Annotated in this window: 54 protein-coding genes, 1 tRNA gene and 2 riboswitches (1 of these 57 cut by a window edge); of the genes, 29 read left to right on the top strand and 26 right to left on the bottom strand. The window is 63.2% G+C overall.

The window, feature by feature from the left end:
- Both QUG03_RS10005 and QUG03_RS10000 read left to right on the top strand, forming a co-directional pair.
- Positions 1-305 carry the final stretch of a response regulator gene (locus QUG03_RS10005; protein WP_107798354.1) on the top strand. Its footprint begins 361 nt before the window's first position, so 305 of the gene's 666 nt are visible here — the last part of the coding sequence; its start codon lies off the left edge, out of view; the stop codon is at positions 303-305.
- Positions 306-1,727: a sensor histidine kinase gene (locus tag QUG03_RS10000; protein WP_488906291.1), complete on the top strand. Its 1,422-nt coding sequence runs from the start codon at positions 306-308 to the stop codon at positions 1,725-1,727. It abuts the gene before it with no gap.
- Between the two features lie 137 nt (positions 1,728-1,864).
- Here the strand turns inward: QUG03_RS10000 and QUG03_RS09995 are convergent, their stop codons facing one another.
- Positions 1,865-2,515 (bottom strand): TetR/AcrR family transcriptional regulator, encoded by a 651-nt coding sequence (locus tag QUG03_RS09995; protein ID WP_107798352.1) that lies wholly within the window; start codon positions 2,513-2,515, stop codon positions 1,865-1,867.
- A 647-nt stretch (positions 2,516-3,162) separates the two neighbouring features.
- Positions 3,163-4,746: an ABC transporter substrate-binding protein gene (locus QUG03_RS09990; protein WP_500819921.1), complete on the bottom strand. Its 1,584-nt coding sequence runs from the start codon at positions 4,744-4,746 to the stop codon at positions 3,163-3,165.
- Between the two features lie 187 nt (positions 4,747-4,933).
- Between QUG03_RS09990 and QUG03_RS09985 the strand changes: the two genes are divergently transcribed.
- Positions 4,934-5,710: a substrate-binding periplasmic protein gene (locus QUG03_RS09985; protein ID WP_370646609.1), complete on the top strand. Its 777-nt coding sequence runs from the start codon at positions 4,934-4,936 to the stop codon at positions 5,708-5,710.
- Here the strand turns inward: QUG03_RS09985 and QUG03_RS09980 are convergent.
- The 4 genes from QUG03_RS09980 to gcvT form a co-directional block, all read right to left on the bottom strand.
- Complete coding sequence (locus QUG03_RS09980; protein ID WP_500819920.1) at positions 5,691-9,131, bottom strand: EAL domain-containing protein; 3,441 nt, start codon at positions 9,129-9,131, stop codon at positions 5,691-5,693. The two genes, QUG03_RS09985 and QUG03_RS09980, sit on opposite strands and share 20 nt — an antisense overlap.
- A 176-nt stretch (positions 9,132-9,307) precedes the next feature.
- A complete protein-coding gene (gcvP, locus tag QUG03_RS09975; RefSeq protein ID WP_500819919.1) occupies positions 9,308-12,160 on the bottom strand; it encodes an aminomethyl-transferring glycine dehydrogenase in 2,853 nt (950 codons plus the stop codon).
- A gap of 123 nt (positions 12,161-12,283) precedes the next feature.
- The gene (gcvH, locus tag QUG03_RS09970) at positions 12,284-12,670 is read right to left on the bottom strand and encodes a glycine cleavage system protein GcvH (RefSeq protein ID WP_107798347.1); all 387 of its coding nucleotides are present in this window, start codon (positions 12,668-12,670) and stop codon (positions 12,284-12,286) included.
- A gap of 73 nt (positions 12,671-12,743) precedes the next feature.
- Entirely contained in the window at positions 12,744-13,832 is a 1,089-nt protein-coding gene (gcvT, locus tag QUG03_RS09965) for a glycine cleavage system aminomethyltransferase GcvT (protein ID WP_227107183.1), read from the bottom strand.
- 41 nt (positions 13,833-13,873) lie between these two features.
- A riboswitch (glycine riboswitch) is annotated at positions 13,874-13,970 on the bottom strand.
- A gap of 14 nt (positions 13,971-13,984) precedes the next feature.
- A riboswitch (glycine riboswitch) is annotated at positions 13,985-14,076 on the bottom strand.
- Positions 14,077-14,321: 245 nt separating this feature from the next.
- On the opposite strand from gcvT, the gene QUG03_RS09960 reads away from it, so the two are divergent.
- The gene (locus tag QUG03_RS09960) at positions 14,322-16,004 is read left to right on the top strand and encodes a dihydroxyacetone kinase family protein (RefSeq protein WP_500819918.1); all 1,683 of its coding nucleotides are present in this window, start codon (positions 14,322-14,324) and stop codon (positions 16,002-16,004) included.
- 43 nt (positions 16,005-16,047) lie between these two features.
- Here QUG03_RS09960 and QUG03_RS09955 read toward each other — a convergent pair whose 3' ends face one another.
- The 3 genes from QUG03_RS09955 to gluQRS form a co-directional block, all read right to left on the bottom strand.
- A complete protein-coding gene (locus QUG03_RS09955) occupies positions 16,048-16,800 on the bottom strand; it encodes a M15 family metallopeptidase (RefSeq protein ID WP_486636704.1) in 753 nt (250 codons plus the stop codon).
- A gap of 141 nt (positions 16,801-16,941) precedes the next feature.
- A complete protein-coding gene (locus QUG03_RS09950) occupies positions 16,942-18,282 on the bottom strand; it encodes an amino acid permease (RefSeq protein ID WP_227107177.1) in 1,341 nt (446 codons plus the stop codon).
- Positions 18,283-18,705: 423 nt separating this feature from the next.
- Positions 18,706-19,593: a tRNA glutamyl-Q(34) synthetase GluQRS gene (gene gluQRS / locus QUG03_RS09945; protein ID WP_227107175.1), complete on the bottom strand. Its 888-nt coding sequence runs from the start codon at positions 19,591-19,593 to the stop codon at positions 18,706-18,708.
- Positions 19,594-19,730: 137 nt separating this feature from the next.
- Between gluQRS and fdxA the strand changes: the two genes are divergently transcribed.
- Positions 19,731-20,054 (top strand): ferredoxin FdxA, encoded by a 324-nt coding sequence (gene fdxA, locus QUG03_RS09940; protein ID WP_500819917.1) that lies wholly within the window; start codon positions 19,731-19,733, stop codon positions 20,052-20,054.
- Between the two features lie 103 nt (positions 20,055-20,157).
- Here fdxA and cheD read toward each other — a convergent pair whose 3' ends face one another.
- The 10 genes from cheD to QUG03_RS09890 form a co-directional block, all read right to left on the bottom strand.
- Positions 20,158-20,766: a chemoreceptor glutamine deamidase CheD gene (gene cheD / locus QUG03_RS09935; protein ID WP_107798341.1), complete on the bottom strand. Its 609-nt coding sequence runs from the start codon at positions 20,764-20,766 to the stop codon at positions 20,158-20,160.
- Positions 20,763-21,836: a protein-glutamate methylesterase/protein-glutamine glutaminase gene (locus QUG03_RS09930; protein WP_253315195.1), complete on the bottom strand. Its 1,074-nt coding sequence runs from the start codon at positions 21,834-21,836 to the stop codon at positions 20,763-20,765. The genes cheD and QUG03_RS09930 overlap by 4 nt, the downstream gene beginning before the upstream one ends.
- 75 nt (positions 21,837-21,911) lie before the next feature.
- Positions 21,912-22,745, bottom strand: a complete 834-nt coding sequence (locus QUG03_RS09925; RefSeq protein WP_253315196.1) for a CheR family methyltransferase — start codon at positions 22,743-22,745, stop codon at positions 21,912-21,914.
- Positions 22,746-22,765: 20 nt separating this feature from the next.
- Positions 22,766-25,114 (bottom strand): methyl-accepting chemotaxis protein, encoded by a 2,349-nt coding sequence (locus QUG03_RS09920; protein ID WP_371926299.1) that lies wholly within the window; start codon positions 25,112-25,114, stop codon positions 22,766-22,768.
- Between the two features lie 11 nt (positions 25,115-25,125).
- Positions 25,126-25,632: a chemotaxis protein CheW gene (locus tag QUG03_RS09915; RefSeq protein WP_500819916.1), complete on the bottom strand. Its 507-nt coding sequence runs from the start codon at positions 25,630-25,632 to the stop codon at positions 25,126-25,128.
- An 18-nt stretch (positions 25,633-25,650) separates the two neighbouring features.
- Positions 25,651-27,660 carry a chemotaxis protein CheW gene (locus QUG03_RS09910; protein WP_488877913.1) on the bottom strand — a complete coding sequence of 670 codons (2,010 nt, stop codon included), beginning with the start codon at positions 27,658-27,660 and terminating at the stop codon, positions 25,651-25,653.
- Positions 27,661-27,707: 47 nt separating this feature from the next.
- Positions 27,708-28,073 carry a response regulator gene (locus tag QUG03_RS09905; protein ID WP_043635932.1) on the bottom strand — a complete coding sequence of 122 codons (366 nt, stop codon included), beginning with the start codon at positions 28,071-28,073 and terminating at the stop codon, positions 27,708-27,710.
- A 228-nt stretch (positions 28,074-28,301) separates the two neighbouring features.
- Positions 28,302-29,300, bottom strand: coding sequence for a SpoIIE family protein phosphatase (locus QUG03_RS09900; RefSeq protein ID WP_253315198.1), 999 nt, complete (start codon positions 29,298-29,300; stop codon positions 28,302-28,304).
- An 80-nt stretch (positions 29,301-29,380) separates the two neighbouring features.
- On the bottom strand, positions 29,381-29,686 hold the full coding sequence (locus tag QUG03_RS09895; protein WP_039754785.1) for an STAS domain-containing protein: 306 nt from the start codon (positions 29,684-29,686) through the stop codon (positions 29,381-29,383).
- 40 nt (positions 29,687-29,726) lie between these two features.
- The gene (locus QUG03_RS09890; protein WP_107798335.1) at positions 29,727-30,884 is read right to left on the bottom strand and encodes a sensor histidine kinase; all 1,158 of its coding nucleotides are present in this window, start codon (positions 30,882-30,884) and stop codon (positions 29,727-29,729) included.
- A gap of 179 nt (positions 30,885-31,063) precedes the next feature.
- On the opposite strand from QUG03_RS09890, the gene QUG03_RS09885 reads away from it, so the two are divergent.
- From QUG03_RS09885 to QUG03_RS09845, 9 genes are read left to right on the top strand one after another with little or no spacing between them, the layout of a single operon-like run.
- Positions 31,064-32,017, top strand: coding sequence for a chemotaxis protein (locus tag QUG03_RS09885; RefSeq protein ID WP_081546080.1), 954 nt, complete (start codon positions 31,064-31,066; stop codon positions 32,015-32,017).
- A gap of 39 nt (positions 32,018-32,056) precedes the next feature.
- Positions 32,057-32,995, top strand: coding sequence for a chemotaxis protein (locus QUG03_RS09880; RefSeq protein ID WP_107798334.1), 939 nt, complete (start codon positions 32,057-32,059; stop codon positions 32,993-32,995).
- A 51-nt stretch (positions 32,996-33,046) separates the two neighbouring features.
- Positions 33,047-33,442, top strand: a complete 396-nt coding sequence (cheY, locus tag QUG03_RS09875) for a chemotaxis response regulator CheY (RefSeq protein ID WP_048410525.1) — start codon at positions 33,047-33,049, stop codon at positions 33,440-33,442.
- A gap of 45 nt (positions 33,443-33,487) precedes the next feature.
- Positions 33,488-34,246, top strand: coding sequence for a protein phosphatase CheZ (gene cheZ, locus QUG03_RS09870; RefSeq protein ID WP_107798333.1), 759 nt, complete (start codon positions 33,488-33,490; stop codon positions 34,244-34,246).
- Positions 34,247-34,297: 51 nt separating this feature from the next.
- The gene (locus QUG03_RS09865; RefSeq protein ID WP_227107164.1) at positions 34,298-36,208 is read left to right on the top strand and encodes a chemotaxis protein CheA; all 1,911 of its coding nucleotides are present in this window, start codon (positions 34,298-34,300) and stop codon (positions 36,206-36,208) included.
- A 19-nt stretch (positions 36,209-36,227) separates the two neighbouring features.
- Positions 36,228-37,451, top strand: a complete 1,224-nt coding sequence (locus tag QUG03_RS09860) for an EAL and HDOD domain-containing protein (RefSeq protein ID WP_048415010.1) — start codon at positions 36,228-36,230, stop codon at positions 37,449-37,451.
- A 46-nt stretch (positions 37,452-37,497) separates the two neighbouring features.
- Entirely contained in the window at positions 37,498-38,172 is a 675-nt protein-coding gene (gene tsaB, locus QUG03_RS09855; protein WP_107798331.1) for a tRNA (adenosine(37)-N6)-threonylcarbamoyltransferase complex dimerization subunit type 1 TsaB, read from the top strand.
- Positions 38,169-38,612, top strand: coding sequence for a ribosomal protein S18-alanine N-acetyltransferase (gene rimI, locus QUG03_RS09850; RefSeq protein ID WP_107798330.1), 444 nt, complete (start codon positions 38,169-38,171; stop codon positions 38,610-38,612). The genes tsaB and rimI overlap by 4 nt, the downstream gene beginning before the upstream one ends.
- The gene (locus QUG03_RS09845; RefSeq protein ID WP_500819915.1) at positions 38,609-39,472 is read left to right on the top strand and encodes a uracil-DNA glycosylase; all 864 of its coding nucleotides are present in this window, start codon (positions 38,609-38,611) and stop codon (positions 39,470-39,472) included. The genes rimI and QUG03_RS09845 overlap by 4 nt, the downstream gene beginning before the upstream one ends.
- A 120-nt stretch (positions 39,473-39,592) precedes the next feature.
- Here QUG03_RS09845 and rpmG read toward each other — a convergent pair whose 3' ends face one another.
- Both rpmG and rpmB read right to left on the bottom strand, forming a co-directional pair.
- A complete protein-coding gene (gene rpmG, locus QUG03_RS09840; protein WP_017506994.1) occupies positions 39,593-39,748 on the bottom strand; it encodes a 50S ribosomal protein L33 in 156 nt (51 codons plus the stop codon).
- Positions 39,749-39,784: 36 nt separating this feature from the next.
- Positions 39,785-40,018, bottom strand: coding sequence for a 50S ribosomal protein L28 (gene rpmB / locus QUG03_RS09835; RefSeq protein WP_011137003.1), 234 nt, complete (start codon positions 40,016-40,018; stop codon positions 39,785-39,787).
- A gap of 291 nt (positions 40,019-40,309) precedes the next feature.
- Here rpmB and pyrG point away from each other — a divergent pair, with 291 nt between their 5' ends.
- The 5 genes from pyrG to QUG03_RS09810 all read left to right on the top strand — a co-directional run bounded on the left by pyrG (position 40,310) and on the right by QUG03_RS09810 (position 46,350).
- Positions 40,310-41,956 (top strand): CTP synthase, encoded by a 1,647-nt coding sequence (pyrG, locus tag QUG03_RS09830; RefSeq protein ID WP_500819914.1) that lies wholly within the window; start codon positions 40,310-40,312, stop codon positions 41,954-41,956.
- The gene (gene kdsA, locus QUG03_RS09825; protein ID WP_107798327.1) at positions 41,953-42,804 is read left to right on the top strand and encodes a 3-deoxy-8-phosphooctulonate synthase; all 852 of its coding nucleotides are present in this window, start codon (positions 41,953-41,955) and stop codon (positions 42,802-42,804) included. Before pyrG ends, kdsA begins: the two co-directional genes overlap by 4 nt.
- Before the next feature lie 82 nt (positions 42,805-42,886).
- On the top strand, positions 42,887-44,170 hold the full coding sequence (gene eno / locus QUG03_RS09820; RefSeq protein ID WP_107798326.1) for a phosphopyruvate hydratase: 1,284 nt from the start codon (positions 42,887-42,889) through the stop codon (positions 44,168-44,170).
- A 4-nt stretch (positions 44,171-44,174) separates the two neighbouring features.
- Positions 44,175-44,465, top strand: coding sequence for a cell division protein FtsB (gene ftsB / locus QUG03_RS09815; RefSeq protein WP_019103546.1), 291 nt, complete (start codon positions 44,175-44,177; stop codon positions 44,463-44,465).
- A gap of 79 nt (positions 44,466-44,544) precedes the next feature.
- The gene (locus tag QUG03_RS09810; protein ID WP_107798325.1) at positions 44,545-46,350 is read left to right on the top strand and encodes a GGDEF domain-containing protein; all 1,806 of its coding nucleotides are present in this window, start codon (positions 44,545-44,547) and stop codon (positions 46,348-46,350) included.
- A gap of 172 nt (positions 46,351-46,522) precedes the next feature.
- Here QUG03_RS09810 and QUG03_RS09805 read toward each other — a convergent pair whose 3' ends face one another.
- Together QUG03_RS09805 and QUG03_RS09800 are read right to left on the bottom strand one after the other, a co-directional pair.
- A complete protein-coding gene (locus QUG03_RS09805) occupies positions 46,523-46,822 on the bottom strand; it encodes an RnfH family protein (protein WP_500819947.1) in 300 nt (99 codons plus the stop codon).
- A gap of 1 nt (position 46,823) precedes the next feature.
- Positions 46,824-47,261, bottom strand: coding sequence for a type II toxin-antitoxin system RatA family toxin (locus QUG03_RS09800; RefSeq protein WP_500819946.1), 438 nt, complete (start codon positions 47,259-47,261; stop codon positions 46,824-46,826).
- Between the two features lie 196 nt (positions 47,262-47,457).
- On the opposite strand from QUG03_RS09800, the gene smpB reads away from it, so the two are divergent.
- The 7 genes from smpB (at position 47,458) to QUG03_RS09765 (ending at position 52,610) form a co-directional block, all read left to right on the top strand.
- Positions 47,458-47,913 (top strand): SsrA-binding protein SmpB, encoded by a 456-nt coding sequence (smpB, locus tag QUG03_RS09795; protein ID WP_081546054.1) that lies wholly within the window; start codon positions 47,458-47,460, stop codon positions 47,911-47,913.
- Positions 47,913-48,266, top strand: coding sequence for a hypothetical protein (locus QUG03_RS09790; RefSeq protein ID WP_107798322.1), 354 nt, complete (start codon positions 47,913-47,915; stop codon positions 48,264-48,266). Before smpB ends, QUG03_RS09790 begins: the two co-directional genes overlap by 1 nt.
- Before the next feature lie 86 nt (positions 48,267-48,352).
- Positions 48,353-49,936: a glutamine-hydrolyzing GMP synthase gene (gene guaA / locus QUG03_RS09785; protein ID WP_500819945.1), complete on the top strand. Its 1,584-nt coding sequence runs from the start codon at positions 48,353-48,355 to the stop codon at positions 49,934-49,936.
- A 244-nt stretch (positions 49,937-50,180) separates the two neighbouring features.
- Positions 50,181-51,488, top strand: coding sequence for an MFS transporter (locus tag QUG03_RS09780; protein WP_107798320.1), 1,308 nt, complete (start codon positions 50,181-50,183; stop codon positions 51,486-51,488).
- Between the two features lie 136 nt (positions 51,489-51,624).
- Positions 51,625-51,942 carry an ElaB/YgaM/YqjD family protein gene (locus QUG03_RS09775; protein WP_048415023.1) on the top strand — a complete coding sequence of 106 codons (318 nt, stop codon included), beginning with the start codon at positions 51,625-51,627 and terminating at the stop codon, positions 51,940-51,942.
- Positions 51,943-51,945: 3 nt separating this feature from the next.
- Positions 51,946-52,335, top strand: coding sequence for a phage holin family protein (locus QUG03_RS09770; RefSeq protein WP_107798319.1), 390 nt, complete (start codon positions 51,946-51,948; stop codon positions 52,333-52,335).
- The gene (locus QUG03_RS09765; RefSeq protein WP_500819913.1) at positions 52,332-52,610 is read left to right on the top strand and encodes a hypothetical protein; all 279 of its coding nucleotides are present in this window, start codon (positions 52,332-52,334) and stop codon (positions 52,608-52,610) included. The genes QUG03_RS09770 and QUG03_RS09765 overlap by 4 nt, the downstream gene beginning before the upstream one ends.
- On the opposite strand, the gene QUG03_RS09760 is transcribed toward QUG03_RS09765, so the two are convergent.
- On the bottom strand, positions 52,611-53,603 hold the full coding sequence (locus QUG03_RS09760; RefSeq protein WP_500819912.1) for a hypothetical protein: 993 nt from the start codon (positions 53,601-53,603) through the stop codon (positions 52,611-52,613). It abuts the gene before it with no gap.
- 104 nt (positions 53,604-53,707) lie between these two features.
- Between QUG03_RS09760 and tadA the strand changes: the two genes are divergently transcribed.
- Genes tadA through QUG03_RS09745 form a run of 3 tightly spaced genes read left to right on the top strand, consistent with a single transcriptional unit; the run spans position 53,708 to position 55,516 of the window.
- On the top strand, positions 53,708-54,442 hold the full coding sequence (gene tadA / locus QUG03_RS09755) for a tRNA adenosine(34) deaminase TadA (RefSeq protein WP_227107151.1): 735 nt from the start codon (positions 53,708-53,710) through the stop codon (positions 54,440-54,442).
- Between the two features lie 4 nt (positions 54,443-54,446).
- On the top strand, positions 54,447-55,103 hold the full coding sequence (locus QUG03_RS09750; protein ID WP_235084169.1) for a L,D-transpeptidase: 657 nt from the start codon (positions 54,447-54,449) through the stop codon (positions 55,101-55,103).
- On the top strand, positions 55,103-55,516 hold the full coding sequence (locus tag QUG03_RS09745; RefSeq protein ID WP_019104308.1) for a DUF2721 domain-containing protein: 414 nt from the start codon (positions 55,103-55,105) through the stop codon (positions 55,514-55,516). Before QUG03_RS09750 ends, QUG03_RS09745 begins: the two co-directional genes overlap by 1 nt.
- A gap of 87 nt (positions 55,517-55,603) precedes the next feature.
- Here the strand turns inward: QUG03_RS09745 and QUG03_RS09740 are convergent, their stop codons facing one another.
- Both QUG03_RS09740 and QUG03_RS09735 read right to left on the bottom strand, forming a co-directional pair.
- Positions 55,604-56,359, bottom strand: a complete 756-nt coding sequence (locus QUG03_RS09740) for a class I SAM-dependent methyltransferase (protein ID WP_107798315.1) — start codon at positions 56,357-56,359, stop codon at positions 55,604-55,606.
- A 337-nt stretch (positions 56,360-56,696) separates the two neighbouring features.
- Positions 56,697-56,772 (bottom strand) — tRNA-Thr (locus QUG03_RS09735).
- Between the last annotated feature and the right edge of the window lie 155 nt (positions 56,773-56,927).

The raw sequence follows: 56,927 nt of genomic DNA, 5'->3' as shown, positions 1-56,927 counted from the left end.
GCCGCGAAAGTCCGCAGCTGGAATTAGGCCCCCTCAGCTACGACAGCGTCGGCCGCCAGTTTCAGCTGAGCGGCGACGCGCTGCACCTGACGCCGCGCGAGCACGCGGTGCTGGAAGTGCTGATGCTGCAAGGCGGCAAGGCCATAGGCAAAAGCCAGCTGTCGGAAAAGATTTTTGGCCTGGACGAAAGCGGCAGCGCCGAAGCCATCGAAATCTATGTGCACCGCTTGCGCAAGAAGCTGGCCGGCCAGCCGGTTTCCATCGTCACCTTGCGCGGGCTGGGCTATCTATTGACCACACCGTAAATGCGACTCGCCCTCTCCCGCCTCAAACCCGCCAGCTTGCGCAAACAATTGCTGCTCGGCCTGTCCGTTCCGCTGCTGCTGATGCTGGCGCTGGACGGCTGGATGACTTACGACCGCGCCTTGCAGGCGGCCAACACCGCCTTCGACCGCATGCTGCTCAGCTCCGGCCGCGCCATCGCCGACGGCGTCGCCGCCCACGACGGCGCCGTCAGCGTGGACATTCCCTATTTCGCCTTGCAAATGTTCGAGTCCAACGCCTCCGGCAAGGTGTTCTACCGCGTCAGCCGCTCGGACGGCGCGCTGCTCACCGGTTACGACGACCTGCCGCTGCCGCCTCCGCGCCGGCGCGAAACCATCCGCTACCAGCCCGATTACATGGACATTTCCTACCACGGCGAAACGCTGCGCTTGCTGACCTTGAGGCTGTCGGTGCGCGACATGAGCACGCTGCGCAGCCAGGACGTGTGGATACAGGTGGCGGAAACCCCGGAGTCCAGGGAGCAGCTGGCGCGCACCCTGCTCATCGGCTCCCTGGCGCAGGAGGCGCTGCTCGGTGTCATCATGCTCGCCATCGTGCTGCTGGCGGTCGGCCATAGCCTGCGGCCCTTGCGCCGCTTGTCGCGCAATGTGGTGGCGCGCAAGGAAACCGATCTCAGCCCCCTGCCCAGCCGCGAGCTGCCCACCGAGTTGACGCCCTTGGTGGACGCGCTGAATCAGCAGGGCGTGCGCTGGCATAAATTGCAGGCGGCGCGCCGCCGCTTCATCGACGACGCCGCCCATCAGTTGAAGACGCCGCTGGCGGTGATGCGGACGCAGGCGGAGCTGGCGCGACGCCAGACGCTGGAAGCCTCATTGCGCCAGCAGCTGGACAAATTGCTCGCCTCGCTGGACAGCGCCAGTCACGGCGTGCACCAGCTATTGCAACTGGCGCGGGTGGAGCCGGACAACGGCCAGGCCATCGAACTGGACGATATGGACCTGGCCGCCTGGATCAGGGAATGGGCGCTGGAACAAGCACCCTGGGCTCATGGCCAGGGTGCGGATCTGGGTTACGAAGGGGAGGAAACGGTATGGGTGCGCGGCAACGCCGGTCTGCTGCGGGAATTGCTGGGCAATCTGCTGGACAACGCCATCCGCTATCATTCCGGCAACGGCGACTCGCGGATCACGATCGCGGCCGGGGCGCTGCCGGCGCCGTGGCTGCGCGTCGACGATAACGGCCCCGGCATCGCCGAGGCGGAACAAGACAAGGTATGGCTGCGTTTTTACCGCATCGCCGGCGCCGCCAGCAGCGGCAGCGGCCTGGGCCTGGCCATCGTCAGGGAGATCGCCCACCGACATGGGGCGACCGTGGAGTTGAGCCGCAACGCCGGCGGCGGCCTCAGCGTCAAGCTTCAGTTTCCGCCGGCCGGCAGGGGATAGGCTTGAAGCCCGTTCACGGGCTCGCGAGCGGAGACGAAAACCGCCGAGCAAGCGCTATGCGCATACGCGCATCTGCGTTTCGAAACGGCGCTCGCCTCATCGCGTCTCGCAGCGTGCGGCGGACTTTGAACAGCTTCTTAAAACGGCAGTTGGTATAAAGGATTCCGGCTGTCCGCGCCTTCGGCGCGAATGCGTTCCAGCTCGCTGCGCAGAGCGGTCTGCAACCACTGTTCTCGCATTTTGTCGCCTTCGGGATGCTCGTTCAGCATCCGGTACAAGGCCATGCCGTGGAAGGTGGTCATCATGGTCAGCAAGGTGGCGAAGAAGCCGGTGGAAATGGCGTAACGCGGAAACAGCGAGGCCATCATGGCGACGAAGCGGTCGCGGAAGTAGTTGCTGGAACTGGCCAGGAAGATTTCCCGCAGATCGGCGGTGGTGCGAGCCGCCATCAGCAGTTCCATCAGTACGATGTGACGCGGCGACAGCACCAGCGCCTTCATCAGCGCGACGATCCGTTCCTCCTCCGGCATCGTGCTGGACATTTCCGCCGCCAGCTTGAGGCCGGCCTCGAAAATATCGTCGACTACCTTGCGCCCTACCGGCAACATCAGTTCGTTCTTGGTGGCGAAATGGCGGAATAGGGCTCCCTGGGAGACGCCGGCCCGGCTGCAGATCAGCTGCACGCTGGTACCGTGATAGCCAAACTCCAGCAGACACTCGATGGCCGCTTCCACCAGTTTCCCAATGGTGGACTCCCTACGACTTTGTTGTGTTCGTCTAGTTTGCATTATATTCTTATGTCATGTTTATCCCAACCAAGGTCTGATGATACGCGAAACTTTTGCCATAAGCGAGGGCGAGCGCACGCTAAATAGGCCAGTGAGTAGTTTCAACTAGGGATAGCCGGAAAAATGCTGTTCTTTTTAAAGTTATTTCCCAATAACTCTTAAAAAGAGGTCGCAAATATTAAAATTACTATTATTAAATTGCGTAGTTTTGATGATTTGGAACATTTTGCGCGTCTTACTGTCTTGCCAGACGCCCCCAGCATGGACTCGCCGCCGGAGTGGCGTCCGCGCAACGCGCGAAATTAGCGGCAAGATCGCCGCGGATGTGAACAAAAACGCGCCATAGCAATGACGATGCTCGGCGACCGTCATCGACATCGTCACGCCTTCCCCGCCGGTCTTCTCCGCTTGACGACCCGCCTCAAGATAACAAGCAGATACTCAAGCAACGTCGCCCTTAGAAAGCAGCTAGTTTCTAATCGAAAAAATAAATACGTTAAAACAACATTTCAACAAAAATACGATGTTGAATTACTTAAAGAGGGGAAATATGCACAGGCAAGTTCGTATTCGAACATTAACCGGCATTTCCTCGCTTATGCTGACAAAGCCTGACGGGCCGGCCGTCGACAACCGGCCCGCCGAGCTCAATTCAACTGCGCTCGTCCAAAGTCCACCCGCCCGAACGGACTGACGGCGTAAGCGCTCAAATCCTTGCTCGCCAAGGCGTACGCCGTGGGGTGGGCCAAGGGCAGCCACAAGGCCTGCTCCTGGATCAACTTCTGCGCCGCCAGATACAGCTTGGCGCGCTGGGCGAAATCGCTGCTCTTCTTGCCGTCGCTGATCAGCTTGTCCAGCTTGGCGTCGCAGAAGCGAGCGAAATTGGTGCCGGACTGCACCGCCGAGCAGGAAAACTGCGGGGTCAAGAAGTTGTCGGGGTCGCCGTTGTCGCCGGCCCAGCCCATGAACAATAGCTCATGTTCGCCGGCCTTGGCGCGCTTGATCAGCTCCCCCCACTCAATCACCTTGATCTGCACCTTGACGCCGATCTTGGCCAGGTCGGATTGCAGCAGCTCCGCGCCCGCCTTGGGATTGGGGTTCAGCGTGCTGCCGCTGGGCCGCACCCACACCGTGGTTTCGAAACCGTCGGGATAGCCGGCTTGGGCCAGCAGTTTCTTGGCGCGCGCCGGATCGTAAGGATAGGGCTTGGCCCCCTTGTTGTAGCTCCAGGTATTCGGCGGATAAGGCAGGTCCGCCGCGGTGGCGGTATTGTCGAACACCGTTTTCAGATAAGAGCTCTTGTCGAAAGCCAGGTTGAGCGCTTGCCGCACCAAGGGGTTGTTCAACGGTTTTTTCTGGCTGTTGAAGGCGACGAAGGCGGTCATGAAGGCCGGCGTTTGCAGAACCCGCAGCTTGGGATCCGCCTTGGCCGCCAGCACGTCCTGCGGCTTGGGCGACAAGGCCAGCTGGCATTCGCCGGCTCTCAGCTTCTGCGCGCGCACAGCCGAATCCGGCGTGATCGCGTAAATCAGCGCGCCGACCTTGGGCTTGGCTCCCCAATAAGCCGGATTAGGCGCGTAGCGCACCACGGCGTCCTTCTGGAAGCTGCGGAAGACGAAGGGCCCGGTGCCGATTGGCTTGGCGTTCAAGTCCGCCTGGCGGCCGGCAGCCTGCAACTGCCCGGCGTACTCGGCCGAATAGATGGACGCGAAGCCCATGGTCAGGCTGGACAGGAAGGTGGCTTCCGGATAGTTGAGCTCGAAACGCACAGTATTGGCGTCCACCTTCTGCACCGCCTTGATCAGCTTGGGAAACTGCATGGATTGCGCGTGCGGATAGCCGTTCGGCGCGCTCTTGTACCAAGGATGGGCCGGATTGAGCATGCGTTCGAAAGTGAACACCACGTCGTCGGCCGTCAGCTTGCGGCCAGGCTTGAAGTAATCGGTGGAGTGAAAGGCCACATTGGGCCGCAGCTTGAAGGTGTAACCGAGGCCGTCGTCGCTGACCTGCCAAGACGCGGCCAGGCCCGGCACCACTTTACGGGCGGCCGGATCGTATTCCACCAGGCGGTTCATCAGCACGTCCGCCGACGCGTTGGTGGTGACCAGGGAGTTGTACTGCACCACGTCGAAACCTTCCGGATTGGCGTCGGTGCACACCGTCAACGGGCGCGCGGCCAGCGCCAGGGTAGGCGCCAGGGCCAGGGCCAACAGCGTCAATTGCTTGTTCATCGGCATTTCCTCATCAAACTGCATGGCATCTTCAGTATCAGAAACGAAGGTTAAGCGAATAAGCGAAAAAAACAAACCATCGATTATGCATATTCATATTCGCGACACGGCCAAGGATGGAGTTTGAGCCCGGCGCAAATTGCCGCTACAGTCAAAGCGGACAGCCAGAATACAAAGCGCCATCGACATGAACCGCCGCCACTGCCTGCTTGCCCTGTTTTTGACCAGCTTTGTCGCCGCGCCGCTGCGCGCGGCGCCGGGCCCTGCGCTGGACATCCTGACCGAGGATGACCCACCGCTGACTTTCGAGCAAGACGGCAAGGCCGCCGGCCTGGTGGTGGAAGTGGTGCAAGGGATACAACGCCGCGTCGGCAACCACGACCCCATTGCCGTGGTGCCTTGGGCGCGCGGCTATCGCCAAGCGCAACAGCAGCCGAACACCGTGCTGTTCAACACCAACCGCACCCCGGAACGGGAGCGCATGTTCAAGTGGGTGGGCCCGGTCACCGAAACCCTGGGCTGCCTGTTTGTGAGGCGCGACAGCCCGATCAAACTGCAAACGCTGGACGACGCCCGCAAACTGCCGCAAATCATGGTGGTGAGAGACTGGTATCTGCAACAGCTGCTGAGCGCGCAGAACTTCTCCAACCTGGCCACCGTGGCCACGCCGGACCAGTTGCTGACCATGTTGATGCGCAAGCGCGCCGACGTCATCGTCAGCGAAAACACCACCTTGCCGCATCAATTGCGCCAGCAGGGCTTCGACCCGGCCCAAGTACGCAAGGCGCTGACCTTTTCCCACACCTACGGCTACATCGCCTTTTCCCGTCAGACCCCGGACGCGGTGATCAAGGCCTGGCAACAGGCGCTGGACGAGATGAAGCGCGACGGCAGTTTCGCCGCGCTGTACCGGCGCTGGCTGCCCGGCGAAACGGCGCCGGGCATCAATCCGCCCGCCCCGTGAAACACTCGAAACGGCCGCGCCACCAGGACACCAGCTCCTCGGGGGGCAAGGAGCGCGAATACAGATAGCCCTGGCCGCTATGGCAGCCGCGCGCCAGCAGCAAGGCGTGCTGGGATTCGGTTTCCACGCCCTCGGCCAGCACTTGCAGGCTCAGGCTTTCCGCCATGGACACGATGGCCGCCACCATGGCCAGATCGCGCTCGTCGCTGTCCAGCCGCATGATGAAGCTGCGATCTATCTTCAATTCATCGATGGGCAGCCGCTTGAGATAGGAGAGCGAGGAAAAACCGGTGCCGAAGTCGTCCACGCTGATGTGAAAGCCCATGCGCTTGAGCGTCGGCAAGGCCTTCATCGCGCTGTCCGCGTCCATCAGCGTGCCCTCGGTGATTTCCAGGCACAGTTGCTCCGGCGGCGCGCCGCTTTCCTCGGCGATCGCGCGCAAACGCGCGACGGCGTCCGGCAAGCCGAAGAAGCGCGCCGACAGATTGACGCTGACGCGCCAGGGCGGCAGACCCTGCCCTCTCCAGGCCATCACCTGGCTGCAGACATTGCGAAACACATACTCGTCGATATCGATGATCAGGCCGGTTTTTTCGGCGATGGCGATGAACTCCGCCGGCGACTGCTTGCGCCCGTCCAGCTCCCAACGCAACAGCGCCTCCATCCCCAGCATGTCCTGGCTGCGCAGCGTCATCTGCGGCTGGTACTCCAGCCGCAGCTCCCGTCGCTGCAAGGCCTGACGCAAGCCGGTCTCCACTTGCAGGCGCTGGCGCACGCCGTCCGCCATATCCTCGGAGAAGAAGCAATAACCGTTCTTGCCCGCGTACTTGGCGCGGTACATCGCCATATCCGCATCGCGCATCAGCCCTTCCGGCGTATCCGCGTCGCAGGGATAGCAGCTGATGCCGATGCTGGCGGACAGGAAATAGCGGTGGTCTCCGTCCTGGTACGGCGCCGCCAGCGCCGCCAGCACCTGCTCGGCCAGGCTGTCGGCCGCGCCGTCGGCGGCGTTCTCGGCCAAGGCGACGAATTCGTCGCCGCCGATGCGGAACAAAAGATCGTGGCCGCTCACGCAGGCGCGCAAGCGTTCAGCCACGATGCGCAACAGGCGGTCCCCCACCTCATGCCCAAGGTTGTCGTTGATGAAGCGGAAATCATCCAGGTCCACCAAAAGCAGATACAGGCTCCGCCCTGAGCGCCGATGATTCTTCAAGCTCCATTGCAGCCGCTCGTTCAACTGCACGCGGTTGGGCAGTTGAGTCAGGCTGTCGTGCTTGGCGAGAAACTCGATATTGAGCTGCGAACGCTTCAGCGTGGACACGTCGCGGGCAAAGCCCATCGCGCGCCGCGGCCGCCCCTGTTCGTCCCGCCACAGGCTGGCGCTCACCTGCATCCAGACCTGCCCCGCCTCCGGCAGGGCGACGCGAAACTGACACTCGTGCAGGCTTTCTCCGGCCTCGGCCGGCAAGGCCTGCCAACGCCGGCGCAACTCGTCCAGGTCCTCCGGATGGATTTGCGCCAGCAAGGCGTCCAGACTGTCGTGACGATAATCCTCTGCCCGCCCGAAAATCCGCCCCACCGGCCCCTCTTCGTGCAAGACCCCGTCGCCCAGGTCCAGCTCCCAGGCGATTTGTTCCGCCGCGTACAGCGCCTGCTTCAAGCGCATCGCCGAGCGGCGGCGCTCGCCGATCAAGCGCCCCACCCGCGCCAGCAACTCCGCCACCGAAAACGGTTTGAACAAGAACTCCTGCACGCTGTTCTGCAGCATACGCAGCCGCAGCGAATCGTCGGCGCGCGCCGACAACATCACCACCGGGATGTCCTCGGTCTGACGGTTGCCGCGCAAAGCCGACACAAACTCTTCTCCGCCCATTCCCGGCATCATCAGATCGCTGATGATCAGGTCCGGCTGCTCGCTCTGCGCCAAACGCAGGCCGCGGCCACCCTCCGGCGCCGTCATCACCCGATAATGCTTGCCCAGCGCGCCGGCGATGAAGGCGCTCATATCGATGTTGTCCTCCACCAGCAGCACCAACGCCTGGGCGCCCTTGTCCGGCGCGGAGCCCCCCTCGGCCTGCGGCGACGCGGGCGCGGGCACCGCGCCGCCGGCCAGCAAATCGTCCAGACGCAAGTCTTCCGACTCTATCGGCGCACCCGCCGGCGCCAACAGAGGCAGGCTGAGGCGGAACAAGGCGCCGCCGCCCTCCGCGGCGAACAAGCTCACCTTGCCATGGTGCAGCTCGATGAATTCTTTGACGATGGCGAGGCCAAGCCCGGTGCCGCCGTGCCGGCCGTAATCGCCGTCCTCCACTTGCACGAAGCGCTCGAACACCTTGTCGCGCATCTCGGCCGGCACGCCGGGCCCGTTGTCCTGCACCCGGATGCCGGCCTGGCTTCCTCTCAGCTCCAGCGCAATCTGAATGCGGCCACCGTCCGGCGTGAACTTGAAGGCGTTGGACAGCAGGTTCAGCAATACGCGCTGCAATTTGATCGCGTCCACCTGCGCCGACGCCGTTTTCGGCGCCGCCACTTGATAGTCGATATGCCGGTCGCTGGCCAGCGAAGTAAAATAAGAGGCCACGTGACGCACCAGCTCGGCCAGGTCCAGCTGCGCGTAGCGCAGCTTCAGTTCCCCCGCGTCCAGCTTGGCCACGTCCAGCAAATCGTTGACCTGCTGCAGCAACATACGCGCCTGCCGCTGGATCATCAGCAGATTGGGGCTCTCCTCCGGCTCGGCCTGGCCTGTCAAAAAGCGTTCTACCTGACCCAGGATCAGGGTCAGCGGCGTGCGCAACTCATGGCTGACATTGGCGAAGAAGCGGGTCTTCATCTGATCCAGCTCGCGCATCTGCTGATTCAAGCGGGCCAGCTCGTTATTGGATTCCTTCAGATCGGTGTTGGCCCGGGCGATTTGCGCATGCTGGTTCACCATTTCCGCTTCTAGCGCCGCCGCGTCCATTTCCCGCCATTCCGCCGGCTGACTCTGCTGCGGCTGGCTCCGTTTCAGGCGCACGAACTCGCTGACGTCCTGCGCGCTGTGAATGATGCAGGCCACGCTGCCGTCTGCGCGCTTCACCGGCCAGTTGGTCGGACTCCAATAGCGCTCTTCGAAACTGCCGTCCGGCCGCGGAATATCGTATTTCTGCATCGCCATGCTGTCCTCGACCCCGGTGGCCAGCACGCGCTGCAAAGAAATGCGCAGATTGCGCGAGCCCTCGCCTTCCGGCTCGGCGGGATTGACCGGAAAGATGTCGAACAGATTGCGCCCCAGGATGGACTCGCGCCGGGTCAAGGTCGTCTGCAGGTAAATATCGCTGGCGGCGATGACGTTGAAATCGGTATCCAGCACTAAATACAGGCCGGGGGCCCGTTCGAACAGCAGCTGGAAATCCGGTGCGGCAATCGCAACCTGCGCGTTCAACGCCAACGCAGCCTCCTATCGGTGGGGTTCGCGGATCAAGGGCGGCAAGACTGCCGTCATATTCCTCATTAAATATGATAGTCGCATATCCACTCAACTCCAGTGCCGTATCGACGCGTCGACGCGTAAAAAAACCCCGGCCAGGGCCGGGGTGGTTTGGCGTCCGCCTGCGCGGATCAGGCGTAGCTGTCGGTGGATGGGCAGCTGCACACCAGATTGCGGTCGCCGTATACGTCGTCGATGCGGTTGACGCTGGGCCAGAACTTGTTTTCCAGCACATAGTCCAGCGGGAAAAGACCGGTTTCGCGGCTGTACGGACGCTGCCAGTCGCCGGCGATGTCGGCCTTGCTGTGCGGCGCGTTGCACAGCGGATTGTTGTCCGCCGGCCACACGCCGTTCTGCACCTGGTCGATTTCCCGACGGATAGCCGCCATCGCCGCGATGAAGCGGTCCAGCTCGACCTTGGGCTCGGACTCGGTCGGCTCAATCATCAGCGTGCCCGGCACCGGGAAGCTCATGGTCGGCGCGTGGAAGCCGTAATCCATCAGCCGCTTGGCCACGTCCACTTCGGTCACGCCGCTGGCGGCCTTGAGCGGACGCAGATCGATGATGCACTCATGAGCCACCCGGCCGTTGGCGCCGGTGTACAGCACCGGGAAATGCTCGGCCAGCCGCGTCGCCACGTAGTTGGCGGACAGCAAGGCGTTCTCCGTGGCCTGCTTCATGCCTTCCGCGCCCATCATCGCGATATACATATAGGAGATGGGCAGGATGGAGGCGGAGCCGAACGGCGCCGCCGACACCGCGGTCTGGCCCGGCTGGGCGGTGGGCACCGAGGCCACCACGTGGTTGGCGATGAAGGGCGCCAGATGCGCTTTCAGGCCAATGGGGCCCATGCCCGGGCCGCCGCCGCCGTGCGGGATGCAGAAGGTCTTGTGCAGGTTCATGTGCGACACGTCGGCGCCGATGTCGGCCGGACGGCACAAGCCCACCTGGGCGTTGAGGTTGGCGCCGTCCATATACACTTGGCCGCCGTGCTGATGGATGATCGCGCAGATTTCGCGGATAGGCTGCTCGAACACGCCGTGGGTGGACGGATAGGTGATCATCAGCGCCGCCAGCTGAGCCGAATGCTGCTCGGCCTTGGCTTTCAGATCCGCAACGTCGACGTTGCCGGCCTCGTCGCAATCCACCACCACCACCTGCATATTCATCATCTGCGCGGTGGCCGGATTGGTGCCGTGGGCGGAGCGCGGAATCAGGCAGATATTGCGTTGGCCGTCGCCGCGCGACTCATGGTAACGGCTGATCGCCAGCAGGCCGGCGTACTCGCCCTGGGCGCCGGAATTGGGCTGCATCGAAATGATGTCGAAACCGGTGATCGCGCGCAGCTGCGTTTCCAGGCCGGCGATCATTTCCAGATAGCCCACCGTCTGTTCGCGCGGGGCGAACGGATGCATATTGGCGAACTCCGGCCAGGTGATCGGAATCATTTCGCTGGTGGCGTTCAGCTTCATGGTGCAGCTGCCCAGCGAGATCATCGAATGATTCATCGCCAGATCGCGGCTTTCCAGCTTCTTCATATAGCGCAGCATCTCGTGCTCGCTATGATGGGTGTTGAACACCGGGTGGCTCATGAAGGCGGATTCGCGCTTCAGTCCGACCGGAATCGCGTCGGCGGCCGCGGCGTCCAGCGCGGCGATGTCGGCGCTCTTGCCGGTGAATATTTCGATCAGACGAGCCAGATCGGCCTCGCTGGCCGCCTCGTGGAAGGCGACGCCCAGCACATTGCCGCCGGCGCGGCGCAGATTGTAGCCGGCGGCCAGCGCCGCCTGATACACCACCTCGGCCTTGGGCGCCTCAACCTGCACCGTGTCGAAGAAGCGGTCGAACACCAGCTTGCCGCCGGCGGCCTTGACCGCGTGGGCGAAAATGGCCGCCAGGCGGTGAATGCGGGCGGCGATGCGCTTGACGCCTTCCGGACCGTGGTACACCGCGTACATGCCGGCGATATTGGCCAGCAGCACCTGGCTGGTGCAGATATTGGAGTTGGCCTTTTCGCGGCGGATATGCTGCTCGCGGGTCTGCAGCGCCATGCGCAGCGCGGTCTTGCCCTTGGCGTCCACCGACACGCCGATGATGCGGCCCGGCGCAGAGCGCTTCATCTCGTCCTTGAAGGCGAAGTAAGCGGCGTGCGGGCCGCCGAAGCCCATGGGCACGCCGAAGCGCTGGGTATTGCCGATGGCCACGTCCGCGCCCATCTCGCCCGGCGATTTCAACGCCACCAAGGCCATGATGTCGGCGGCCACCACCGCCACCGCGCCCTTGGCCTTGACCGCGGCGATGTGCGGGGTCAGGTCGATCAGGTCGCCGGCTTCGCCCGGATATTGGAACAGGGCGCCGAAGTATTCGCCCTTGCCCGCCTCTTCCGGATGGCCCTGCACCAGCTCGAAGCCGAAGTACTTGGCGCGGGTCCGCATCACGTCCAGGGTTTGCGGCAGCACGCGGCTGTCTACGAAGAACCGGCCGGACTTGGCCTTGGACACGCGGCGCGCCATCGCCATCGCCTCGGCGGCGGCGGTGGCCTCGTCCAGCAAGGAGGCGTTGGCCAGTTCCAGACCGGTCAGGTCTATCACCATTTGCTGGAAGTTCAGCAAGGCTTCGAGACGGCCCTGGGCGATCTCGGCCTGATACGGAGTGTAAGCGGTGTACCAGCCCGGGTTTTCCAGCAGATTGCGCAGGATCACCGTCGGGGTCAGCACCGGGTAATAGCCCTGGCCGATGAAGGATTTATTGACCACGTTCTTGGCGGCGACGGCCTTCAGCGCGGCCAGCGCCTCGGCTTCCGGCATCGGATCCGGCAGCTCCAGCTTGCGGTTCAGGTGAATGTCGGCCGGCAGCGTCTGCGCCACCAGTTCATCGATGGAGGCCACGCCGATGGCGGCCAGCATTTGCTCGCGCTCGGCGTCGGACGGGCCGATGTGGCGGGAGATGAATTCTTTGCGGTTGAAAAGTTCGGAGAGAGACATGAGTACGGGACCTTCTGTGCTTGCCGTCCGCGCCGCGGCTTGCGCGGCCAATCGGGTGTTGCTGGATATCCGGGCGAAAAAAACGCCTCGCGGCCGATTAGGACTGCGAGGCGGTTTTCACCATCAGGCGCCAATTTCCTTGGCGTAGGCGGCGGCGTCCATCAGGGCGTCCAGGTCCGCCGGATCCGCCGGCTTGATCTTGAAGAACCAGCCAGCACCGTAGGGCTCGCCGTTGGCCAGTTCCGGTTCGGCTTCCAGTTCCTCGTTGATGGCCAGCACTTCGCCGGCAATCGGACAGTAGATGTCGGAAGCGGCTTTCACCGACTCCACCACGCCGGCCTGCTCTTCCTTGGCGAGCTTGGCGCCCACTTTCGGCAATTCGACGAAAACGATGTCGCCCAGCAGTTCCTGCGCGTGCTCGGTAATGCCCACGGTCACGGAGCCGTCGGCTTCCAGGCGCAGCCATTCGTGGCTTTCAACGTATTTGAGTTCGGCGGGGATGTTGCTCATGAGTGTCTCCAGTCAAATCCAGGTCTTAAACGATATTCCCGGCCGCGTCGCGCGGCCTGCCCAAGCACGCCGCTCAGGCGAAAACTTTTTTGCCGTTGCGCACGAACGGCATTTTGACCACGCGCACCTCGGTCAAGGTTCCGCGCAGGTCCACCAGCGCCGTATCGCCGGTGCCGGCCGGCACGCGCGCGATCGCGATGGAGTGTTTGAGGGTGGGCGAGAAGGTGCCGCTGGTGATCACGCCCTCGCCTACGCCTTCCACCACCACTTTCAGGCCTTCGCGCAGCACGCCGCGGCCTTCCAGCACCAGGCCCACTTGCCTGGTTTTCAGGCCGGCGGCTTTCTGCGCCTCCAGCGCCTTGCGGCCGATGAAATCGCGCTCCGCCGGTTCCCAGGCGATGGTCCAGCCCATGCCGGCCTCCAGCGGGGAAACGGTTTCATCCATATCGTGGCCGTAGAGATTCATGCCGGCCTCCAGGCGCAGCGTGTCGCGCGCGCCCAGGCCTATCGGCGCCACGCCGGCGGCCTGCAGTTGCTGGAAAAAGGCCGCGGCCTCAACGCCGGGCAGCATCACTTCCAGGCCGTCTTCCCCGGTGTAGCCGGTGCGGGCATAGAACCAATCGCCGGCGGGCTGGCCTTGGAAGGGCTTCAAGGCCTGGATGACGTCGGCGAGCTCGGGCTTGACCGCGCAGACCTTGGCGATGGCCTGCGGGCCCTGCACCGCCAGGATGGACAGATCGCGGCGCACCTTGATGTCCACGTCGAAATCCGCCTTGCGCCCTTCCATCCAGGCCAGGTCCTTGTCGGTGGTGCCGGCGTTGATCACCATGCGGTAGCCGTAGGAGGTCAGATAGACGATCAGATCGTCCACCACGGTGCCGTCGGGGGTGAGCATGCCGGAATACAGCGCCTTGCCTTCGAAGCCGAGCTTGGCCACGTCGTTGGCGATCAAGCGCTGCAGCCAGACTTTGGCGTCCGGGCCGCTGATGTCCAGCACCGTCATATGGGAAACGTCGAACATGCCGGCGTCGCTGCGCACGATCTCATGTTCCTTGAGTTGGGAGCCGTAATGGATGGGCATTTCCCAGCCGGCGAAATCGACCATCTTGGCGCCGGCGGCGATATGGGATTCAAACAGGGGGGTGCGTTTCGGGGCCGTCATCGGTGCGTCCTTAGCAAAAGCGTGTAGTGTTGCTCTATTCCCTACACCCCTCTGTCCCTGCACCTGAGATTTTCCGGCCTTGCGGCCGTTAGCCCCTTCGGTGGGCATCCGCGGATGCCGCTCTCCAGATTCGGCGAACTGGCTGCGGCCAGTCCGATGATGCAGTCCTTTTGCCTGAGCGATTGCGGGTGCGCTTGCGCCTTCGGCGGTGGCGCGGACGGCCACTCTCTCCTGCATGACGAGCCAGATTATGGTTGCTGGACCGGGGCTTGGCAAGCCGTGTTTATCTTCAACTTAAACAATGACTTAAAATATTCGAAACCGCAAAACATTGAACCAGCATTGCTTCGTTTAAGATCGATTACGAACATATTTCATTTCCTTATCGATCAAAAAATAGATGACCACCCCATTGCGCCGGCGCTGATCGTAAGATGACATCCATCTTGACCAAGCACGATCTCTATCCGATCTGGAAAGGAAACCGCGATGCGAAAACTGATCAACGATCCGCGCCATGTGGCGCGGGAGATGCTGGAAGGCCTGGCCGACACCCTGCCCGGCCTGGCGCTGCTCGAGGAAGAAAATGTCTTGCTGCGGGCGGACCTTCCCGCCGGCGGCCTGCGCGACAAGGTGGCGCTGATTTCCGGCGGCGGCAGCGGCCACGAACCGGCCCACGCCGGCTACATCGGCCACGGCATGCTGGACGCCGCCGCGGTGGGCGACGTGTTCACCTCGCCCAGCGTAGACACCGTGCTGGCGGCGATCCGCGCCGTCGCCGGCCCCAAGGGCGTGCTGCTCATCGTCAAGAACTACACCGGCGACCGGCTCAACTTCGGCCTGGCGGCGGAACTGGCCCGCGCCGAGGGCATCGCCGTCGACAGCGTGGTGGTGGCCGACGACGTGGCGCTTCGCGACACCGTGGAGCCGGCGCGCAGGCGCGGCATCGCCGGCACGGTGCTGGTGCACAAGATCGCCGGCGCGGCGGCCGCCTCCGGCGCCGGCCTGGCCGAGGTCGCCGCCGCGGCGCGGCAGGCTGCGGAACAGGTGGCCACCATGGGCGTGGGCCTGGGCGCCTGCACGGTGCCGGCCACCGGCCGCCCGGGCTTTCAACTGGACAGCGGGGAGGCGGAACTGGGCCTGGGCATACACGGCGAAGCCGGCGTGCGCCGCGTGGCGACGCCATCGGCCGCCGATTTGTGCGCGACGCTGCTGGACGCCATCTTGCAAGACCGCGGCTGGCGTTCGGGACACAGGGTGGCGCTGCTGGTCAACGGCCTGGGCGGCACGCCGCCGATGGAGCTGGCCATCGTCGCCCGCGCCGCGCTGGCGCATCTGCGCCTGCGCGGCCTACAGGTGGAACGCGCCTGGAGCGGCAACTTCATGACCGCGCTGGAAATGCCCGGCTGCTCCTTGTCCCTGATGGCGCTGGACGAACAGCGCCTCAACTGGCTGGATCAAACCACCCTGGCGCCGGCCTGGCCCGGCTCAGGCCGTCTGCCGGCGCAACGCCAGCTGCGCGCCGCGCCGCCGCGCGACGCTTTCACGCCCTCGGCCGCCGCGGCCGATCCCCGTTTGCGCGCCGCGGCCTGGGCCGCGGCCGACGCGCTGGACGCCGCCGAGCCGCTGTTGACCGAACTGGACGGCGCCGCCGGGGATGGAGATCTGGGCGTCAGCATGCAGCGCGGCGCGGCCGCGATCCGGGCCTTGCCCGACAGCGCCTGGAGCGACCCCGCCACGGCGCTGCGCGCGGTCGGCCAGGCCTTGCGCCAGGCCATCGCCGGCAGCTCCGGGCCCTTCTACTCCACCGCCCTGCTGCGCGCGGCGCGGCGGCTGGACACGACGACCCCGCCCACCCCGAAGGACTGGGCGGCCGCCTTTCTGGACGGCGTCGCCGCCGTCGCGGAACTGGGCGGTGCGCAAGTGGGCGACCGCACCATGCTGGACGCCTTGTCCCCCGCCGCCGACGCTTTCGCCTCCGCCCTGGACGCCGGACAGGCTCCGGAGACGGCCTGGCGTTCGGCGCTGACAGCGGCGGAGCGCGGCTGCGCGGCAACCGCCTCCATGCGGCCGCGCCTGGGCCGGGCCAGCTATCTGGGCGAACGGGCGCTGGGCGTGCCGGACGCGGGCGCCAGCGCCGCGCTGGTCTGGTTGAAGGCGCTGACCGGCTAGCGCCAGGCCATGGGCCGCTGCGCCCGCGCGGCGGCCCTGGCGATCAGGCCGGCCTCTCCGGCTCGGCCTCCATCGACGGATAGATCCAATCCACGCCCAGCGCCTGCCCCCACAGGCAGTCGCCCAGATCGTAATGCCACCATTCCTCGGCATAATTGCTGAAACCGGCCTGCTTCATCAGATTGAACAAGACGCGGCGATTGTGACGCACCGTCAGCCAGCGCTCGGAGGAAAAACCCAGGGCCGGATCATGCGGCGCTTCGAAGAAATCGGTGCGCGACGCCGGCTCCGCCGCGTCGAAGGCCGTGCCGAAATCGCAGATCTCGCCCGTGTCCATCCGGCAGATCGCCAGGTCCACGGCGCCGCCGGAATTGTGCGGCAACACCGCGAAACGGGCGGTGTCGTCCGGGTGGGCGGCGAACAGTCGCGCCTGCCGCTCCACCGCCGCCGCGTCCCAGTCCGGGTGCGCGGCGCGCACATCGTCCAGCACCATCTGAAACAGATCCGCCTGGGTTTCACGGCTACGGTAGGCGTCGAACAGCAGCAAGCCGTACTCCGGCGCCAGCCGCGCCGCCGTCTCGCGCAAACGGCGCGCGACAAAGGAGCGCGCCGACATGCCTTCGGCGCAGCCTTTGCGGCCGGCGCGGTAATAGCTGTTTTCCGGAAACAGGCCGTCCGCGCGCTCAAGCGCGCAGGGCGCGTTCTCCGCCCGCATCCGCGCCAGCGTCTGCGCGTCCGGCAGCGGATAGGTGAAATCGATGGCGACGAGCGCGTGATCGGCGGCGCTTATCCTCATGGCAACTCCCGGTCTGAAAGCAAAGCGCCCTAGTAGGCCACCAGCCGGCGGCATAGGCAAGCCCGTTGACTCATGACGATAGGCTTGCGCAAAAAGAAAACGCGGCCTAAGCCGCGTTTGGGATCCGACATCGCCTCTCCTTCATGAAGGATCGGCGTAACGCTCCTTCACCTGCCAGACATAGACCGGCAAGCCCAGCAGCAGCAGAATCATGCCCCACATCACGATGTCGGCGCCGGAGCCGTACAAGGCCCAGACCGAATAGGCGAAACCCACGCCGGCGAAGCACAGCGGCGCCAGGAAGTCCTTGCGCTGGAACTGCTGGGGGCGCATCAGCATGATGGCGAGCAAGGCCATCGAGCAAAAGGCGTAGGGCAGCAAAGTGGTGGCGGTGGCCAGCAGGATGATGAACTCGAAAATCTTGACGCCGCCGTCGCCGCCGGCGTACTTCATCGCCATCAGCACCGTCACCAGCCCGCTGGACAGCAGCAGGCCGAAAATGGGCACGCCCTCGCGGTTCATCTGGGCGAAACGGCGGGGAAACAGACCGTCGTGCGCGGCCGCGGCCGGCACGTGCGCCTGCATCAGGCTCCAGCCGTTGAGCGCGCCGAAGCAGGACACGATGGCGCCGAAACCCACCAGGTAATAGCCCCAATCGCCCCACATCAGCCGGGCGGCGTCGGCAAAGGGCGCCTGGGAGGCGGCCAGCATCGCCGGCGGCATCAAGCCCATCAAGGCCACCGTGGACAGGATGTAGAGCACGGTGGCGATCAGAGTGCCCAGCACCGTGGCGCGCGGAATGTTTTTTTCCGGCTCGATCACGTCGCCTGCCGGCACCGACGCCGATTCCAGCCCCAGGAAGGCCCACAAGGTCAGCGCCATGGTGGCGGACACCGAACTGAGCAGCGGCTTGTCGTGAGGGTTGAACACGATATTGTCCGGCTGCATGTGGAAAAAGCCGATGAAGGTGACGGCGGCCAGCGGCAACAGCTTGAGCAAGGTGGTCGTCACCGCCACCAGGCCGGAACTGCGCGCGCCGCGGCTGTTGATCCAGGTGACGATCCAGATCAGGCTGATGGCGAACACGCCGGCCAACACATTATTGTGGCCCAGCGCCGGAACGAATACCTGCATATAGCTGGTGGCGGCCACCGCCAGGGCCGCATTGCCGGCCCACAGCGCAATCCAGTAGCCCCAGGCGATCCAGAAGCCGGCGAAACCGCCGAAGGCTTCATGAATATAGGCGTACGGCCCGCCTTCCTTGGGCAGGATGGCCGCCAGTCGGGCGAACACCAAGGCCAGGCAGATCGCGCCGGCGGCGGTGAGCAGCCAGCCTATCATCGACACGCCGCCGAACGGCGCCAGCGACGCGGGCAGCAGGAACACGCCGGAGCCGATCATATTGCCCACCACCAAGGCGGTGCACATCCATACGCCCAGCGCCCGGGTCTTGGTCTTGCTGTCTAAATTGGTATTGCTCAAGGCTTGGTCTCCATCGGGCCTGCCGATTGACGGGCGCGCCGCGCGCGCATGTTTACGTTCATGCGATGGCGCCGGCGGAATTGGCCTGGCCAGTTCCGTTCGCATTCAGACTGATACGGCTGAAAAAGCGCCCATGATAGAGGGCCTCGCCCGCAAGCTGGGCATGCTTTCTTCAAACCGCTTGACCGGAGTCAACTGAAGCGGGACTTTGCGCCAGTGCGCGCGCATGAAAAAAAGGCGGCATTAGAACACAAATTCGACATAAAAACATGTCGCATTTTCCGCATATCAAGGAGAAGACGATGGCGACCCGCTTGCCGCGGCCGATGATGCGCAACAAGCGCGTGCGCAGATGCCAATATAGGCCAGCCGGGATGGAAAAAAAGACGTCAAACGCATAATTTTGGCATAAAACGGCGCAATTCAGCCGGCAAGCACCGGTCCGACCGGCACGCGCGCCAGCGACCAATGCGCTCGCGCCCACTGCCACAACTCGGCCAGGCCGCCGCACTCCTCCGGCGGAACATGCCCCAGGCGGCTTAAGGCCAGGCGCAAGGCCGCTGCGGCGTCCTCGGCCGCCACCGCCGGCGCCAGCGTCTGCTTGGACAGCTTCTCCCCCGCGGCGTTGACCAGCACCGGCAGATGACAATAACCCGGCGTCGCCACGCCCAGCGCCTGCTGCACCGCCACTTGACGCGGCGTGGACACCAGCAGGTCGGCGCCGCGCACCACATCGTTCACCCCTTGTTCCGCGTCGTCCACCACCACGGCCAATTGATAGGCCCAAAAGCCGTCCGCGCGCAGCAAGACGAAATCGCCGATGTCGGCCGTCAGATTCTGACGGTAGGGCCCTTGCAGGCGGTCCGCCACCACGGTGTCGCCGGGCGCCGCCCGCAAGCGCCAGGCGCGGCCGCCTTCTTCCGGACGCCGCCGCCGGCAATGGCCGGGATAGACGTAGCCGTCCAGGCCGCGCCGCGCGGTCTTGGCGATCTCCTTGCGCGTGCAATTGCACGGATAGGCGTGGCCGGAGGCGATCAACTGCTCCAGCGCCTGACGGTACAGCTCGTGGCGACGGCTTTGATACACCACTTCGCCGTCCCATTCGAAGCCATAGGCGTCCAGCGTGCGCAGGATGGCGTCGGCGGCCCCGGCCACCTCGCGCGGCGGGTCCAGATCCTCCATCCGCAGCAGCCACTCGCCGCCGCGCGCGCGCGCCTCCAGATAACTGCCGACGGCGGTGCACAAGGAGCCGGCGTGCAGCAAGCCGGTGGGACTGGGGGCAAAACGCCCGCGATAGCGAGAAGAGTTCATGACGGATAGGAAATTTACGGCGGCAATGCGTTGTGAAGGGAATTTCTGGCTAATAATGTTGACTGATACGCTCGAATCATCGCCCCGCCGCCGCGCCAAACGGCGCCGGCCGGCTTTCGACGACCAAGGAGCTGAACATGGCCTACGTTGTAACCGATGCCTGCATCAAATGCAAATACACCGATTGCGTCGATGTCTGCCCGGTGGACTGCTTTCACGAAGGCCCCAATTTTCTGGCGATCGACCCCGAGGAATGCATCGATTGCACGCTGTGCGTGGCGGAATGCCCGGTGAACGCGATCTACGCGGAAGACGACGTTCCGCCGGGACAAGAGGGTTTCGTCGCGCTCAACGCCGAATTGTCCAAACTCTGGCCCACCATCACGGAGAAGAAGGACCCGCTGCCGGACCATGAGGACTGGGCGGAGGTCGAAGGCAAGCTGCAACACCTGGAGCGCTGAGAAGCTCGCCCGGTCTCGCGAAGCGCGAAACCGGGCGAAACGCTTGGAAACGAGGAAGGCAAGCGCATTGCGTCTCACGACGCGCGGCGGACGTTGAACCGCATCAGATAAACAGCTCGATATCGCCGGACTTGCCGGCCACCTCCGGCTGCATCACCTGCTGACGATAGCGGGTCTCCTCGCTGATCAGGCTGCGGCTGCGCTTGAGCTTCTTGACCAGCACCTTGCCGCTGTCGGTGAAGAAATACACTTTGCGCGCGCAGTCGCCCAGCAGGTCCTCGGCCAGAATGGGAATTCTTTCCGCATCCAGGTAGCCGTGGATGAAGCGGCGATTGCGCTCGCCCACATTCATCACCGACATGCCCTCCAGCACATTGCCGCCGCCGAAGACCTTGGCTTCCATCCGATGGCGCATCGCGCCCAGTTTCTGCATTTCGGTAATCATCAACTCCATCGCGTGCACGCCGAAACGGGCGGCGGACGCGCCCTCGCCCACCTCGATGCTGCCCTCGGGCAACAGGAAATGGTTCATGCCGGCCACATTGGCTGTCCGGTCCAGCATGCATACGGCCACGCAGGAGCCCAACAAGGTCACCAGCAGCTGCGGCTGGCCGGTGACGTAGAAGCCGCCGGGAAACACCTTCACCGCCTGGCTTTGAAAATGCTTGTCGAAATACGAATGGCTGCTGAAATGCACCGCGCCGTTCTTCATAACATCGCCTTTTCCGCCTTGCCGTACAGGCAGGCCATGATTTTGGAGGGCAGCGCGTCCAGCGGCCACTCCTGTTGCACGCCGCCGGCCTTCATCGCTTCCCGCGGCATGCCGTACACCACGCAACTGGCCTCGTTCTGACCGAAGGTGACCGCGCCGGCATCGCGCATCCTGCGCAGGCCGTCCGCGCCGTCCCGCCCCATGCCGGTCAGGATCACGCCGATGGCGCGCTTGCCCAGGCAGCGCGCGGCGGAGTCGAACAGCACGTCCACCGACGGCCGGTGCCGGTTCACCTTGTCGCTCTGATCCAATTCGATGCGAAAACCGTCCGCGGCGGCCTGCACCCGCATATGCCAATCGCCCGGCGCGATATAGGCCACGCCCTGCCGCACCGGCTCGCCCGCCTCCGCCTCCTTCACCCGCATCGGACAGCTGGCGTTCAAGCGCGCGGCGAAGCTGGCGGTGAAATGCTCGGGCATATGCTGCACCACCAAGATGGGCGGGCATGTCGCGGGCAGGCCGCTCAGCAGCGCGCGGATCGCCTCGGTGCCGCCGGTGGAGGCGCCGATGAACAACATCGCCTGCTGCGCGCCGGCGCCCAAGGGCGGCGCCGGCGGCGGAACATCGGCCGGGCGATGAAAACGATGCGGCGCCCGCACCCTGGCCGCGGCCGCGGCCCGTATCTTGTCCCGGATCTCATCGGCGTAATCGCCCATGCGCCTGGCGATATCGTGCGCCGGCTTGGACAGAAAGTCGATGGCGCCCAGCTCCAGCGCCGTCAGCGTCGCCTCCGAACCCTGCTGCGTCAGCGAGGAGATCATCAGCACCGGCGTCGGCCGCAGCCGCATCAGCCGGCGCAGGAACTCCAGGCCGTCCATCCGCGGCATTTCAACGTCCAGCGTGATCACGTCCGGATCCAGCGCGCGGATGCGCTCGCGCGCGATCAGCGGATCGGAGGCGGTGGCCACCACTTCCATGTCCGGCGCTTCGTCGATGATGGAGGTCAGCAGATTGCGGATCAGGGCCGAGTCGTCCACCACGATTACCCGAATTTTCTTTTCCAGCGCCATCCACGCTCCCGGATCGATAAACAAGGCTCATAAACTCGCGCCGCAGCGCGACGGCCGGACGCACGGAACGCCTGATCAGGCCAGCCGGTAGCTGGTCTTGCCGCAGGGGACGAAGGCGTCGCTCAGGTGCAGGATGTTTTCCGAATGCCCCAGCAGCAGCAGCCCGTCCGGAGCCAGATGCCGCGCCATATGATTGAGTATGGCCGCCTGCGTCGGCTTATCAAAATAGATCAGCACATTGCGACAGAAAATGACGTCGAACTCCCCCAGCGGCGGCCATTCCTCCGCCACCAGATTCATCTGGAAAAACGTCATCGCCTCGCGCACGCGTTTCTTCAGGCGCACCTTGCCCTCATTGGCGCCTACGCCCTTGTCGAAAAAACGGCGCAGCTGCGGCTCCGACAACTGGCTGACGCGCTCGCGCAGATACACGCCGCGCATCGCCTGTTGCAGCACATGGGTGTCGATGTCGGACGCCAGCAACTCGCAGGGGAAGGGCCGCAAGCTCTCCGTCAACTCCGCCATGGTGATGGCGATGGAGTAAGGCTCCTCGCCGGTCGAGGACGCCGCGCTCCAGACCCGGTAGGGCCGGCCTCGTTTGCGCCAGCGCTCGGCGTGGGCGCGCAGCATGTCGAAATGATGCGGCTCCCGAAAAAACGAGGTCAGATTGGTGGTCAGCGCGTTGATGAAATTCTGCCATTCCTCCGACAAGGCGTCCTGATCCAAGCGGTCCAGATACTCGGCGAAGCTTTTCAGGCTCAAAGCCCGCACCCGCTTGGCCAAGCGCGCGTAGGCCATATGCGTCTTGCTGTCGTTGAGGGCGATGCCGACCCGCTGGTACACCATGTCGCGGATGCGGCGAAAATCCTCGGGCGTGAACGTGATGTCCAATTCCAAGCCCGCCAACACGGCCCCTCCGGACCTGTGCCTCAAAACTCCTCCCACTCGCCGTCGCTCAGGTCCACCTGCGGATGCAGCCGCGCCGGCACCACGATCTTGCCCGCCGGCTTAGCCGGCGCCGGATTGACGCCGCCGGCATGGGCGGCCGGCTCCGCCGCCGACGCGACGCGCGCCGGCGCTTGCCGCAGACGCGGGCCATGCTCTCCCAACTTGAACACCTGCACCGCGTCGTCCAGATAGCGCGCCTGCTCTTCCAGCGACTCCGCCGCCGCCGCGGCCTGTTCCACCAGCGCGGCGTTCTTCTGCGTGTTCTCGTCCATCTGCGTCACCGCCAGATTGACCTGTTCAATGCCCGAGCTCTGCTCGATCGACGCGGCGGAGATATCGCTCATGATGTCGGCGACGCGGCGGATGGAGATCACGATCTCGTCCATGGTGCTGCCTGCCTCGTCCACCAGCTTGGAGCCGGACTCGACCTTGGCCACCGAGTTGCCGATCAAGCCCTTGATCTCCTTGGCGGCGGCGGCGGAGCGCTGCGCCAGATTGCGCACCTCGCTGGCCACCACGGCGAAGCCGCGCCCTTGCTCGCCGGCCCGCGCCGCTTCCACCGCGGCGTTGAGCGCCAGGATATTGGTCTGGAAGGCGATGCCGTCTATCACGCTGATGATGTCGACGATCTTGCGCGCGCTGTCGTTGATCTCGTTCATGGTGGCCACCACGTCGCCCACCACCTTGCCGCCGCGCGCGGCGATGTCGGAGGCGCCGGTGGCCAGCGTATTGGCCTTCTTGGCGTTCTCCGCGTTCTGCCGCACCGTGCTGGTAATTTCCTCCATGCTGGAAGCGGTTTCCTCCAGGCTGGCGGCTTGCTGCTCGGTGCGGCTGGACAGATTGGCGTTGCCGGAGGCGATCTCGCGCGCGGCGGTGTTGATCGCGTCGGTGGACTCCTTGATGTTGGACACGATTTCCTTCAGCCGCTCCACCGTGGTGTTGGTGTCGTTCTGCAACTGGCTGAACAAGCCCTGGTAATCGCCCTTGATCGCATGGGTGAGATCGCCCTTGGCCAGAGCCGCCAGCACGGTGGCGATATCGCCCAGGCCCTGGCTGGTCACCGCCAGCAACTGATTGACGCTTTCGCCCAGCTGGCGGAAAAAGCCGTCCTTGCCTTCCAGATTGATGCGCCGGTCGAAATCGCCGGCCGCGGCGGCGGAGATGATGCTGGCCACCTCTTTCTCTATTTCCACCTCCCCGGTACGATCCTTCCATTCCACCACCGTGCCCAAACGGGAACCGTCGGTGCCGAACACCGGATTGGCCACCAGGCCGAAAATGCGCGTGCCTATATTGATCTGCGCGCGATAAGTGGAACGCAAATTGGCTAGCAGATCGCGCTGATGCGCCGGATTGCTGTGGAAAACATCCATATTGGCGCCCAACAGCGCGCGCGCGTCGAAATTGGGCAAGGCCTTGCGCAGATCGGCCTCGGCGCGACGCATCATCTCCAGCACGCTGTGATTGGTGTAGATGATGTTGCGCTCGTTGTCGGCGATCATCACATTGGTGGAGGCGTTGTCCAGCGCGTTGCGCACCCGGATGTTCTCGATCGCCTTCTCGGCCAGCAAGCTCATCGACGCGAACAGGCTGTGCTGGTCGCCCGGTTTGACCTTGATTTCGGAGCGCACCTGGCCTTCGGTCAACTCCCGCATCACTTTGACTAGTTCCGCCGGCTCCCCGCCCAATTGGCGCATCAGCGAGCGGATGATGAAGACGCCGAAGCCGACGCCGATGAACAGGGCCAGCAGGGTAAAGGCGAACAGCAGTTTGTAGGCCTGCCGGGAGTTGTCGCTGGCGTCCTGTCCCGCCTTGCGCATCAGATTCTCTTCAAACGCGATGTAGCGATCGATCGAATCCATGTATTTGAGCTGGGTGTCGCGCAGGGTGACGAACAGATAATCGCGGGCCTGCACATCGCGCCCCTGCGCTTGCATGCGTCTGAACACCGCCAGCTCGGAACGGAAATTGGCCTCGTTCGCGCGCATCGCCTCGAAAAGCGGCCGCCCGGCGCTGCTGACGTTCGGCTCCAGCGTGCTCATCCTTTGCGCCAGCTTGGCCAAATTGCCGTCTATCTCCTGATTGAACTCTTTGATCAGGTGCGCATCCTTGCTCAGCAGCAGGTTGCGCACATCGCGCGACGTGAGGTTGACGTTGGACGCCAGCTTGTGCGCGGCGCTGACCTGCGGGATGTGCACGCTGGAGATGCCGACCAGATCATCGGCCAGGCCCTGCAGCTGTCTGACCGCCAGCGTCATCGCCACCGCCAGCAACAGGATCAGCAGACCGAAGCCCAGGATCAGTCTATGGATCACTTTCATATTGTTCATGCTTCGCCCCCCTAATTCGCTTGCACTCGAGCCGCGGCGTCAGTCAACGCCATTTCCTCGCTGCCCATCAGCTTCTCGATATCGACCACGATGATCATGCGCTCGTCCAGCGTGCCCAGTCCTTCGATATAGGCGGTGTCCACCGCCGCGCCAAACTCCGGCGCGGCGCGCAGCGCATCGCTCTCCAGCTGAATCACGTCCGACACGCCGTCCACCACCGCGCCGATGACCCGTCCGCACACATTCAGCACGATCACCACGGTGAACGCGTTGTACACCGGTTCGCCTATGCCGAACTTCAGGCGCAAATCCACGATGGGCACGATATGGCCGCGCAGATTGACCACGCCCTTGATGAAGTCCGGCACGTTGGCGATGCGGGTCACCGCGTCGTAACCGCGGATCTCCTGCACCTTCAAAATATCGATGCCGTATTCTTCCGTCCCCAGCGTGAACACCAGCAGCTCATTGCCCGAGCGTCTCTGCGCCAGGCCCGGACCATCCCGTTCCGCCACCATTTCTTTATCCTTGTTGTTTCATGCGTCCAGCGCCATACGCTGGTTGTGCCGCGCAATCGCGGCGATGTCCAAGATCATGGCCACCTGACCGTCGCCCAGGATCGTGGCGCCGGAAATGCCGTCCACCTTGCGGTAATTCGTTTCCAGATTCTTCACCACGAACTGCTGCTGGCCGATCAGGTCGTCCACCAGCAGCGCCAGCCGGCTATTGCCGGCCTCCACGATCACCAGAATGGCCTCGCTCGGCGTCCGCCTCGCGTCCGGAATGGAGAAAAACCGGCCCAGCGGCACAATCGGCAGGTACTCGCCGCGAATGGCCACCACCTGGCCGCGAGCGGCCACTGTCTTGATTTCGCTCGGCGCCGGCTGCAAGGACTCCAATACCGCGCCCAAGGGCATCACATAGGTTTCCGCGCCGATGCGCACCGACATGCCGTCCATGATCGCCAGCGTCAGCGGCAGATGAATGCTGATGGTGGTGCCGATGCCGGCCATGGAGTCGATCTCCACCCGGCCGCCCATGCTCTGAATGTTGCGCTTGACCACGTCCATGCCCACGCCGCGGCCGGACACTTCGGTCACCTCGGCGGCGGTGGAGAAGCCGGCTTCGAAAATCAGATTCCACACCTCGGCGTCGCAAAGCGAGGCCGGCGCCGCCAAACCGCCTTGCCGCGCCTTGGCCAGAATCCGCTCCCGGTTCAGCCCGGCGCCATCATCGCTGACTTCGATGACGATATTGCTGCCCTGATGGAAGGCGCGCAGCGTCAGCCGTCCCACCGGGTCCTTGCCGGCCGCCTGCCGCGCTTCCGGGGCCTCAATGCCATGGTCCAGGCTATTGCGCACCAGGTGAGTCAGTGGATCGGACAGCTTCTCGATGAAGCCCTTGTCCAGCTCGGTGCCCTCGCCCATCATCGTGAGCTCCACCTTCTTGCCCAGACGGCCGGCCAGATCGCGCACCACGCGCGGGAAGCGGTTGAACACGAAGGCGATCGGCGTCATCCGGATGGACATCACCGCCTCCTGCAATTCCCGCGCGTTGCGCTGCAAGGCGCCGATGCCGCCTAGCAGGCGCTCGTGCGCCACCGGGTCCAGACCCGCGCCGGACTGCGTCAGCATGGACTGGGTGATCACCAGCTCTCCCACCAGGTTGAGCAGCAAATCCACCTTGTCGATATTGACCCGGATCGAATTCTCGCCCACCGCGCCGCCGCGCGCCGCCGGCTTGGCCGCGTCGGGGTCCAAGGCCGGCGCCTCGTCCTGCGGCGCCGTCTCGGCAGGCGGCGGCTCGAACAGGCCAAAGCCGTCGCCCTCCAGCCAGACCGAAGCGTCCGGCTCCGGCGCCGCCTCGAGAAACAGCCCGAAGCTGCCCTCCTCCTCCACCCCATGATCGACGTTGATGCGGAAGCTGTCCTGCGGCAAGGCGAAGGCCAGCGACTCCGCCACCTCGGCGGCGTCCAGCGGCGAGGTGAACACCGCCACCCAGGGCAGCTTGTCGGCGTCTTCGCCGTGCTGCACCACGCTCAAGTCCCCGTGCTCGGCCAGAGACTCCAGCAAGGCGTCGATATCGACGCCGTCTACCACGTCGATTTCCAGGTACAACGTCCAGTGCCGCGTCTCCTCCGGCGTCGCCCGCCGCGTCGCGGCCTCCGCCGGCGCGGCGGCCAGCGCCTCCAGCTGCGCCTTGAGTTCGCCGGCCAGCGCCGCATCGGCCTCGCCCTTGCCCTTGTGCGCCGCCAGCATCCCGTACAGCACGTCCTTGGCCCGCAGCACCAAATCCACCAGATCCGAACTCAAGGCGCGCGCGCCGCGCCTCACCTCGTCCAGCAAACCTTCGAGCACATGGGTCAGATCCGCCATATCGGCGAAACCGAAGGTGGCGGCGCCGCCCTTGATCGAATGCGCGGCGCGGAACACCGCATGCAAATCCTCCTGCTGCGGACAGGACTGGTCCATGCCCAGCAGCAGGCTCTCCATGCTGGACAAGTGTTCATCCGCCTCATCAAAAAACACTTGATGAAACTGCGACATATCGATTGCCAAAAGCTCGCTCCTCGCCGTGCCCAAGATCAGCCGATTCAGCCGATCACGCGCTTGACCACATCCAGCAGCTTCTGCGGATCAAAAGGTTTGACCAGCCAGCCAGTGGCGCCGGCCGCGCGGCCAAGCGCCTTCATCTGATCGCTGGACTCCGTGGTCAACATCAGGATAGGCGTCGTCGTATACGCCGGCAGCTTGCGCAAGGAGCGGATCAAGGTCAGCCCGTCCATGCCCGGCATGTTCTGGTCGGTCAGCACCAGATTGAACTGCCCACCCTGCGCCTTGGCCAGGCCGGCGTTGCCGTCTCCGGCCTCCACCACCTCGTAGCCGGCGCTTTTCAAGGTGAACGACACCATCTGTCGAATCGAAGCGGAATCGTCAACCGTCAGTATTTTTTTGTGCATAACATCCCCGTTTCAGGAAACCGCCCGCCGCTCGTCCGACGCAGTCCGCGCCGGGTCCGTTTCCCATTCTTTACCTTGCTCGCTCGTCGTCTCGCGCCGCGGCGGCGAGACGACCGATTCGCCCAAGCGCTGAAATTCGCGCAGATATTAATGATTGATCAACTAAAAAGCCCGCCGATTCAAGCCGGAATCCACGCGGAACCGGCGCACGCGGCCAATGGACATTCTTCAAGCCGGCCGCGGCGGCGCCGACGACGGCACGGCGAAAGCCAGCGACGACATGTCGTCATTGTATGGGCTGCTGAAGCCTAGCGGAATTGACGGCAAGGGGCCATAGCCGAAACCGTCGGTCGAGGAAATGCTGGACAAGCGCAGCAAACGCGACAGCAGATACGGCAGATCCGACTCCTCCATGCCGTCGCTGTGCGCCAGGAAGTGCTGGCCTTCCGCCCAGGGCAGCGCCAGCGGCTCCAGCGGTTCGATGTCGGCTCGCAGGCCCAGCGGACTGCACATGGAAGAAAAGCGCTGTTCCAGCCTGGTGGACAGGAACAACAGAATGTCCGGCATGCCGGCGTTGACCAGCCTCACCATGCGGGCGGCCCAATCGATCTCCAGCAAAGCGCTGCCGACGTAGCGTCCATCGGCCACATGGCTATGCATGAAGGCGTTGAGCTCCCGCAGGGCGGACAAGGACAGAGGCTGCTCCAGCAACACCCGCGACGCGCCCAGCGCCAACAGCGCGGCGTCCAGCGCCGAACCCTGGCCGTGGCCGGACGCGTCGCCCAGAATCAGCAAGGTCCGCTCCGGCAAATCCGCGCGCAGCACCACGTCGCCGCCCACCGCGTCCACCGGCTTGACCGACACTTCCAGGGGAAACACGCGGCCCGACGCCTGTCCCGACGGACGGTACAGGGACATGGCGCCGTTGATGATGTCGAACGCCGCCGCGCCGAACAAGCGCGGGCAGAGCGCATGTTGCTGCCAATGCCAGGCCAGCAGGCGGCTGCGCAGCAAGTCCGCGTCGAAGTCGCCGCGCAGAAAATGAATACTGGGCGTGGCCAGCCAGGGCGCCGCTCGCCCCGAGGAAAACACCCACAAGGGCTTGTCGCCCTCCCACTGCTCGAACAGCTCGGCCGGAGCGTCCGCCAGATTCGTCAGCCAAAGATCCTGCTTGCCGCCCACCGCGAAGTCGGCGCCACCGCAAAACCACCAATCCAGCGCCGACAACCAAGGATCGCCACGAACCCGTGCCTCGGCATCAGCGGACAACCAGGCCCGGATGCGCACAGACGCTCCAATGCTTGAACTTACTTAATGGTGAACATCTTGTTGAAGCAGGCGATTTCGAACACCTGCATCACCGCCTCGCGGCAATTGATCAAGGTCATGCTCTTCTTCTGCCCCGCCGCGCGCTCCTTCAGCAACAACAGCATGCCCAGCGCGGAACTGTCCAGGAACGGCACCTGATCGAAATCGATCTCGATCTCCTGCACCTCAGGATTGTCCAGCAACTCCTGGCTGGCCTGCCGGAATTCCCGATGCAAGTTGAAGTCGAATTGCCCGATCAGGATCATCTTTCCAACTCTGCCCTCGACTTTGACAATGGGTCTCATGCGGGGTCCTCTGCTTTCTTCTGAATAAACGGCACATCCATCACGATTGCATCATCGGAAGGCTGAGCTCGAAACAGGCCCCGCCCTCCCCCTTGTTGAAACAACGCACTTGCCCGCCCAGTTCGTCCACCACTTTCTTGACGATGGCCAAGCCCAGGCCGGTGCCGCCGGGGCGGGTGGTGAAAAAGGGCTCGAACATCTTCTCCAGCTCCTCCGGGTTGAATCCGGGACCCGAGTCCTCCACCCGAAACAGCAAGGCCGTCTCGCCTTCCTCCACCGATAGCCGCACCACATCGCCGCTTCCTGAAAAGTGCCAGGCATTCTCCAAGAGATTCACCAAGGCCCCCTGCAACGCTTTGCGGTCCACCAAAACCTTTATGGCAGATGACACCACCACATTGCAATCAAAAAGCACGCCTTTTTCATGACATTGTGGTTGCATGACGGCGCGCAAATCCTCCAGCAGACCCTCCAGATCCAAAGGCTCCAGCGTCGTCACCTGGCCGCGGACAAAACTCAGCATGTTCTGGATCAAGCTCTCCAGCGCCCGCATCCGGGCCAGGCTCTTGTCGACGAAGCGCGCGCGATCCTCCGCCCGCGGGATATCCTGCTTCAGATTGGCCGTATACAGCATCGCCGTGGCCAGCGGCGTGCGCAGCTGGTGCGCCAATGCCGCCGCCATGCCGCCCATGGACGCCAACTTCTGCTGACGCGCCAATTCTCCGGTCAATTGATGCAAACGCGATACATCGTGAATAAGCACAATCTGTCCTCCGACAGACGGCAGATCCTGGCATTGCATGGTCAACACCAGACCCGGCTCGCCATGCCGATGGCAATAGGTGTCGTCCAGTTCAGAACGCTGCAGCCCCGCCAGCATGTCCCGCCATAAAGCGCCGACAGAACAGCCATTTAGCATCCGGCTGGCGGCCGGATTCACCGCCGTGACCGCGCCTTCGGCCGAGACTTGCACCACGCCCGCGGGCAGCGCCTCCAGCAGCAAACCCAGGCGCTCGGCCAGCATTGCGTTCTCATCGCGCTGTTTGCGCAGCTGATTATTGGCTTCGTCCAGCTGCGCGTTGAGAACTGTCACCTGGCTCTCAAGTTGTCTATACGCATCAATGAGTTGGCCGGACACCGCATTGAATTGCTCGAAAGCGGCTTCCAGTTGCTGCTGATCTTTGAGGCTTGAAACCATATGCCGAATCGCTTGCGAGTTATTTGTAAAAACCACTTAAACAGTATGATAATGAATGGGTATCGCTGAGCCAAGCTGTTATCTGGCATGCAGCTCAGCAAAAAAAACCGGGCAAAACCGATATCTGGCGTATAAAGGGTAGTAGTACGCCACTTCAAAAGAATGCAGCGGAGGTTTCTGTGTCAGAGCTTCTCAAAAAAATCGACGCCAGGACGAAACTGGCCGGCACCAACAAGCTGGAAATCCTGCTGTTCTCGTTGGGCCAGGATCAGCGCACGGGGCGCAAGGAAATCTTCGGGATCAACGTGTTCAAGGTGCGCGAGGTCATGCGCACGCCGGAAATCACTTCCGCGCCTGAAATGCCCTCCTCGGTGGAAGGCATGGTCAGCCTGCGCGGCGCGCTGGTGCCGGTCATCGACCTGGCCAAATACACCGGCGTGGTGACCAGCAACAAGCCGGAAATCATGATCGTCACCGAGTACAACGCCCACACCCAGGGCTTCCTGGTGGAGGCGGTGGACACCATCCTGCGTCTGGACTGGTCCGCGATGCGCGTACCGCCGGAAATGATCACCAACCGCATGGCCGGGCTGGTGACAGCCGTGACCGAGCTGGACAACGGCACGCTGGTGATGATGATGGACGTGGAAAAAGTGCTGGCGGAAACCACCATTGTCGACGACGGCCACACCTTCCTCGGCATCGAGCCGGTCAAGGAACCGCGCCGGATCTTCTTCGCCGACGACTCCGCCGTGGCGCGCAAGCAGATCGAACGCACGCTGGAAGTGATGAACATCCAGTACACCTCCGCCATCAACGGCATGCGCGGATGGGAAGAATTGCAGAAAATGGCCAATCAGGCCGATCTGGCCGGCAAGAAGCTGTCGGATTCGCTGCACTTGGTGCTGACCGACGTGGAAATGCCGGAAATGGACGGCTATATGCTGACCAAGATGATCAAGAGCGATCCGCGTTTCAACGGCATTCCGGTGTTGATGCACTCCTCCCTTTCCGGTTCCTCGAATCAGAAGCTGGGCGAATCGGTCGGCGTGGATTCCTACGTTGCCAAATTCGAACCGCAGAAGCTGTCGATGAAACTGCGCCAGATGCTGAATCTGGAACCCAAAGACTAAAGATCAAGTAAGCAAAAGCATTAAGGGAGAGGGACAGATATGGCAGCCACAGACGCCTCCTTGCTTGCAACCGTTGACGCCAGGACCAAACTGGCGGGTTCCAACAAAATGGAGATTCTGCTGTTTTCGCTTGGAACGCGGGAAACCTTCGGCATTAACGTTTTCAAAGTGCGCGAGGTGTCGCAAACCCCCGCCATCACCAAAACCCCGAACATGCCGTTTGGCGTGGAAGGCGTGCTGTCGCTGCGCGGCAATATCATCCCGGTCATCTCGCTTGGCAAGTTCATCGGCGCCGATCAAACCCGCAGCTACGAAACCATGATCGTCACCGAGTTCAACAAGAGCACCCAGGCCTTCCTGGTCGACTCCGTGGACCGCATCATCCGCGTGGACTGGGACAAGGTGCGCGCGCCGGAAAACATGATGGCGGCGAGCGGCACCAACCAGAACCTGATCACCGCGATCACCGAACTGGAAAACGGCAAGCTGGTATCCATCCTGGACGTGGAGCAGATCCTGGCCAGCGTGGTCGGCGAGCCGCGCCTGCCGGACGTGCCCACCGCCCAACTGGAAAACGACCAATACCTCTTCTTCGTCGACGACTCGGTCGTCGCCCGCAAGGAAATCACCGGCGTGCTGGAGAAGATGGGCATCAAATTTCAGCAAGCCACCAACGGCCGCGAAGCCTGGGATCGGCTGCAGACCCTGGCCGGCCGCAATTTCGGCGAGGACGAGTGCCTGCACGACCACCTGAAAATCATCCTCGTGGACGCCGAAATGCCGGAAATGGACGGCTATGTGCTGACCAAGCTGATCAAGTCCGATCAGCGTTTCCGCGGCATTCCGGTCGTGATGCACTCCTCGCTGTCCTCCAACGCCAACCGCGCGATGGGCTCCAGCGTGGGCGTGGACGCCTATGTCGCCAAGTTCGACCCTGGCGTGCTGGCCGAAACTTTGATTCCATTCCTGCAGAGGTAGTCGCTACAATATGCGGCTCGATGAATTTCAGATAAATCAGGACACACCTCAATGGCAGACAAGAATATTCGCTTCCTAGTCGTAGACGATTTCTCCACCATGCGGAGAATCGTGCGCAACCTTTTGAAAGAGCTAGGATTCACCAACGTCGACGAAGCCGAAGACGGCATGGTTGCGCTGCATAAGCTGAAAACCCAGCACTTCGACTTCATCGTTTCCGACTGGAACATGCCCAATATGACCGGCATCGAACTGCTCAAGGCAGTCCGCGCCGACGCCCAGCTCAAGCACTTGCCCTTCATGATGATCACCGCGGAAGCCAAACGGGAAAACATCATCGAAGCGGCCATGGCCGGAGCCAGCGGTTACATCGTGAAACCCTTCACTGCCGCCACCATGGAAGAAAAAATGAACAAGATCTTCCAAAACCTGAATAAACCAGCCTGAGTGCCGAAAAAAAACGGTCTGCGTCAGTATTGAGGAGGATTTATCGTGTCCAATCACATCCTGGAGAGCGGGGACAACCCGGATCTTGAAGCTCTGTTCGACAGCATTGCGACGCAGCAAAGCGAGGCCGCGCCGCCTGAAGCCGCCGCGCCCGAAGCCGTCGCAGCGTCCCAGCCCGCCGGAGCCGCCGGCAGCCCTACCTCGATGTATGAACAAATTGGTCAGTTAACCCGCAAAATGCATGATGCGCTACGCGATCTAGGCTATGACAAATCCCTGGGAAAAATGGCGGACGCGATTCCGGACGCCAAGGACAGGCTGACTTACATCGCCACCCTGACGGAAAATTCGGCCGAACGCGTGCTCAACGCCACGGATCTGGCCAAGCCGTATCAGGACCAGCTGGAAAGCAAGGCGCTGGAGCTGTCCTCGCGCTGGGAACGGCTGTACGCCAATCTGTTGAGCGTGGAAGAGTTCCAACAACTTGCGGCCGACACGCGCGGCTACTTAAATGAAGTGCCGGCCCAGACCCAGGCGACCAGCACCCAGTTGCTGGAAATCGTCATGGCCCAGGACTTTCAGGATCTGACCGGCCAGGTCATCAAGAAGATGATGGGCATGGTCCAACTGCTGGAAAGCGAGCTGGTCAACTTCCTGATCGAATTTTCGCCGGAGGCGAAAAAAGAAGAATTGGGCATGGGCACCAATCTGCTGAATGGCCCGGTCATCAATCCGGAAGGCCGCACCGACGTGGTCAGCAGCCAGCAACAGGTCGACGACCTGCTGGAAAGCCTGGGCTTCTAACGAACAACACGCAGAACAGAGCACGCGAGCAAGGCGTGGCGGGAGTGGAAAATGAGCGAATTCGCCGGCATGGAAGAGCTGCTGCAAGACTTCTTGATGGAGTCTACGGACCTCCTTTCCGATGTAGACAATAAACTGGTCGAACTGGAAAAGCGCCCGGAAGACAAAGCGCTGCTGAACGACATTTTCAGAGGCTTCCACACCATCAAGGGCGGCGCGGGCTTTCTCAATGTCGGCCCGATGATCAATCTATGCCATCGCACCGAAAACCTGTTCGACAAACTCCGCAACGGCCAGCTGCACATCACCGCCGGCATCATGGACGTGATTCTTGACGCCACCGGCATCGTGCGCGATATGTTCGGCACCATGGGCCAGGGCCTGATGCCCAGCGAAGCCGACCCGCGCATCCTGGCGGCCTTGGACGCCGCGCTGGCGGGCGAGGCACTGTCCGAAGAGCCCGCGGCGGCCGAACCGGCCCCAGCGGCAGCTCCCGCTCCGGTTGCAACGCCGGCGCCCGCCGCTGCGGCCGCGCCGCAGCCCGCAAGCAATGGTCAAGGCCCGGACTGGAATCAGCTCTATCAAGCCGTCACCCCCGGCGGCGCGCCCGCCGCCCCTGCGGCGGCGCCCGCGCCCCAAGCGGCAGCGGCGCCTCCGGCCCCGGCCCCGGTTGCCGCTGCGCCTGCGCCCAAACCGGCGGCCAAGCCGGCTCCGAGCAAACCGGCGGCCAGCGCGCCCAGCAGCAGCGGCCCTCAGGAAAACACCATCCGCATCGACACCGTGCGTCTCGACATGGTGCTCAACCTGTCCGGCGAAATCGGCCTGACCAAGAACCGTCTAACCACGCTGCGCACGGAAATCCTGCAAGGCAACCGCGACACCAATACCCTGCGCTCGCTGGACGAGGCGATCAGCCAGCTGGACCTGCTGGTCGGCGACCTGCAGAACGCGGTGATGAAAACCCGCATGCAGCCGATCGGCCGCCTGTTCCAGAAATACCCGCGCTTGGCTCGCGACCTCGCCCGCCAATTGGGCAAGGAAGTCGAACTGGTGCTGTCCGGCGAAGAGACCGAGCTGGACAAGACCATGATCGAGGACTTGAACGATCCGCTGGTCCACTTGGTGCGCAACGCCGTCGACCACGGCATCGAACAGCCTGAAGAGCGCATCGCCGCCGGCAAGAAGCCGCAGGCGCTGGTGCAGCTGACCGCCGAACAGGTGGGCGACCACATCCTGATCGAGATCACCGACGACGGCAAAGGCATGAACGCCGACGCGCTGCGTCGCAAGGCCATCGAAAAAGGCCTGATCGACCAGGAAAGCGCCAACACGCTGGATGAGAAGCAATGCCTGCAGCTGATCTTCCTGCCCGGCTTCTCCACCAAGGATCAAATTTCCAGCGTGTCCGGCCGCGGCGTGGGCATGGACGTGGTGCGCACCAATATCCAGAAACTGAACGGCCGCATCGACATCAACTCGGTGCAGGGCGAAGGCACCCGCATCAGCATCTCGCTGCCGCTGACCCTCGCCATCCTGCCGGTGCTGGTGGTGCGCGCCTGCAACCAGCCGTTCGCCGTGCCGCTTGCGATGGTGCGCGAAATCATCACCATCGACCCGAGCGCGATCCAGGAAGTCTCCGGCAAGCCCACCATCGTGGTGCGCGACGAAATCCTGCCGCTGAAAACCCTGGCCGGCCTGCTGGGCTGGGAGCCGACGCAAAAGCCTTACTTCGGCGTGCTGATGCAGTCCGCGGAAAAATCCTTCATCCTGGCGATCGACTCCTTCGTCGGCCGCGACGACGTGGTGATCAAGCCGCTGCAGAACATCCGCCCGAAAGGCGTGGCCGGCGCCACCCTGTCCGGCGACGGTTCCGTCGTGCTGGTGCTGGACATGGAAGACCTGCTCACCTCCAGCGAGGCCAGCAACACCGTCACCCGATCCGCGGACCTGATCGCCACCTGAGCAAAGGCATACCGGGACAATGACCTCGACGAGCGCCTTCATAGGCAGGCAGGCCGTTCTCAACCGCAACCAGCAGCTCATTGGCTATGAGCTGCTTTTTCGTCCCAGCGGCGAGGCCTCCGGCGTCGGCAAGCATACCGAACTGCAAGCCGATACCCAGGTGCTGGTCAACACGCTCAACAATATGGGCACCAGCTGGCTGATAGGCAGCAAGCTGGCCTTCATCAATATCGGCGAAGCCATGCTCAGCAGCGAGTTCCTTGAACTGCTGCCGCCGCGCCGCGTCATTCTCGACATCTCGCCCCGCATCGTACCCTCCAACGAACTGCTGTCGCGCGCGCGGCACCTGCGTTCGCTGGGCTTCGGCATTTCTCTGGACGACTTCAGCTTCGAATCGCCGGCGGCGGCCTTTCTGGAGCTGGCCAACTACGTCAAGCTGGATATCCAGCATCAGGACACCAACCGCTTCCAGATGCTGGCGTCGCGGCTGCGCAGCTATCCGGTGATCCGCATCGCCGAACGCGTGGAAACCCACGCTCAGTTCCATCTGTGCAAAGAGCTGGGCATGGACGGCTTCCAGGGCTTTTACTTCGCCCAGCCGGAAACCCTGTCCGCCAAGGTCATCCACCCCTCCTTCCGCAACACCCTGGAGCTCTTGAACCTGCTGCGCCTCGACGCCGACATCCGCGACGTCGAGCAGGTGCTCAAACGCGACCTGGCCTTGTCCTACAAGCTGCTGCGCTACGTCAACTCCGCCGCGGCCGGCCTGAACACCAGCATCAGTTCCTTCTCCCACGCCGTCACCGTGCTGGGCTATCAAAAGCTCTACCGCTGGCTGACCCTGCTGCTGGTCACCGCCTCCGACGAAGGGCACGCGCCGCCGGCGCTGCAAAAAACCGCGGTCACCCGCGGCCGCTTCATGGAACTGCTGGGCAAGGCCCACGGCGAGCGCCACGACACCTGCGACAATCTGTTCATCATCGGCATGTTCAGCCTGCTGGACGTGCTGTTCGACATGCCGATGGCCAACATCATCGAGCATCTGCAGCTGCCCGAAGCCATCACCGAGGCCCTGTTGCACGAGAAAGGCACGATGAGCCGCTTCCTCAAGCTGGTCAAAGCCTGCGAAGACGGACAACTGACCGGTGTGCCGGAACTCTGCGCCCAACTGAACCTCAGCAGCGAGCAGTTCAACCAGGCGCATGTCTCCGCGCTCGCCTGGGTGGAAGAACTCGGCTTATAATTCGCAGTCTTGCAGCACGCTCTTAAGCTTGAGACCGAATTCCCCGATGAAATTGCTTGCCATTGATTGCTCCACCTCGTTTCTATCCCTAGCCGTTGACAACGGTTCGCGCATTTTCTCCTTCCACGAGAAAGTCGAGCAGAAGCACGCCGAACGCGCGCTGCCGGAACTGGCTCGCCTGCTGGAACAGGCGGAACTGCGGCTGGAGCAACTCGACGCCATCGCCTTCGGCCAGGGCCCCGGCTCCTTCACCGGCTTGCGCATCGCTTGCGGTCTGGCCCAGGGCCTGGCCTTCTCCGCCGGCATTCCGGTCATCGCCATACCCACGCTGGACAATATCGCGCAGCAAGCCGGCGCCGGCACCGTGCTGGTCTGTCTCGACGCCAGAATGCAACAGGTCTACAGCGCCGGCTACCGCGTCGCCGACAACGGCGAACCGGAACGCCTCGGCCCGATCAGCGTCGGCGCGCCGGAAGCCGTCCAATGGCCGGAACGCGCCGTCATCGGCGCCGGCGACGGCTTCGAACGCTACCCCGTCCTGCAAGAAAGCGCCGGCGACGCCGTTGTGCGCGCGGATCTGCAGCCCAACGCCCTCGCCTACTTCCCGCTGGCGCGCAGCGGCCGCTATCCGCAAACCCATCCGCGCGAAGCGGAGCTGCTGTATGTGCGCAATAAAGTCGCCCTGACCGCGCAGGAACAGCAGCAGGCGCGCCAAAAATGAGTTCCGTCTATCGCGCCTTCCTGCCCGACGACGCCGCTCAACTCGCCGAGCTGGAGAGCCGCGCCTGCGCTCACGGCTGGTCCGCAGCTCAATACCAAGACTCCGTGCGCTGCGGCCACCAATTCCACGGCCTGTTCGCCGCCGGGCGCCTGCAAGGCTTCGCCGTCACCCAGAGCGTGCTGGACGAGGCGGAACTGCTCAATATCGTGATGGATCCGCAATGGCAGGGCCAGGGCTTGGGCAAGCGGCTGCTGCGGGAACTGAGCGCCGCTCTGGCCGCCGCCGGCGCGCGACGCCTGTTTCTGGAAGTGCGGGCCGGCAACGCCGTCGCCCGCGCCCTGTACTCAAGCCAGGGCTTTATTGAAAACGGCCGGCGCAAGAACTACTACCCCTGTGCCGACGGCCGCGAAGACGCCATCCTGATGGAGACCGACCTATGAGCCGCGCCGCGCTGATTCAAAGCGTCATCGGACTGGGCCCCGCCTGGGAAGCGCGCCCCGGCTGGTTCGAACAACACCCGGCGGCGCTGAGCCGCCAAGCGGAAGCGCCGGCCGACGTCGACTTGGCGCCCGTGGAGCCCCCGGCTCCGCCGCGGCCGGACATTGTCGCGCAGCCCGAACCGACGATGCTCGTCGCCGCGCCGCCCTCCGCCGAGCTCCCTCCGCCCTCCGCCAAGCTCCCTCCGCTCTCCGCCGAGCCCCCTCCGATCGCCTCCCCCGCGCCCGAAGCCCTGCCTCTGCTGGAATGGGACGCGCTGGAACGCGCGGTGCGCGACTGCCGCGACTGCCGGCTGTGCCAAACCCGCACCCAAACCGTTTTCGGCCGCGGCAATCGACAGGCGCGCTGGCTATTGATCGGCGAAGCGCCGGGCGAACAGGAGGACAGGCAGGGCCAACCTTTCGTAGGCCGAGCCGGCCAGTTGCTGGACAATATGCTGGCCGCCACCGGACTGGATCGCGACCGCGACGTGTATATCGCCAACGTGCTCAAATGCCGTCCGCCCGGCAACCGTAACCCCGGCGGCGACGAAATCGCCGCCTGCCAGAGCTATCTGATCCAGCAGATCCGCCATATCCAGCCCACGCTGATCCTGGCGCTCGGCCGCTTCGCCGCCCAGACCCTGCTGCAAACGGAAAAGGGCATCGGCCAATTGCGCGGCAAACTGCACAGCTATCAGGACATTCCCCTGATCGTCAGCTACCACCCGGCCTACCTGCTGCGCAACCAGCCGGACAAACTCAAGGCCTGGCAAGACCTGGTGTTCGCCAAAAAAACCTTTGGCCGCCTCAGCGCCGATTAAACGCAAAAACCCCGCCAAGCATGCTTGGCGGGGTTTTTTAGTGCCGAACCATAAAGAAAAAAACCCTTCTCCGTGCACCAGAGAAGGGCTCTTTGCTTTCGCGTTCCCGCGGAAACCGGCTTATTTCAGCTTGGTTTCTTTGTACAGAACGTGTTTGCGAGCAACGGGATCAAATTTTTTGATCTCCATTTTTTCCGGCATCGTACGCTTGTTCTTCGTAGTCGTGTAGAAGTGGCCGGTGCCAGCAGTGGACTCAAGCTTGATTTTATCGCGCATGTGTTATTACCTCAGTAGCTTTCTGGTTGACCGCAATCAGATCTCGCCGCGAGCGCGCAGATCAGCCAGCACTACATCGATGCCAACTTTGTCGATGGTACGCAGTGCCGCGTTGGATACGCGCAGACGCACCCAGCGGTTTTCGCTCTCAACCCAGAACTTGCGATATTGCAGGTTAGGCAGAAAACGACGTTTAGTCTTATTGTTGGCGTGGGAAACATTGTTCCCGGTCATCGGACGCTTGCCGGTGACTTTGCAAACACGCGCCATGTTGAACACTCCCAAAACCGGTAAAAGCTGGCTTTATATCATAGACAAAGCCAGACACTCAAGCAGAAAACGCACCCTTTTGCAGCATGGGCGCGATCGTGTATGAAACAGTCGGCGGCAATTGTACCGTATTCGCCACAGAGATGCGAGCACTTCTTTGCCAAGCGGCGAAACGCGTCTGGCCGGCCGCGCTCGGGGACGGCGGCGCGACTTGCAACAACATGGTTCGAAGCGATTCAAATCGCAACGATTTCAGGGTAGAATCCCGGATTCCCATAGAGCCGTAATCTCATGACCAAGTACATCTTCGTAACCGGCGGTGTGGTGTCCTCCCTGGGTAAGGGCATTGCCGCTGCGTCCATCGCCGCCATCCTCGAGTCTCGCGGGCTGAAAGTCACCATGCTGAAGCTCGATCCCTACATCAACGTTGATCCGGGCACCATGAGCCCGTTCCAGCACGGCGAGGTGTTCGTCACCGAAGACGGCGCGGAAACCGACCTCGATCTGGGCCACTACGAGCGCTTCATCCACGCGAAGATGAAGAAAAGCAACAACTTCACCACCGGCCAGGTGTACGAGTCCGTGATCACCAAGGAGCGCCGCGGCGACTACCTGGGCGGCACCGTGCAAGTGATCCCGCACATCACCGACGAAATCAAGCTGAAGATGCATGAAGGCGCGGCCGACGCCGACGTCGCCATCGTCGAGATCGGCGGCACCGTGGGCGACATCGAATCGCTGCCCTTCCTGGAAGCCATCCGCCAGATGCGCTCCAACCTGGGCCGCAAGAACACCCTGTACGTGCACCTGTCCTACGTGCCCTACATCGCCACCGCCGGCGAGATCAAGACCAAGCCGACCCAGCACTCGGTGAAAGAACTGCGCGAGATCGGCATTCAGCCGGACGTGCTGCTGTGCCGGATGGACCGCGAACTGCCGGAAGACGAAAAGCGCAAGATCGCGCTGTTCTGCAATGTGGAAGAAAACGCCGTCATCGGCTGTTACGACTCCGACTCCATCTACAAAGTGCCGGCCATGCTCCACAACCAGGGCATCGACGACATCATCGCCGAGCAACTGCAACTGGACCTGCCCAAGGCGGATCTGTCGGTGTGGGGCCGCATCATCGACGCGATCGAGCACCCGGACCACAGCATCGACATCGCCATGGTCGGCAAATACGTCGATCTGACCGAGTCCTACAAGTCGCTGACCGAAGCGCTGAAGCACGCCGGCATTCATACCCGCACCAACGTCAACATCATCTACGTGGACTCCGAGGAAATCGAGCGCGACGGCGCCGACTCCCTGAAGGACATGGACGCCATCCTGGTGCCGGGCGGCTTCGGCAAGCGCGGCGTGGAAGGCAAGATCAAGGCGGTCAAGTTCGCTCGCGAGAACGACATCCCCTATATGGGCATCTGCCTGGGCATGCAAATCGCGCTGATCGAATACGCTCGCGACGTGGCCGGCATGGCCGGCGCCAACTCCACCGAATTCGACCTCGACACCAACTTCCCGGTGGTGGCCTTGATCGACGAGTGGGTCAACCACGACGGCAAGGTGGAAAAACGCGACGAAAACTCCAATCTGGGCGGCACCATGCGCCTGGGCGGCCAGCAGTGCGATCTGGAGCCGGGCTCTCTGGCGGCGAAAATCTACGGCGCCGGCGAGATCGTAGAGCGTCATCGCCACCGCTACGAAGTCAACAACTACTACATTCCGCGTCTGGAACAGGCCGGCCTGGCCATCAGCGGCCGCTCCGCCGGTCATGAGAAGCTGGTCGAAACCATAGAACTGGCCAATCACCGCTGGTTCTTCGCCTGCCAGTTCCACCCGGAATTCACCTCGACTCCGCGCGACGGCCATCCGCTGTTCATCTCCTACGTGAAAGCGGCGCTGCAATACCAAGCGGACAAGCAAGGACCCAAGGCATGAAACTGTGCGGATTCGAAGTCGGCCTCAACCAGCCGCTGTTCCTGATCGCAGGTCCCTGCGTGATCGAGAGCGAACAAATGGCGCTGGACACCGCCGGCCAGCTCAAGGAGATCACCGCCGAGCTGGGCATCAACTTCATCTACAAATCGAGCTACGACAAGGCCAACCGCTCCTCCGGTTCCTCCTTCCGCGGCTTCGGCATCGATGAAGGCCTGCGCATCCTCTCGGAAGTGAAACGCCAGATCGGCGTGCCGGTGCTGACCGACGTGCACAGCGAGAACGAAATCGTGCAAGTGGCCAGCGTGGTCGACGTGCTGCAAACGCCGGCCTTCCTGTGCCGCCAGACCGACTTCATCCGCGCCGTCGCCCAATGCGGCAAGCCGGTGAACATCAAGAAGGGCCAGTTCCTGGCCCCGGGCGACATGAAGAACGTCATCGACAAGGCCCGCGCCGCCGCGCAGGAAGCCAACCTCGAACCGGACAGCTTCATGGCCTGCGAACGCGGCGTCTCCTTCGGCTACAACAACCTTGTGTCCGACATGCGTTCGCTGATGATCATGCGCGACACCCAGTGCCCGGTGGTCTACGACGCCACTCACTCGGTGCAGCTGCCCGGCGGCCAAGGCACCTCCTCTGGCGGCCAGCGCGAATTCGTGCCGGTGCTGGCGCGCGCCGCGGTGGCTTCCGGCATCGCCGGCATCTTCATGGAAACCCATCCGAACCCGGCCTGCGCAATGTCAGACGGCCCCAACGCCTGGCCTTTGCCGCGCATGAAGGAACTGCTGACCACGCTCAAGGCGCTGGACGACTTGGTCAAGCACAATCCCTGGCCGGAACACACCCTGTAAACCGGCAGGCGCAGATCGCAACCGGCTCCGGCCGGTTGCTTGCCCTCCGCCCGAACACAACCAGCCTTTGAAGGAAATGTAAATGAGTTCGATCATCGATGTGGTAGCTCGTGAGATTCTGGATTCGCGCGGCAATCCGACCGTGGAAGCAGACGTATTGCTGGAGTCCGGCGTCATGGGCCGCGCCGCGGTGCCCAGCGGCGCCTCCACCGGCGAAAAAGAAGCGCTGGAACTGCGCGACGGCGATAAAAGCCGCTATCTGGGCAAGGGCGTGTTGAAGGCGGTGGAAAACATCAACACCGAAATCTGCGAAGCCATCATCGGCCTCGACGCCAGCGACCAGGCCTTCATCGACAAGACCCTGATCGAGCTGGACGGCACCGAAACCAAATCCCGCCTCGGCGCCAACGCGCTCTTGGCCGTGTCCATGGCCGTGGCCCGCGCCGCCGCCGAAGACGCCGGCCTGCCGCTGTACCGCTACCTGGGCGGCGCCGGCCCGATGGCCCTGCCGGTGCCGATGATGAACGTGATCAACGGCGGCGCGCACGCCAACAACACCCTGGACATCCAGGAATTCATGATCATGCCGGTGGGCGCGCAAACCTTCCGCGAAGCGCTGCGCTGCGGCGCGGAAATCTTCCACAGCCTGAAGAAGATCTGCGATCAGAAAGGCTACGCCACCACCGTGGGCGACGAAGGCGGCTTCGCGCCCAATCTGAACAGCCACGAAGACGCGATCAAGCTGATTCTAGAAGCCATCGACGCCGCCGGCTACGTCGCCGGCCAGGACGTGATGCTGGCGCTGGACTGCGCCTCCTCCGAGTTCTACAAGGACGGCAAATACCATCTGACCGCCGAAGGCCTGCAGCTCACTTCCGAACAGTTCACCGACTATCTGGAAACCCTGGTCAACCACTACCCCATCCTCTCCATCGAGGACGGCATGAGCGAGCACGATTGGGACGGCTGGAAACTGCTGACCGAACGCCTGGGCGCCCGCGTGCAGATCGTCGGCGACGATCTGTTCGTCACCAACCCCAAGATCCTGGCCAAGGGCATCGAAGGCGGCCTCGCCAACTCGCTGCTGGTCAAGGTCAATCAGATCGGCACGCTGTCGGAAACGCTGAAAGCGGTTGATCTCGCCAAGCGTTCCCGCTATACCAGCGTTATGAGTCATCGCTCCGGCGAAACCGAAGACAGCACCATCGCGGATCTGGCCGTTGCCACCAACTGCATGCAGATCAAGACCGGCTCGCTGTCCCGCTCCGACCGCATGGCTAAATACAATCAGTTGCTGCGCATCGAAGAAGAGCTGGGCGACGCTGCCTACTATCCGGGCAAAGCTGCCTTTTACCACCTGAAGTAATCGTATGCGCTGGCTGACCCTGACTCTGGTGACAGTAATACTGGCCCTGCAATGGCCGTTGTGGTTTGGCAAAGGTAGCTGGCTCAGAGTCTGGCAGCTGGACAAGCAACTACAGGAACAGCGGGCGACCACCCAAAAGCTGGTGGCCCGCAACGCCGCGCTGGACGCGGAAGTGCGTGATTTGAAACAGGGGACGGACGCCATTGAGGAGAGAGCCCGCAATGAACTTGGCATGATTCGGAATGGTGAAGTATTTTTCCAATTGCTGGATCCGGTGAAGCCAACGCCTCGCTAAATATCCGCCCGGACCGCACTGTAGAGCTGAACAGACAACAAGAATGACGTCCGGTCTAAAAAAGTCCAAGGTTTGGGCAATGACAACACAAAACCCCATCGAAGTCGCACGAGAAACGCTCAAACAGCTGACGGTGCGCAAGCTGTTGCCGACACCGGAAAACTTTGAGCGGGTTTATCACGAGCTGACGCAAACGCCGGTCGACCGCGACAACAAGCTTGCGGTGCTGTTGCTGCGCGCATTGGAAACGCTGCCTCAAGAAAGCGTGCAGGCCAAAGTCACACTCACCCGCCTGAAACAAGTCTGCGACGAAAACCGCTGGGAACAAGCCCCGCAGCTGATCATAGACTTTCTGCGCGCCTCGCTCAGCGCCAGCCAACAGCAGCACAGCTGGGGCACGCTGATCCAGAACCTGATCCGCAATTGGGACCTGCGCCTGCCCAATATGCCTCAGCACCACAAGCAATCCACGCTGGAACGGGTGCTGATCAATTACGGTAACCAGCCCGATGAATTGAACCAGAAGCTGGCCACGCTGATCCAGAACTGGACCCAGTCCGCGCCGTCGTCCAACGGCAACGGCGCAGCCCTCCCCGATGCCTCCGCTCCCGCAAGCAGCCCCGACGACGACGCCGACGTCCCCAGCGACAGCTGGCTGGCCTGGCAGCGCACGCTGAGCTTCGCGCTCAAGCACGGCCTGGAGCCGCGGCTGATCAACTATCCGGAATTGGTGGACGCGCTGGAAGCGCTGCTGGGCGAACTGAATCAAGTGGCCGACGACGCCGCGCTCAACGCCTACATGCCCAAGCTGCGGGCGTTCATGATCAAGCTGGAACTGCAATCGCAGCAGGACGACCGCCTGGTGTCGGCGATGACCAATCTGCTGCGCCTGCTGCTGGAAAACATCGCCGAGCTCAATCACTCGGACACCTATCTGGTGGGCCAGGTGCACTCGCTGCAGGACATCCTCAGCCACGAGCCGCTGTCCATGCAGCAGGTCTATCAGATGGAGTCCAGCCTCAAGGACGTGATCCGCAAGCAAGGCCAATTGAAAACCTCGCTGGACGAGGCGGCCAGCTCGCTGCGCTCCTTGCTGGACCGTTTCATCTCGCGTCTGGCGATGATGACGGACAGCACCGACGACTTCCAGAACAAGATCAAGGACCACAGCACCCGCATCAAACAGTCGCAGAACGTAGAGGAACTGGGCAGCATCATCGGCTCCCTGATGGAAGACACCTCGCTGATGCAATTGGACCTGACCCGCTCCCGCGACGAACTGCTGTCCGCCAAGGAACAGGTGGAAGCCGCCGAACAAAGAATCGCCGAACTGGAAGGCGCGCTGGAGGCCGCCAGCGCCAAGGTGCGCGAAGACCAGTTGACCGGAGCCTTCAACCGCCGCGGCCTGGCCGAACATTTCCAGCGCGAAATCAGTCGCGCCGAGCGCACCGGCGCGCCGCTGTCCGTCGCCCTGCTCGACGTGGACAACTTCAAGCAGCTGAACGATAAATACGGCCACCTGGCCGGCGACGACGCGCTGAAATACCTGGTGGACACCATCAAGCACAGCCTGCGTCCGGCCGACATCGTCGCCCGCTTCGGCGGCGAGGAGTTCGTGATCCTGATGCCGGACACGCCGGAAGACGAAGCCGTCGCCACCGTGCAGCGGCTGCAGCGCGAACTGACTAAAACCTTCTTCCTGGCCAACAACGACCGCCTGCTGATCACCTTCAGCGCCGGCGTGGCCAAATGGCATTTGGGCGAGCAAGAGGCCGACGTGCTGGAGCGCGCCGACCAGGCCATGTACCAAGCCAAGCTCAACGGCAAGAACCGCGTGCACTCGGCGGAGGAGCAGCCGCCGTCGCTGATGGCGCCGCAGCTATAAACCGCGTTTAGAACGTGTTTACGATCTCGCGAGCTAAGGTGAGACAAGGCGAAAACCGCTGAGAAAGCGGAGCGCACACACAGTACATGAGCATTTCGAAGTGATTTTCAACGCCGTATCGCCGACGCGCAGCAGATCGTAAATAGGTTCTTAGACATCCTCTCGGCGGCGGCTAGTGCCCGCCGCCTTTTTTCACCTGCTTCCCCGCTTCGGCGCGCTGTCGCCTCACCGTCTTGGGGTCCGCGATCAAGGGCCGGTAAATCTCCACCCTATCGTGCTCGCGCAACGGCGCGTCGTCCTTGACCGCCTTGCCGAAGACGCCCAGCTTCAGGCTCTCCGTCTCCAGTTGCGGGAAGCGCGCCAGCAAGCCCGACAACTCCGCCGCCTGGCGCGCGGTCGTTCCCGCCGCCACCTGCAAGACCACCAGCTCCTGACGCTCGGGCAAGGCCAACACCACTTCCACCTGCATCAGCTCAGTCATCGCCGTACACCTTGTCGGCTTCCTTGATGAAGGCGTCCACCAGGGTGCCGGAAATATGGCCGAACACCGGCCCGATGATCATCTCCAAAATCTTGCTGGAAAACTGGTAGCTGAGACGGAACTCCACTTTGCAGCCAATCTCGCCCAAGGGCTTGAAGTGCCAGCGCCCTTCCAAATGCTCGAACGGCCCGTCCACCAGTTCCATCAGGATGGCCTCGTCCGCTTGATTGGTGTTGCGGGTGGTGAAGTGCTGCTTCACCTTCAGGTAATCGATGTGCAGGCTGGCCACCACCTGATCGCCCTCGCGCGACAACACCTCGGCCTTGCCGCACCAGGGCAGGAACCGGCTGTAATGCTCGATACCGTCCACCAGCGCAAACATCTGCGCCGGCGTATGCGCCACCAACACGCTTTTTTCAACCACCTGCATCCATTGCTCGCTTATCGTCACCGCTGTCCCGTCTTTGCCACGGGAATCGTCAGCATCGGTAAAAACCTCAAGTTTAACAAAATCCGGCGCGCCCCACCCTGCCTCCCGTCAAAGCGCTGTATTTTCATGGCTTTGGCAAGCCGCCGGCTTCTGGTACAATGGAGGATTCATTCCACAGATTACTCCGATAGCCGACATGAGCATCATCCAGAACCGCAAGGCCTTCCACGACTACTTCATCGAGGAAAAGCTCGAAGCCGGGCTCGTGCTGGAAGGTTGGGAAGTCAAGGCCATCCGCGCCGGCCGCGTCCAGTTGAAGGAAAGCTACGTGGACTGGAAAAACGGCGCCTTCTGGCTGATCGGCTGCCACATCACGCCGCTGCAATCCGCTTCCACCCACGTCAAGGCCGACCCGGTGCGCCCGCGCAAACTGCTGCTGTCGCAAGAGCAGATCAACCGCTTCATCGGCAAGGTGGAACGCGCCGGCTACACCATGATGGCGCTAGACCTGCACTACACCCGCGGCAACATCAAGGTCGAAGTGGGGCTGGCCAAGGGCAAGAAGCTGCACGACAAGCGCGACACCGAAAAAGACCGCGAATGGCAGCGCGAAAAACAGCGCTTCATGAAAAACCAGCGTGGAGCCGCCTGATGAACCGCAGCGCGGCCCTGCCCATCGTGCTCATTTGCCTGGGATCGGTCTGGTTCCTGAAAAGCACCTCGCTGCTGCCCAACACCGCCACCTTGCTCTCTCTGTTGCTGGCCGCCGCGGGCGTTTTGCTCTTCGTCGTGGACGGCTTCAACAAATCCACCCTGGTCACCAGCCCGCTGCTGATCTACGCCGGCGGCGCCATCTACCTCTACGACGCGGTAGGCCTGCGCCCCAGCCATCTGCTGTCCTTCGGCATGATCCTCGCCGGACTGCTGATGCTGCTGGCCCGCAGCGAACACGTGCCGGAGCGCAGCCGCAGATTCCGGCTGCCGTCTCGGGACGGCGAACAATGAAAGCAGGCCCGCGCCGCCGTGCGCCCAGCCGCCTGCGACACTATCTCAATCATCGCGGCCGCACGGCCCACAACATTTCCTGAAGGATAGGCATGGACAAAGTCCTCATTCTCGATTTCGGCTCTCAGGTCACCCAACTGATTGCCCGCCGCGTACGCGAAGCTCACGTTTACTGTGAGCTTCATTCGTTTGACATGCCGCTGGAAGAAATCCGCGCCTTCGCGCCCAAAGCCATCATCCTCTCCGGCGGCCCCAACTCGGTGTACGAATCCGACTACCAGGCCGATCCGGCGCTGTTCGAACTCGGCGTTCCGGTGCTGGGCATCTGCTACGGCATGCAGTTCATGGCTCAGACCTTCGGCGGCAAAGTGGAAGCCGGCGACAAGCGCGAGTTCGGCTACGCCCAGATCAAGGCCCGCCATCACTCCAAACTGCTGGAAGGCCTGCAAGACCAGGTGGACGACGCCGGCAACGGCTTCCTCGACGTCTGGATGAGCCATGGCGACAAGGTCACCGGCCTGCCGCCGGGCTTCAACGTCATCGCCGAAACCCCGTCCTGCCCGATCGCGGCCATAGCCGACGAGAGCCGCGGCCTCTACGGCGTGCAGTTCCATCCGGAAGTGACCCACACCAAGCGCGGCACGGAAATGATCCATCGCTTCGTGCTGCACGTGGCCGGCTGCAAACCCAGCTGGACCATGCCCAACTACATCGACGAAGCGGTGAAGAAGATCCGCGAGCAAGTGGGCGACGAAGAAGTCATCCTCGGCCTGTCCGGCGGCGTGGACTCCTCGGTGGCCGCCGCGCTGATCCACCGCGCCATCGGCCCGCAACTGACCTGCGTCTTCGTCGATCACGGCCTGCTGCGCCTGAACGAAGGCAAGATGGTGATGGAAATGTTCGCGCAGAACCTGGGCGTGAAAGTGGTTCACGTGCAGGCAGAAGCCGACTTCATGAGCAAGCTCGCCGGCGAGAGCGACCCGGAGAAGAAGCGCAAGATCATCGGCGCGGAATTCATCGAGGTGTTCGACCGTGAATCCGGCAAGCTCAGCAACGCCAAATGGCTGGCCCAAGGCACCATCTACCCGGACGTGATCGAATCCGCCGGCGCCAAGACCAAGAAGGCCCACACCATCAAGAGCCACCACAATGTGGGCGGCCTGCCGGAAGACATGAACCTCAAGCTGCTGGAGCCGCTGCGCGAGCTGTTCAAGGATGAAGTGCGCCAATTGGGCGTCGCGCTCGGCCTGCCGCACGACATGGTGTACCGCCACCCCTTCCCGGGCCCGGGCCTGGGCGTGCGCATCCTGGGCGAAGTGAAGAAAGAGTACGCCGATCTGCTGCGCCAGGCCGACGCCATCTTCATCGAAGAACTGCGCAACACCGTGGACGAGAAGAGCGGCAAGAACTGGTACGAACTGACCAGCCAGGCCTTCGCCGTGTTCCTGCCGGTGAAATCGGTGGGCGTGATGGGCGACGGCCGCACTTACGACTACGTCGTCGCGCTGCGCGCCGTGGTCACCAGCGACTTCATGACCGCTCACTGGGCGGAGCTGCCGTACAGCCTGCTGGGCCGCGCGTCCAACCGCATCATCAACGAGGTCAAGGGCATCAACCGCGTGGTGTACGACGTGTCCGGCAAACCGCCGGCCACCATCGAGTGGGAATAAGCGCCCTCCTCTCAACCCCGGCAAACGCCGGGGTTTTTTCTTGTCCGCGCCCGGCGCAATTTATGCCGTTAAAATGCAATTGACTATCGCAACATTTCCCGACACGCGCTAAACTGGCGGCATGTTTGCCATACCGCCATATTCGCATTGCCTTAAGCAGATTCCAGCCCTGCGTCCAGCCCTTGCCGGCGCGCATTGAATCCGACTCCAGCCCCTCCTTCGCGCCACCGTCACCCAAACCGTCATGAACGCCATCGCCACGCCCGCCGCCGCACTTTCACGCTCCGACTACCGCACCCTGGGACTGGCCGCGCTGGGCGGCGCGCTCGAAATCTACGACTTCATCGTCTTCGCCTTCTTCGCCGCCACGCTCAGCCAATTGTTCTTCCCGCCGCAGATGCCGGAATGGCTGCGCCTGCTGCAAACCTTCGGCATCTTCGCCACCGGCTACCTGGCGCGGCCGCTGGGCGGCATCCTGATGGCCCACTTCGCCGACCGCCTGGGCCGCAAGCGCATGTTCAGCCTCAGCATGCTGATGATGGCCGGCCCCTGTCTGCTGATCGGCCTGCTGCCCACTTACGCCCAGATCGGCTATCTGGCGCCGCTGCTGCTGCTGTGCCTGCGGCTGCTGCAAGGCGCGGCGGTGGGCGGCGAGGTGCCCAGCGCCTGGACCTTTGTCGCCGAACACGCGCCGGCGCGCCATCGCGGCTACGCGCTGGGCCTGTTGCAAGCCGGCCTGACCATGGGCTATCTGCTGGGCGCGCTGACCGCCACCCTGCTGGCCGAAGTCTTCAGCCCTCAGCAAATGCAAGACTATGCCTGGCGAATTCCGTTCCTGCTCGGCGGCCCGCTCGGCCTGTTCGGCGTCTGGCTGCGCCGCTGGCTGAATGAAACGCCGGTATTCCTGTCCCTGCGTTCTCAACGGCAGGAGCGCGCCTACCCGCTGCTGGAAGTGCTGCGCGCGCACCGGAGCACCCTGCTGCCGGCGGCGCTGCTGACCTGCGTGCTGACTTCGGCCGTGGTGATTCCGGTGGTGGTCACCCCCACCTTGCTGCAGCAGCACTTCGCCTGGCCGGCCAAGGACGCCTTCGCCCTGGGCAGCCTCGGCATCGTCTTCCTCAACATAGGCTGCGTGATCGCCGGCCGCGTCACCGACCGCGTCGGCCCGTTGCGCAGCCTGATCCTCTACAGCCTGTTGTTGCCCGTGGGCGTGGGCCTGCTCTACGCCAGCCTGATCGGCGGCTGGCGCTGGCCCGGCCTCGCCTACGCCGTCGCCGGCCTGTGCTGCGGCATCGTCGGCGTGGTGCCCTCGGCGATGATCAGTCTGTTTCCCGCCGACATCCGCGTCTCCGGCATCGCCGTCACCTACAACATCGCTTATTCGCTGTGGGCCAGCGCCGCGCCGCTGCTGCTGATCGCCGCCACCCCCTGGAGCCCCTGGATCTCGGCCCTGTTCAGCCTGGCCATGGGCGGCGTGGGCTTGTACGCGGCCAGCCGTTTCCGCGCGCCACGGCTTCCGCAGTGGGAAAACGTCGCCTACGGCCGGATTTGACGCAGGCGAAAGCGGTCAAATCCAGTGTTTGACGTCATTGGCCCAGCCTGATAGGTTCATGGTAGCCAGCTTGATTGCTGCACCGCGAGAGTCGTGCCTTCGCGGAATTCCCATTCATTTTCACCAGGAGATCTTTATGTCCAATGCCGCTGCAATCGCCAAGGAAAAAGAACAATTACTGGATGACGTGCGCCAGGTTCTGGTCAGCACCGAAGAGCTGATCGACGCCTCGCTGGACGATGGCAGCCAGAAAAGCAAGGAAATCCGCCAGCGCGTCAACGAAAAGCTGAAGCTCGCCAAGGCCAAGTTGCTGGACGCCGAGCAAGTGGTGGTCGGCAAGGCCAAGGTCGCCGCCAAAGCGACCGATCAATACGTGCATGAAAACCCGTGGAAATCCATCGGCATCGCCGCCGGCGTCGCCTTCCTGCTGGGCATGCTGGTTTCCCGCCGCTAAGGCATGCCGCAACGCCAATCTCCGCCCCGCCCCGGCAGCCTGCGCTCCTTCGCCGGCGGGGTGGCTTCCTTGCTGCTGACCCGGGCGGAACTGCTGTCGCTTGAAGCTCAGGAACTGAAAGACGACATCATTGGCAGCCTGTTCACCGGCATGCTGGCGCTGATCCTGATCGCCGTGGGCCTGATGGCGGGCCTGCTGCTGGTCTGGACGCTGACTCCGCCGACGCTGCGCGCCTGGGCGCTTGCCGCCTGCGCGCTGCTGTTCTGCGGCGCGGGCGCCTGGCTGGCCTTCCGTCTTCGTCGACGGCTGCGCGAGCAAGGACCGGCCTTCGCCACCACATTGGAAGAAGTGCGCAAGGACTGGGCGGCCTTGGGCGGCGGAGACGCGCCGTGAACCCGAGAGACCGCGCCATCAAGAAACAATTGCTGGTGATGAAGGGCGAAGCGCTCAGGGTCAAGCTGCGCCTGGAGCTGGACACCCTGCGCCGCCATCCTCTCGGCGCCGCTGGAGAAGGCCTGAAAGCCTGGGGCCGGCACCGCAGGCTCGGCAAGATTCTGGCCGTGCTCGGCAGCCTGCTGCCGCCGGGCGGAAGGTTGCAATCCTGGCTGGGCACCGGCGCGCGGCTTTGGGCGCTGTGGCAGCTGGGACGCCGCTGGCTGCGCCGCTGATCAAGCCTGGACGTTCACACCCCCGCCGGCTTCCGCCTCAAGGTGGACCTGGACGTCCATCTCTCCGTTCTCCGACACTTCCCCGGTCGCCAACATCTTCTCGATGCCGGCCATGTCCTTGTCCATCTCCTTCATCATTTTCCTGAGCTCTTGATCGGCCTGCAGTTGACGCGTCTGCTGCTTGAGCCAGTTTTGCAGCTGCTTCAACTTCATCATGATGTCCTGGATCACCCGGTCGCCCGCCACCGGATTGCCGCCGGCCAGCGGATTGCCCCCGCCGGCGCGCGGCGTTGCGCCGTCGTCGCGCGCGGCCGCTCCCGCGCTTTTGTCGCCATTGGCCGCGGCCGCGTCGCCACGCGCGCCGGCGGCCGACGCATTGCCTTCCCCATCCTTTGTCTGCCGCGTTTCATCCTCGGCGGTTTGCGCCTTGGCTTCAATCTGCGCCTGGGCGGCGGCGCCGGAAACGTCTCCGCCGCCGCTGGTCGACTCCGGCGCGCCCTCGCCCGAAGCCGCCGCGCTTGCCGCCGCCGCCGCGTCTCCGCCTACGCTGATCGGCATCATCGAATCGGCGGCGTTCTGCGTCATGCTGGCCACCAGCTGCTTGAGCTCCTTGACCGCGCGCGCCAGCTCCGCCGCCAGCGCTTTCAGGCTGGCCTTGTCCCGGCCCGCCATCTGCGCCATCTGCAGCAACATATCCACCTTCTTTTTCAGCATCTCCTTCTGCATGCCATCCACTTCGGGCGAACGCTTGGGCAAGGGCCGCAAGGTCACCTTCAATTGCTGCATGAACTTGCCCAAGCTTTGCTGCAAGGAGGATTGCAACTGCTGACGCGCTTGTTGCGCCGGACCAGCCTGCAAGGAAGCGGTTGGAGCGGCGGTCTGGGCCGTTGCGGACTCGGCGGACGCAGCTGAAGCCGCTGGCGCGGCGCGACCGGCCGGCGGCTTGGATTGGGACAGCGCATAGGAGGCGGAATAGGGCTTTATCACGGGCATATAAGAAAAAACCTATGGTTATGACATTCTATCGGCCGTGCAGGGGATTTCTTTACGCTAAAATCGACATCATGCAAGACAAATCCGTCCCACCCGCTGAAACCATGGCGAGCCGCGCTCAGCTGGCCTCGCCCCCCTTGCCGCCCGCGGCCATCGCCTGGCTCGCCGAAATCGGCATTGTAGACGCCGACGCCCTGAGGCAACGCGGCCCGGTCCTGGCTTTCTTGCAATTGAAAAGCCGCGGACGCACCGCCACCCGAAAGCTGTTGTTCGCGCTGGAGGCCGCCTGCCGCGGCATTCATTGGAACCAACTCGGCGACGAAGCCAAAGACGCCTTGCTGCGGCAATTGGCCGCGCATCCGCCCGTGGCCGCCCCGCCGCCCGAGGCCGAGATCGCCCGTCATCTGGCGCTGGCTCTGGAGCTGGCCGCCCAGGCCGGTTCGGAGGGAGAGATTCCGGTGGGCGCCGTCGTCGTCCGGCAAGGCGAAGTGATAGGACGCGGCTACAATCAACCTATAGGCCGACGCGACCCCAGCGCCCACGCCGAGATCATGGCCCTGCGCGACGCCGCCGGCCTGCTAGGCAATTACCGCCTGGACGGCTGCGATCTGTACGTGACGCTGGAACCCTGTCTGATGTGCAGCGGCGCCATCATGCACGCCCGCATCGCCCGCGTGATTTACGGCGCGCCCGACGCCAAGACCGGGGCCGCCGGCAGCGTGCTGGACGTTTTCGCCGACAGCCGCCTCAATCACCACGCCGCGGTGTTCGGCCAGCAACAGGCGGACGCCTGCGCGCAACCGTTGACGGCGTTTTTCCAAACCCGTCGGAAAGGCTGATGCCATGCTGCGACTGATGCTCGCCCTGTCCTTGAGCGCGTCCGCCTTCGCCGGCGACGCGGAAGACGACGCCGCGCTGGCGATGGACCCATTGGCGGCGGCGGCTTTCGCGGTTCAGCAGCAGGCCGCCGCTCCCTTGCTGGACACCTCCCCCAATCCGCGCCATTACGGCGCGCCCTGGATTCTGGTCGGCGTGCGCAGCCAGACCCTGCGCCGTTACGACGGCTGGGGGCTGTTGCAACGCGAATATCAGGTGTCCACCGCGCGCAAGGGCGTGGGAGAAGTCAGCGGCAGCTACCAGACCCCGCGCGGCTGGCACCGGGTCTGCGAGCGCATCGGCGCCGGCGTGGAAGCCAACACCATTATTTTCCGCCGCAAAGTGACGCCCTGGAAGTACACGCCGGAACTGCACGTCCAGTACCCGAACAAGGACTGGATCCTCACCCGCATTCTGTGGCTGTGCGGCGAAGAGCCCGGAAAGAACCAAGGCGGCGAAGTAGACAGTTATAATCGAGCCATTTACATCCACGGTGCCGGGGACCACGTGCCCTGGGGCACCCCCACCTCCCTCGGCTGCGTCCGCATGAAGAACCCGGACGTAATCGAACTATTCGACGCCACCGACAACGGCATTGATGTCCTGATTGATGAGAACGCCTGATGCACTCCGCGCTAACCCTGACCACGCCCGCCCTGCTGTTTCCCGCCATTTCCCTGCTGTTGCTGGCCTATACCAACCGTTTTCTCGGCCTGGCCGGCATTATTCGCAATCTGTACGAGGAGTACCGCGATAGCCAGGATCCCAAGATCCTGCGCCAGATCGGCAATCTGCGCACCCGCATCACCTTGATCAAATGGATGCAATGCCTGGGCATCGCCAGCCTGTTTCTATGCACTGTGGCGATGTTCCAGGTTTATACCGGCTGGCAGGCTTGGGGGGAGCTGACTTTCGGCATCAGCCTGCTGTGCATGATTTGCTCGCTGGCGGTGTCGCTGATCGAACTGCTGCGTTCGTCCGACGCGCTCAACATCCTGCTGTCCGATCTGCAAGCGGAATACGACAAGCGGCGCTGAAAGCCGGCCCGCCGCCGGCTACGCGCGGCGGGCGGTGCTGGATTGCTTGCGCCGGCAGATGGCGCGGAATCGGTCTTAAAACCTGTTCTAAGACGCCGGGCGCCGCGCCACCAGCAGGCTCAGCGGCATGCTGACCCGGCACACCTGATCGCCATCGCCCCAGGCGCGGGCGATGCGGCTGGAGGCATCGTCCAGCACATGCTCGCCCAGGGTCTGTTTGCACAGCTTGCTGGCGGACAGCGTGTTGAGAAAGCCCAGGTATTGCTCCAGCGTCCAATCGCAATCAATCGCCAGATCCGGCGTTTCCAGCACAGGCAGCGGGCAGCCCGCCGTGCTGTAGCCGTCCCACAGTATCTGGCAGCGGCTGGACCAGAACGGTTCGATGATGGACGTCAAAATCGCCGCGGCGCGATCCACTTCGGGGGACACCCTGCATAGATGATAACCCCAGGCGGCGAACACGCCGCCCGGCTTGAGCACCCGTCCCACCTCCGGCCAGAACGACGGGAAATGAAACCAATGCAAAGCCTGCGACACCGTGATCAGATCGAAGGCGGCGTCGTCGAACGGCGTGACCTCGGCCGGACACTCGCGGTAATACACCTGATTATGCGCCTCGGCCTGACCCAGCTGCGCGGAGCTGATGTCCGTGGCGTCCACGCGCGCGAAACTGTCCCCCAACCTCACCGCGGTCTGACCGTTGCCGGTGGCGCAATCCCAGGCTCGCCCATATTCGGCGCACTGCGGCAATAGCCACTGATACAAGGCCTCCGGATACGCCGGACGAAACCGGGCGTATAAATCCGAATACAGGCTGAAAGTAGCAACGGAATTGGATAGCATGTTCGCTCTCTACAATTGCTGTAGCTTTCCATTAGATGACAGCCTAGACCGTCATGTCCATTCGTCATAACAGACGTTCACAATATATTTCAGCCCAGGCGCATTCTCAAGCCGCCCGCAATGCGGGCGGACTTCTGTCCATCGTGCCCGGCCACAAAAATGCTTATATCATAATTTGTCGGCAATCGCCAGCCGTCGCGACGGCGTCCGGCTCCGGATTGGCAAAGCGAGGCCAGGAGAATCAAATAGGCGGGACGGGGGAAAACCGGCAAGAGGCGCGCCGGAAATGCAAAAAAGCCCGCATGGCGGGCTGATTGCTGTTCTAAAAGCGGGATTGTGGTGCCGGTAAGAGGAGTCGAACCCCCGACCTTCGCATTACGAATGCGCTGCTCTACCAACTGAGCTATACCGGCACATCACTCCGCCCTGAAGCAGAGCGCGTAATAATAAACAGTTTCCTGCGATTTGAAAAGGGGCGTCGGCCATTTCCAAATAACCGGCTTGATTCTTTAAGTCCCCAATGCAAAAACCCTGAATTCAAATACTTGAATTCAGGGTTTTGAATCTG

This window comes from Chromobacterium sp. CCUG 30098 (assembly GCF_059916605.1).
This window is presented reverse-complemented; position numbering and strand designations above follow the sequence as displayed.

Coding starts and splice junctions, on each gene's coding strand:
- QUG03_RS10000 (WP_488906291.1), top strand. CDS start 306: ATGCGACTCGCCCTCTCCCGCCTCAAACCCGCCAGCTTGCGCAAACAA.
- QUG03_RS09995 (WP_107798352.1), bottom strand. CDS start 2,515: ATGCAAACTAGACGAACACAACAAAGTCGTAGGGAGTCCACCATTGGG.
- QUG03_RS09990 (WP_500819921.1), bottom strand. CDS start 4,746: ATGAACAAGCAATTGACGCTGTTGGCCCTGGCCCTGGCGCCTACCCTG.
- QUG03_RS09985 (WP_370646609.1), top strand. CDS start 4,934: ATGAACCGCCGCCACTGCCTGCTTGCCCTGTTTTTGACCAGCTTTGTC.
- gcvP (WP_500819919.1), bottom strand. CDS start 12,160: ATGTCTCTCTCCGAACTTTTCAACCGCAAAGAATTCATCTCCCGCCAC.
- gcvH (WP_107798347.1), bottom strand. CDS start 12,670: ATGAGCAACATCCCCGCCGAACTCAAATACGTTGAAAGCCACGAATGG.
- gcvT (WP_227107183.1), bottom strand. CDS start 13,832: ATGACGGCCCCGAAACGCACCCCCCTGTTTGAATCCCATATCGCCGCC.
- QUG03_RS09960 (WP_500819918.1), top strand. CDS start 14,322: ATGCGAAAACTGATCAACGATCCGCGCCATGTGGCGCGGGAGATGCTG.
- QUG03_RS09955 (WP_486636704.1), bottom strand. CDS start 16,800: ATGAGGATAAGCGCCGCCGATCACGCGCTCGTCGCCATCGATTTCACC.
- gluQRS (WP_227107175.1), bottom strand. CDS start 19,593: ATGAACTCTTCTCGCTATCGCGGGCGTTTTGCCCCCAGTCCCACCGGC.
- fdxA (WP_500819917.1), top strand. CDS start 19,731: ATGGCCTACGTTGTAACCGATGCCTGCATCAAATGCAAATACACCGAT.
- cheD (WP_107798341.1), bottom strand. CDS start 20,766: ATGAAGAACGGCGCGGTGCATTTCAGCAGCCATTCGTATTTCGACAAG.
- QUG03_RS09930 (WP_253315195.1), bottom strand. CDS start 21,836: ATGGCGCTGGAAAAGAAAATTCGGGTAATCGTGGTGGACGACTCGGCC.
- QUG03_RS09920 (WP_371926299.1), bottom strand. CDS start 25,114: ATGAACAATATGAAAGTGATCCATAGACTGATCCTGGGCTTCGGTCTG.
- QUG03_RS09915 (WP_500819916.1), bottom strand. CDS start 25,632: ATGGTGGCGGAACGGGATGGTCCGGGCCTGGCGCAGAGACGCTCGGGC.
- QUG03_RS09910 (WP_488877913.1), bottom strand. CDS start 27,660: ATGTCGCAGTTTCATCAAGTGTTTTTTGATGAGGCGGATGAACACTTG.
- QUG03_RS09905 (WP_043635932.1), bottom strand. CDS start 28,073: ATGCACAAAAAAATACTGACGGTTGACGATTCCGCTTCGATTCGACAG.
- QUG03_RS09895 (WP_039754785.1), bottom strand. CDS start 29,686: ATGAGACCCATTGTCAAAGTCGAGGGCAGAGTTGGAAAGATGATCCTG.
- QUG03_RS09890 (WP_107798335.1), bottom strand. CDS start 30,884: ATGGTTTCAAGCCTCAAAGATCAGCAGCAACTGGAAGCCGCTTTCGAG.
- QUG03_RS09880 (WP_107798334.1), top strand. CDS start 32,057: ATGGCAGCCACAGACGCCTCCTTGCTTGCAACCGTTGACGCCAGGACC.
- cheY (WP_048410525.1), top strand. CDS start 33,047: ATGGCAGACAAGAATATTCGCTTCCTAGTCGTAGACGATTTCTCCACC.
- QUG03_RS09865 (WP_227107164.1), top strand. CDS start 34,298: ATGAGCGAATTCGCCGGCATGGAAGAGCTGCTGCAAGACTTCTTGATG.
- QUG03_RS09860 (WP_048415010.1), top strand. CDS start 36,228: ATGACCTCGACGAGCGCCTTCATAGGCAGGCAGGCCGTTCTCAACCGC.
- tsaB (WP_107798331.1), top strand. CDS start 37,498: ATGAAATTGCTTGCCATTGATTGCTCCACCTCGTTTCTATCCCTAGCC.
- rimI (WP_107798330.1), top strand. CDS start 38,169: ATGAGTTCCGTCTATCGCGCCTTCCTGCCCGACGACGCCGCTCAACTC.
- QUG03_RS09845 (WP_500819915.1), top strand. CDS start 38,609: ATGAGCCGCGCCGCGCTGATTCAAAGCGTCATCGGACTGGGCCCCGCC.
- rpmG (WP_017506994.1), bottom strand. CDS start 39,748: ATGCGCGATAAAATCAAGCTTGAGTCCACTGCTGGCACCGGCCACTTC.
- rpmB (WP_011137003.1), bottom strand. CDS start 40,018: ATGGCGCGTGTTTGCAAAGTCACCGGCAAGCGTCCGATGACCGGGAAC.
- pyrG (WP_500819914.1), top strand. CDS start 40,310: ATGACCAAGTACATCTTCGTAACCGGCGGTGTGGTGTCCTCCCTGGGT.
- kdsA (WP_107798327.1), top strand. CDS start 41,953: ATGAAACTGTGCGGATTCGAAGTCGGCCTCAACCAGCCGCTGTTCCTG.
- eno (WP_107798326.1), top strand. CDS start 42,887: ATGAGTTCGATCATCGATGTGGTAGCTCGTGAGATTCTGGATTCGCGC.
- ftsB (WP_019103546.1), top strand. CDS start 44,175: ATGCGCTGGCTGACCCTGACTCTGGTGACAGTAATACTGGCCCTGCAA.
- QUG03_RS09810 (WP_107798325.1), top strand. CDS start 44,545: ATGACAACACAAAACCCCATCGAAGTCGCACGAGAAACGCTCAAACAG.
- QUG03_RS09800 (WP_500819946.1), bottom strand. CDS start 47,261: ATGCAGGTGGTTGAAAAAAGCGTGTTGGTGGCGCATACGCCGGCGCAG.
- smpB (WP_081546054.1), top strand. CDS start 47,458: ATGAGCATCATCCAGAACCGCAAGGCCTTCCACGACTACTTCATCGAG.
- QUG03_RS09790 (WP_107798322.1), top strand. CDS start 47,913: ATGAACCGCAGCGCGGCCCTGCCCATCGTGCTCATTTGCCTGGGATCG.
- QUG03_RS09780 (WP_107798320.1), top strand. CDS start 50,181: ATGAACGCCATCGCCACGCCCGCCGCCGCACTTTCACGCTCCGACTAC.
- QUG03_RS09775 (WP_048415023.1), top strand. CDS start 51,625: ATGTCCAATGCCGCTGCAATCGCCAAGGAAAAAGAACAATTACTGGAT.
- QUG03_RS09770 (WP_107798319.1), top strand. CDS start 51,946: ATGCCGCAACGCCAATCTCCGCCCCGCCCCGGCAGCCTGCGCTCCTTC.
- QUG03_RS09760 (WP_500819912.1), bottom strand. CDS start 53,603: ATGCCCGTGATAAAGCCCTATTCCGCCTCCTATGCGCTGTCCCAATCC.
- tadA (WP_227107151.1), top strand. CDS start 53,708: ATGGCGAGCCGCGCTCAGCTGGCCTCGCCCCCCTTGCCGCCCGCGGCC.
- QUG03_RS09750 (WP_235084169.1), top strand. CDS start 54,447: ATGCTGCGACTGATGCTCGCCCTGTCCTTGAGCGCGTCCGCCTTCGCC.
- QUG03_RS09745 (WP_019104308.1), top strand. CDS start 55,103: ATGCACTCCGCGCTAACCCTGACCACGCCCGCCCTGCTGTTTCCCGCC.
- QUG03_RS09740 (WP_107798315.1), bottom strand. CDS start 56,359: ATGCTATCCAATTCCGTTGCTACTTTCAGCCTGTATTCGGATTTATAC.